General features: G+C 72.6%; 35 protein-coding genes and 1 tRNA gene. 14 read left to right on the top strand and 22 right to left on the bottom strand.

Going from position 1 to position 44109, the window contains the following annotated elements; all coding sequences use genetic code 11:
• Window positions 1-107: 107 nt before the first annotated feature.
• Entirely contained in the window at window positions 108-1607 is a 1500-nt protein-coding gene (gene miaB, locus ABZ457_RS26340; RefSeq protein WP_359161962.1) for a tRNA (N6-isopentenyl adenosine(37)-C2)-methylthiotransferase MiaB, read from the bottom strand.
• A gap of 160 nt (window positions 1608-1767) precedes the next feature.
• Here miaB and ABZ457_RS26335 point away from each other — a divergent pair, with 160 nt between their 5' ends.
• Window positions 1768-2766, top strand: coding sequence for a TAXI family TRAP transporter solute-binding subunit (locus ABZ457_RS26335; RefSeq protein WP_359161959.1), 999 nt, complete (start codon window positions 1768-1770; stop codon window positions 2764-2766).
• A 30-nt stretch (window positions 2767-2796) separates the two neighbouring features.
• On the opposite strand, the gene ABZ457_RS26330 is transcribed toward ABZ457_RS26335, so the two are convergent.
• Entirely contained in the window at window positions 2797-4191 is a 1395-nt protein-coding gene (locus tag ABZ457_RS26330) for a HAMP domain-containing sensor histidine kinase (protein WP_359161956.1), read from the bottom strand.
• A gap of 15 nt (window positions 4192-4206) precedes the next feature.
• Window positions 4207-4914, bottom strand: coding sequence for a response regulator transcription factor (locus ABZ457_RS26325; RefSeq protein ID WP_359161953.1), 708 nt, complete (start codon window positions 4912-4914; stop codon window positions 4207-4209).
• 316 nt (window positions 4915-5230) lie between these two features.
• On the opposite strand from ABZ457_RS26325, the gene ABZ457_RS26320 reads away from it, so the two are divergent.
• From ABZ457_RS26320 to ABZ457_RS26285, 8 genes are all read left to right on the top strand, one after another.
• Window positions 5231-6016 (top strand): amino acid ABC transporter ATP-binding protein, encoded by a 786-nt coding sequence (locus ABZ457_RS26320; RefSeq protein WP_359161950.1) that lies wholly within the window; start codon window positions 5231-5233, stop codon window positions 6014-6016.
• A 55-nt stretch (window positions 6017-6071) separates the two neighbouring features.
• Window positions 6072-6902 carry a glutamate ABC transporter substrate-binding protein gene (locus ABZ457_RS26315; protein ID WP_359161947.1) on the top strand — a complete coding sequence of 277 codons (831 nt, stop codon included), beginning with the start codon at window positions 6072-6074 and terminating at the stop codon, window positions 6900-6902.
• A gap of 74 nt (window positions 6903-6976) precedes the next feature.
• Window positions 6977-7645 (top strand): amino acid ABC transporter permease, encoded by a 669-nt coding sequence (locus tag ABZ457_RS26310; protein WP_359161944.1) that lies wholly within the window; start codon window positions 6977-6979, stop codon window positions 7643-7645.
• Entirely contained in the window at window positions 7642-8547 is a 906-nt protein-coding gene (locus tag ABZ457_RS26305; RefSeq protein ID WP_359161941.1) for an amino acid ABC transporter permease, read from the top strand. Before ABZ457_RS26310 ends, ABZ457_RS26305 begins: the two co-directional genes overlap by 4 nt.
• Before the next feature lie 305 nt (window positions 8548-8852).
• The gene (locus ABZ457_RS26300) at window positions 8853-10646 is read left to right on the top strand and encodes an FAD-dependent monooxygenase (protein WP_359161938.1); all 1794 of its coding nucleotides are present in this window, start codon (window positions 8853-8855) and stop codon (window positions 10644-10646) included.
• A gap of 32 nt (window positions 10647-10678) precedes the next feature.
• Complete coding sequence (locus ABZ457_RS26295; RefSeq protein ID WP_313960178.1) at window positions 10679-10765, top strand: putative leader peptide; 87 nt, start codon at window positions 10679-10681, stop codon at window positions 10763-10765.
• Window positions 10766-10851: 86 nt separating this feature from the next.
• Window positions 10852-11394 carry a cysteine dioxygenase gene (locus tag ABZ457_RS26290; protein WP_359161968.1) on the top strand — a complete coding sequence of 181 codons (543 nt, stop codon included), beginning with the start codon at window positions 10852-10854 and terminating at the stop codon, window positions 11392-11394.
• Window positions 11391-11870, top strand: coding sequence for a rhodanese-like domain-containing protein (locus ABZ457_RS26285; RefSeq protein ID WP_359161935.1), 480 nt, complete (start codon window positions 11391-11393; stop codon window positions 11868-11870). Before ABZ457_RS26290 ends, ABZ457_RS26285 begins: the two co-directional genes overlap by 4 nt.
• Before the next feature lie 18 nt (window positions 11871-11888).
• On the opposite strand, the gene recX is transcribed toward ABZ457_RS26285, so the two are convergent.
• The 3 genes from recX to ABZ457_RS26270 all read right to left on the bottom strand — a co-directional run bounded on the left by recX (window position 11889) and on the right by ABZ457_RS26270 (window position 14177).
• Window positions 11889-12458, bottom strand: coding sequence for a recombination regulator RecX (gene recX, locus ABZ457_RS26280; RefSeq protein ID WP_359161932.1), 570 nt, complete (start codon window positions 12456-12458; stop codon window positions 11889-11891).
• A gap of 3 nt (window positions 12459-12461) precedes the next feature.
• Window positions 12462-13589: a recombinase RecA gene (gene recA, locus ABZ457_RS26275; RefSeq protein WP_359161929.1), complete on the bottom strand. Its 1128-nt coding sequence runs from the start codon at window positions 13587-13589 to the stop codon at window positions 12462-12464.
• A gap of 228 nt (window positions 13590-13817) precedes the next feature.
• Window positions 13818-14177, bottom strand: a complete 360-nt coding sequence (locus ABZ457_RS26270) for a metalloregulator ArsR/SmtB family transcription factor (RefSeq protein WP_359161926.1) — start codon at window positions 14175-14177, stop codon at window positions 13818-13820.
• Window positions 14178-14269: 92 nt separating this feature from the next.
• Here ABZ457_RS26270 and ABZ457_RS26265 point away from each other — a divergent pair, with 92 nt between their 5' ends.
• Window positions 14270-15340, top strand: coding sequence for a cation diffusion facilitator family transporter (locus ABZ457_RS26265; RefSeq protein ID WP_359161923.1), 1071 nt, complete (start codon window positions 14270-14272; stop codon window positions 15338-15340).
• A gap of 56 nt (window positions 15341-15396) precedes the next feature.
• Here ABZ457_RS26265 and ABZ457_RS26260 read toward each other — a convergent pair whose 3' ends face one another.
• Window positions 15397-16674, bottom strand: a complete 1278-nt coding sequence (locus tag ABZ457_RS26260; RefSeq protein ID WP_359161965.1) for an AI-2E family transporter — start codon at window positions 16672-16674, stop codon at window positions 15397-15399.
• 388 nt (window positions 16675-17062) lie between these two features.
• On the bottom strand, window positions 17063-17257 hold the full coding sequence (locus tag ABZ457_RS26255) for a DUF3046 domain-containing protein (protein ID WP_359161920.1): 195 nt from the start codon (window positions 17255-17257) through the stop codon (window positions 17063-17065).
• Between the two features lie 79 nt (window positions 17258-17336).
• On the opposite strand from ABZ457_RS26255, the gene ABZ457_RS26250 reads away from it, so the two are divergent.
• Complete coding sequence (locus ABZ457_RS26250) at window positions 17337-18266, top strand: hypothetical protein (protein WP_359161917.1); 930 nt, start codon at window positions 17337-17339, stop codon at window positions 18264-18266.
• Between the two features lie 29 nt (window positions 18267-18295).
• Here ABZ457_RS26250 and ABZ457_RS26245 read toward each other — a convergent pair whose 3' ends face one another.
• From ABZ457_RS26245 to ABZ457_RS26235, 3 genes are read right to left on the bottom strand one after another with little or no spacing between them, the layout of a single operon-like run.
• On the bottom strand, window positions 18296-18604 hold the full coding sequence (locus ABZ457_RS26245; protein WP_359161914.1) for an AzlD domain-containing protein: 309 nt from the start codon (window positions 18602-18604) through the stop codon (window positions 18296-18298).
• Complete coding sequence (locus ABZ457_RS26240; RefSeq protein WP_359161911.1) at window positions 18601-19419, bottom strand: AzlC family ABC transporter permease; 819 nt, start codon at window positions 19417-19419, stop codon at window positions 18601-18603. The genes ABZ457_RS26245 and ABZ457_RS26240 overlap by 4 nt, the downstream gene beginning before the upstream one ends.
• A 37-nt stretch (window positions 19420-19456) precedes the next feature.
• Window positions 19457-20332, bottom strand: coding sequence for an AraC family transcriptional regulator (locus ABZ457_RS26235; protein ID WP_359161908.1), 876 nt, complete (start codon window positions 20330-20332; stop codon window positions 19457-19459).
• 171 nt (window positions 20333-20503) lie between these two features.
• Between ABZ457_RS26235 and ABZ457_RS26230 the strand changes: the two genes are divergently transcribed.
• Together ABZ457_RS26230 and ABZ457_RS26225 are read left to right on the top strand one after the other, a co-directional pair.
• Entirely contained in the window at window positions 20504-25132 is a 4629-nt protein-coding gene (locus ABZ457_RS26230; protein ID WP_359161905.1) for an ATP-dependent helicase, read from the top strand.
• Between the two features lie 65 nt (window positions 25133-25197).
• Window positions 25198-26004: a DNA-formamidopyrimidine glycosylase family protein gene (locus tag ABZ457_RS26225; protein ID WP_359161902.1), complete on the top strand. Its 807-nt coding sequence runs from the start codon at window positions 25198-25200 to the stop codon at window positions 26002-26004.
• Here the strand turns inward: ABZ457_RS26225 and ABZ457_RS26220 are convergent.
• The 10 genes from ABZ457_RS26220 to ABZ457_RS26175 form a co-directional block, all read right to left on the bottom strand.
• The gene (locus tag ABZ457_RS26220) at window positions 25959-26348 is read right to left on the bottom strand and encodes a hypothetical protein (RefSeq protein ID WP_359161899.1); all 390 of its coding nucleotides are present in this window, start codon (window positions 26346-26348) and stop codon (window positions 25959-25961) included. The genes ABZ457_RS26225 and ABZ457_RS26220 overlap by 46 nt on opposite strands.
• A gap of 100 nt (window positions 26349-26448) precedes the next feature.
• Window positions 26449-26919: a DNA starvation/stationary phase protection protein gene (locus tag ABZ457_RS26215; protein ID WP_026278098.1), complete on the bottom strand. Its 471-nt coding sequence runs from the start codon at window positions 26917-26919 to the stop codon at window positions 26449-26451.
• A 162-nt stretch (window positions 26920-27081) separates the two neighbouring features.
• On the bottom strand, window positions 27082-27465 hold the full coding sequence (locus ABZ457_RS26210) for a helix-turn-helix transcriptional regulator (RefSeq protein WP_018850334.1): 384 nt from the start codon (window positions 27463-27465) through the stop codon (window positions 27082-27084).
• Window positions 27466-27574: 109 nt separating this feature from the next.
• The gene (locus ABZ457_RS26205) at window positions 27575-28111 is read right to left on the bottom strand and encodes a nicotinamide-nucleotide amidohydrolase family protein (RefSeq protein ID WP_359161894.1); all 537 of its coding nucleotides are present in this window, start codon (window positions 28109-28111) and stop codon (window positions 27575-27577) included.
• Window positions 28108-28785 (bottom strand): CDP-diacylglycerol--glycerol-3-phosphate 3-phosphatidyltransferase, encoded by a 678-nt coding sequence (pgsA, locus tag ABZ457_RS26200; protein WP_359161891.1) that lies wholly within the window; start codon window positions 28783-28785, stop codon window positions 28108-28110. Before pgsA ends, ABZ457_RS26205 begins: the two co-directional genes overlap by 4 nt.
• Window positions 28782-30248: a 30S ribosomal protein S12 methylthiotransferase RimO gene (gene rimO / locus ABZ457_RS26195; RefSeq protein ID WP_359161888.1), complete on the bottom strand. Its 1467-nt coding sequence runs from the start codon at window positions 30246-30248 to the stop codon at window positions 28782-28784. Before rimO ends, pgsA begins: the two co-directional genes overlap by 4 nt.
• A gap of 128 nt (window positions 30249-30376) precedes the next feature.
• Window positions 30377-31201, bottom strand: coding sequence for a helix-turn-helix domain-containing protein (locus tag ABZ457_RS26190; RefSeq protein ID WP_359161885.1), 825 nt, complete (start codon window positions 31199-31201; stop codon window positions 30377-30379).
• 200 nt (window positions 31202-31401) lie between these two features.
• A complete protein-coding gene (locus ABZ457_RS26185) occupies window positions 31402-34194 on the bottom strand; it encodes a DNA translocase FtsK (protein WP_359161882.1) in 2793 nt (930 codons plus the stop codon).
• Between the two features lie 170 nt (window positions 34195-34364).
• The gene (locus tag ABZ457_RS26180; protein WP_359161879.1) at window positions 34365-35048 is read right to left on the bottom strand and encodes a response regulator; all 684 of its coding nucleotides are present in this window, start codon (window positions 35046-35048) and stop codon (window positions 34365-34367) included.
• A gap of 274 nt (window positions 35049-35322) precedes the next feature.
• Window positions 35323-40779 (bottom strand): HAMP domain-containing protein, encoded by a 5457-nt coding sequence (locus ABZ457_RS26175; protein WP_359161876.1) that lies wholly within the window; start codon window positions 40777-40779, stop codon window positions 35323-35325.
• A 267-nt stretch (window positions 40780-41046) separates the two neighbouring features.
• On the opposite strand from ABZ457_RS26175, the gene ABZ457_RS26170 reads away from it, so the two are divergent.
• On the top strand, window positions 41047-43719 hold the full coding sequence (locus tag ABZ457_RS26170; protein ID WP_359161873.1) for a SpoIIE family protein phosphatase: 2673 nt from the start codon (window positions 41047-41049) through the stop codon (window positions 43717-43719).
• A 55-nt stretch (window positions 43720-43774) separates the two neighbouring features.
• Here ABZ457_RS26170 and ABZ457_RS26165 read toward each other — a convergent pair.
• Window positions 43775-43847 (bottom strand) — tRNA-Thr (locus tag ABZ457_RS26165).
• Between the last annotated feature and the right edge of the window lie 262 nt (window positions 43848-44109).

The following is a 44109-nucleotide window of genomic DNA, read 5'->3' as shown; positions in this document are numbered from 1 at the left end:
CGCCGGGGCGGCCCCCCCCCCCCGCGCGCCCCCGCCCCCCCCCCCCCCACCCCGGGGGGGCGCCGCCGCCCCCCCCGCCCGGGGCCCACAGGTGTCGTGCGAGAAGGTCAGTGCCCGCCGCAGGCCGGTGCCGAGGGGGCCGGGAGCGGGGCCGGGGCGCCGACGGTCGGCAGGCCGAGCATCACGCCCGCCGGCTTCGCCGCCTCCGCCGCGTTCCGCTTCGCCCACGCGTCACCGGCGCGGGTGCGGCGGACCGCGAGCACCGCGCCCTCCGCGAGCAGGTGGTGCGGAGCCGCGTAGGTGATCTCGACGGTCACCACGTCACCCGGCCGCACCTCCCCGTCGGGCCCGTCGGGCTTGGTGAAGTGGACCAGCCGGTTGTCGGGCGCGCGCCCGGAGAGGCGGTGGGTCTCGCCGTCCTTGCGGCCCTCGCCCTCCGCGACCATGACCTCCAGCGTGCGGCCGACCTGCTTCTTGTTCTCCTCCCAGGAGATCTCCTCCTGGAGGGCGACCAGGCGCATGTACCGCTCCTGGACGACCTCCTTGGGGATCTGCCCGTCCATCGTGGCGGCCGGGGTGCCGGGCCGCTTGGAGTACTGGAAGGTGAACGCGTTCGCGAACCGCGCCTCGCGGACCGTGTGCATGGTCTGCTCGAAGTCCTCCTCGGTCTCGCCGGGGAAGCCCACGATGATGTCGGTGGAGATGGCCGCGTGCGGGATCGCGGCGCGCACCTTCTCGATGATCCCGAGGAAACGCTCCTGCCGGTAGGAGCGCCGCATCGCCCGCAGCACCGTGTCGGAGCCGGACTGGAGCGGCATATGGAGCTGCGGCATCACATTCGGCGTCTCGGCCATCGCGGCGATGACGTCGTCGGTGAAGTCGCGCGGGTGCGGCGAGGTGAAGCGGACCCGCTCCAGGCCCTCGATGGTCCCGCAGGCCCGCAGCAGCTTGCTGAACGCCTCGCGGTCGCCGATGTCGGAGCCGTAGGCGTTGACGTTCTGGCCGAGGAGGGTGATCTCCGAGACGCCCTCGGCGACCAGCGCCTCGATCTCCGCGAGGATGTCGCCGGGCCGGCGGTCCTTCTCCTTGCCGCGCAGCGCGGGGACGATACAGAAGGTGCAGGTGTTGTTGCAGCCGACCGAGATCGAGACCCAGGCCGCGTACGCGGACTCGCGCCGGGTCGGGAGGGTGGAGGGGAACGCCTCCAGCGACTCGGCGATCTCGACCTGCGCCTCCTCCTGCACGCGGGCGCGCTCCAGCAGGACGGGCAGCTTGCCGATGTTGTGCGTGCCGAAGACCACGTCGACCCAGGGGGCCCGGCTGACGATCGTGTCCCGGTCCTTCTGCGCCAGGCAGCCGCCGACGGCGATCTGCATCCCGGGGCGCTCGGCCTTCCTCGGCGCGAGGCGGCCGAGATTGCCGTACAGCTTGTTGTCGGCGTTCTCCCGTACCGCGCAGGTGTTGAAGACGACGACGTCGGCGTCCCCGTCGGCGCCTTCGGGCGCGCGCACGTAACCGGCGTCCTCCAGCAGGCCGGACAGCCGCTCGGAGTCGTGGACGTTCATCTGGCACCCGTAGGTGCGCACCTCGTAAGTTTTCGCACTCATCGCGCCCCCCAGGGTACGGGGTCGCCGCGGCCCGGCGCCCCTGGCTTCCGGCAACCCCGGGGCGCCCGGCGGGCGTCTGCGGACGGGCCTGGACCAGCGGGCGGCGGGCGACGCCGGGCGGGCCTGGCCAGCGGGCCGGTGAGCTGGCAGGATCGCGACCGTGCTGCCCACCGGACTCCGCCTCGACCGCCGCCGCGCCCTCATCGGCGCCGTGGCCGGCTTCGTGGTGTTCGGGCTGCTGCTGTGGTGGCTGCTGCCCCTGGGCCGCACCTCGCCTAGCGGGTCCCTGGCCTTCAGCACCGGCTCCCCCAGCGGCGTCTACCAGCGCTACGGCGTGCTGCTGGAACAGGCGCTCGCGGAGGACATGCCGGATGTCGACATAGAGCTGATGACGAGCGAGGGCTCCCAGCAGAACCTGGCCCGGCTGGCGGCCGGCAAGGCGGACTTCACCATCGCGACCGCCGACGCCGTGGGCACGTACCGGAAGAAGGGCCTGCCCGACGCGGACCGGCTGCGCGGCTGCGCCCGGCTGTACGACGACTACGTACATCTGATCGTGCCCCGGAACTCGGACGTGGAGTCGGTGGCCGACCTCAAGGGCAAGGCGGTGGGCGTCGGACAGCCCGGCTCGGGCATCCGGCTGGTCGCCGACCGGCTGATGACGGCCGCCGGGCTGGATCCGAAGCACGACATCACGCCCGTACCGGCGGGCATCGACGCGATGCCCGGGCGGCTGGAGAGCGGCGGTCTGGACGCCTTCTTCTGGTCCGGCGGGCTGCCGACCGTCTCCATCCAGGAGCTGTCGCAGCGCTTCGACATCCGCCTGGTCCCGCTGGAGCCGGAGCTGATCGACAAGCTGCACGCGACGGGCGGCTCGACCAGCTACTACCGCTCGGCGGTCATGCCGGCGGACGCCTATCCGCACGCCCAGGACGGGGTGCCGGTCCCGACGGTGGCGGTGGCCAACCTGCTGGTGACCACCGACCGCATTGGTCCGGCGCTGACCGAGGGCTTCACCCGCGCGGTGATCGACAGCCGCGACCGGATCGGGCAGACGGTCCACCCGGCGCAGCTCGTGGACGTGCGGACCGCCGTCTACACCGAGCCGCTGCCGCTGCACGAGGGCGCCCGGCGCTACTACCGGACCGCGAAGCCCTAGCCGCCCGCCACGCCAGGGCTTCCGGCCCCCTCAGGAGGCCGGTGCCGTACGCGGCAGCGAGACCGTCACCCGCAGCCCGTGCGGCTCGTGGTGCGCGTACGCGATCGACCCGCCGCCCGCGGTCAGCAGCGCGCGGGAGATCGACAGGCCCAGACCCGATCCCTTGACGTTCTGGTGGCGCCCGCTGCGCCAGAAGCGGTCCCCGATCCGGGCCAGCTCCTCGTCCGTGAGCCCCGGCCCGCCGTCCGTGACGACCGCCGTCGAGGTGTCCCCGTTCGACGCGACCGAGACCGTGACGCTCTCGCCGCCGGGGGTGAACTTCAGCGCGTTGTCGATCACCGCGTCCAGGGCGCTGGAGAGGGCGATCGGGTCCGCCCAGGCGGTCACCGCACCGGTGTCCCCGGTCAGCTCGACACCCTTCTCCTCGGCGAGCGGGCGCCAGGCCGCGACCCGCTCGGCGGCGAGTGCGCCGATGTCGGTGAGCTGGAGGTCGGCCGCCGCGTGCTCGGCGAGCGCCAGGTCCAGCAGGTCGTCGAGGACCTGCGCGAGCCGTTTGCCCTCGGTGCGCACCGAGGCGATCTCCGCGTTCCCCTCGGGCAGTTCCAGGGCGAGCAGCTCGATGCGGAGCAGCAGCGCGGCGAGCGGGTTGCGCAGTTGGTGGGAGGCGTCGGCGACGAAGGCCCGCTGCTGCTCCAGGACTTCCTCGACGTTGTCGGCCATCTCGTTGAAGGAGCGGGCGAGCCGGCGCAGCTCCGGGGGCCCGCCGGCGGCGGCGACCCGTGAGTTCATCCGGCCGGTCGCGATGTCGTGGGTGGCGGCGTCCAGGACGCGGACCGGCCTGAGCACCCAGCCCGTGAGCCGGAAGGCGGCCCCCACCGCCAGCAGCATGGCCGCGCACTCCCCCGCGGCCAGCAGCAGCCAGCCCCGCAGCACCTCGGAGCGCAGCTGCCCGGTCGGCGAGTCGGTGAAGACCACCGCGACCACGTCCCCGTCCCGGACCACCGGCGAGGCGACGACCAGGCGCGCGCCCCGCTGCCAGGGCCACACCTGGGGCGGGTCCTCGCTGCGGCGGCCGGTGAGCGCCTCGTCGAAGGCCTCGCGCCCCACGCCCTCGGCCGGCAGGACCAGGTCGTGCGGGGCGCTGGCCATGGAGTCGCGTTCGCGGTAGAAGACGCCCGCCCGGATACCGTACGTGTCGTAGTAGCGGTCCAGCTGCTCCTGGAGGGTCGCGCGGCGCTGCTCCGTCCCGTCGGGGCCCTCGGTGACGAACTGGGCGAGGGCGGCGAACCGTACGGTGTCGTCGATGCGGTCCACGACCACCCGCTGCTGCTGCGCCGCGGCCAGGCTCACGGCCAGCGGGAAGCCGAGCGCGAGGAGCACACCGGCCATGAGGACGATGAGCAGGGGGAGCAGTCGGGTACGCACCGGGGACGTCGGCCCCTACGCCGGGCCGGGGACGACGAGCCGGTAGCCGACGCCGCGGACGGTCTCGATCAGGGCGGGCATGCGCAGCTTGGAGCGGAGCGAGGCGACGTGCACCTCCAGCGTCCGACCCGTCCCCTCCCAGCTGGTGCGCCACACCTCGCTGATGATCTGCTCGCGCCGGAAGACGACGCCGGGGCGCTGGGCGAGCAGGGCCAGCAGGTCGAACTCCTTGCGGGTGAGCGGGACGGCCTCGCCGTCCACACTGACCCGGCGGGTGGGCAGTTCGATCACGACGGAGCCGAGGCGCAGGGTGTCGCCGGGGCCGTCGGCCGCCGTCTCCTCGACCGCGCCGGTGCGCCGGCTGACCGCGTGGATGCGGGCGAGCAGTTCGCCGGTGTCGTAGGGCTTCACCACATAGTCGTCGGCCCCGAGGTTGAGGCCGTGGATGCGGGAGCGGACGTCGGAGCGCGCCGTCACCATGATCACGGGGGTGGAGGTGAGCTTCCGGAGCTTGCCGCAGACCTGGTAGCCGTCCTGGTCGGGCAGACCGAGGTCGAGCAGGACCACCCCGAAGGCGGGCTTGTCGGGATGGGCGTCGGGCAGGACGGCCCGCAGCGCCTCCTCCCCGTTGCGGGCGTGGACGACCTGGAAACCGTGCCTGGCGAGGACCGCGGACAGTGCCGCGGCGACGTGGTCGTCGTCCTCGACGAGCAGCAGCCTCATGGTCCCCCTTCTCCCTTCTCACCTGGTCGAACGGGTCGCGCCCGGCCGCTCGGTCGCGTCGCCGGTCATGCGTGTCGCGCCATTGTTGCGGCTTTCCCAACAGGGCATGAACGCCGATGGCACGGCCCCCAGTCAAGAGCCGACTCGTTGCACGGAGGTTTCCGTTACCCACCCGGTACGCCGATCAACGCCCTGTTCACGCATAGTGTCCGGTTGCCGCCATATCGTTATGCTCAATTTCCGCTCAGATGTGATGACGCTGTTCGCGCAGCGTGATTAGGGTCCTCCCAACCGAGGAGGACGGAGCTAGAGGCCGATGAGCGAAGTGTCAGTGACCAAGGACCCCGAGGGCGCGCAGCCCCCGGCGGACGACCTGGTCGTACTGAGCAAAGTGAACAAGCACTTCGGCGCGCTGCATGTGCTCCAGGACATCGACCTGACCATCGCCCGTGGCGAGGTCGTCGTCGTGATCGGTCCCTCCGGATCGGGCAAGTCCACACTGTGCCGCACCATCAACCGCCTGGAGACGACCGACTCCGGCGCGATCACCATCGACGGCAAGCCGCTGCCCGAGGAGGGCAAGGAGCTGGCCCGGCTGCGCGCGGACGTCGGCATGGTCTTCCAGTCGTTCAACCTGTTCGCGCACAAGACCGTGCTGGAGAACGTCACGCTCGGCCAGGTCAAGGTCCGCAAGGCGGACAAGAAGGCGGCCGAGGAGAAGGCCCGGGCCCTGCTGGACCGGGTCGGCGTCGGCGCGCAGGCGGACAAGTACCCCGCGCAGCTCTCCGGCGGACAGCAGCAGCGTGTGGCGATCGCCCGCGCCCTCGCCATGGACCCCAAGGTCATGCTCTTCGACGAACCGACCTCGGCCCTGGACCCCGAGATGATCAACGAGGTCCTGGAGGTCATGCAGCAGCTGGCCCGTGACGGGATGACCATGGTGGTCGTCACGCACGAGATGGGCTTCGCCCGTTCGGCCGCGAACCGGGTCGTGTTCATGGCCGACGGCAAGATCGTCGAAGAGGCCGCGCCCGAGGAGTTCTTCAGCAACCCCCGCAGCGACCGGGCCAAGGACTTCCTGTCGAAGATCCTTCACCACTGAGTCCTGGATCGACCTCGATCCAACACTTCGCGTCAACTCTAGGGAAGTCATCATCATGAAGCTTCGTAAGGTCACCGCCGCTTCGGCCGCCGTCCTCGCGATCACGCTCACGGCCACCGCCTGCGGTTCCGGCGACAAGGACAACGGCTCCGGCGGCAGCGACAAGATCACCATCGGCATCAAGATCGACCAGCCGGGTCTCGGCCTGAAGACCCCGGACGGCTCGTACACCGGCTTCGACGTGGACGTCGCCAAGTACGTCGCCAAGGAGCTCGGTTACGACGAGAAGGACATCACCTTCAAGGAGACGAAGAGCGCCGACCGCGAGACCGCGCTCTCCCGCGGTGACGTCGACTTCATCGCCGCCACCTACTCGATCACCGACGAGCGCAAGCAGAAGGTCGACTTCGCCGGCCCGTACCTGCTCGCGCACCAGGACCTGCTGATCCGCGCCGACGACAACGTCAAGGCGGGCGAGGACCTCAACGGCAAGACCCTCTGCTCGGTGACCGGTTCCACCTCCGCGCAGAACGTCAAGAAGGACTTCGCCCCGAAGGCCCAGCTCAAGCAGGTCGGTGGCTACTCCGAGTGCCTCGCGGCCCTGCAGAGCGGCGCGGTCGACGCCCTGACCACGGACGACTCGATCCTCGCCGGCTACGCGGCGCAGGACCAGTACAAGGGCAAGTTCAAGCTCGCCGGCCTCAAGCTGAGCAACGAGAACTACGGCATCGGCGTCAAGAAGGGGTCGGAGCTGGGGGCCAAGATCAACACGGCCCTGGAGAAGATGGTCAAGGACGGCGCCTGGGACAAGGCTGTCCAGGCCAACTTCGGCCCGGCCAACTACCAGAACGAGCCCGCCCCGAAGATCGGCAACATCGTCCAGTGAAGTACGGCCGACAGGCGCGCCGCCGGTGACGGCGGCGCGCCCGGCCTTCCCCACACGCGGAAGCACGGGAGATCGTGTTCGACTTTCTTGAAGGCTACGACCTGCTCGGGGCGTTCTGGGTGACGGTGCAGCTCACCGTCTTCTCCGGGATCGGCGCCCTCGTCCTGGGGACCGTGCTGGCCGCGATGCGCGTCAGCCCCGTCCCGCTGATGCGCGGGTTCGCCACCGTCTACGTCAATGTGGTCCGGAACATTCCGTTGACCGTCATCATCGTCTTCTGCTCCCTCGGGCTCGCGGACATCTTCCGGGTGACCCTGGGGGCTGCGGGAGACCAGGAGACCATGGTGTTCCGGCTGGCCATCCTCGGCCTCGCCGCCTACACCGCGGTCTTCGTCTGCGAGGCGGTGCGCTCGGGCATCAACACGGTGCCGGTGGGCCAGGCGGAGGCGGCGCGCGCGATCGGGCTGAGCTTCACCCAGGTCCTGAGGCACATCGTCCTCCCGCAGGCCTTCCGCTCCGTGATCGGCCCGCTGACCAACGTGCTGATCGCACTGACCAAGAACACCACGGTCGCGTCGGCCATCGGTGTGGCCGAGGCGGCGCTCCTGATGAAGGAGATGATCGAGAACGAGGCTCAGCTCCTGCTGATCTCGGCGGTCTTCGCCCTCGGGTTCGTGATCCTGACCCTGCCCACCGGGCTCCTGCTCGGCTGGGTCGGCAAGCGCATGGCGGTGAAGCGATGACCTCCGTTCTCTACGACGCCCCCGGCCCCCGGGCCAAGCGGCGCAACATCGTCTACACGGCCGCCTTCATTGTTCTGCTGGCGCTGGCTGTCTGGTGGATCTTCGCCACCATGAAGGACAAGGGCCAGCTCGAAGGTTCCCTGTGGGAGCCGTTCATCCAGGCCCAGGCGTGGACGACCTATCTGCTGCCCGGCCTCGGCAACACCCTCAAGGCGGCGGCGCTGTCGCTGATCATCGCCCTGCCCCTGGGTGCGATCTTCGGCATCGCCCGGATGTCCGACCACCGCTGGGTCCGTGGCCCGGCCGGTGTGATCGTGGAGTTCTTCCGCGCCATCCCGGTCCTGCTGCTGATGCTGTTCGCCAACGAGTTCTACTCGGCCTACACCGGGGTCAGCACGGATGTCCGCCCGCTGTACGCGGTGGTCACCGGCCTGGTGCTCTACAACGCCTCGGTCATCGCCGAGATCGTGCGCGCCGGCATCCTCTCGCTGCCCAAGGGGCAGACGGAGGCGGCCAAGGCGATCGGTCTGCGCAAGGGCCAGACGATGACCACGATCCTGCTGCCGCAGGCCGTGACCGCGATGCTGCCGGCCCTGGTCAGCCAGCTCGTGGTGATCGTCAAGGACACCACCCTCGGCGGCGCGATGCTCACCTTCCCCGAGCTGCTGAACGCCCGCGGCACGCTGGCGGCCAACTACGCCAACGTGATCCCGAGCTTCATCGTCGTCGCGATCATCTTCATCGTGCTCAACATGCTGCTCACCAGCTTCGCCTCCTGGCTGGAGCGCAAGCTGCGGCGCGCCAAGCGCAGCACCGGCGCGGTGCTCGCGGCGGACACCGCGGGCGCCGAGGAGCCGGTCGCCGAGCCCGGCGTGAGGACGGACGACGGACGCGCCGTCTGACGGATCGTCCGACGCACTGCCGCCGAGGGGCGGTGGCCCGAGTGGCCACCGCCCCTCGGCGTGTCCCGCCCCGGTCCCTGCCCCGGCCCCGGCGCGTACCGGTGTCGCTTGACGCGGGCACTCTCAGTGAGTTGCATACGTTCTGTGATCGCGCACCGGGCCCTTTCCGCACCTCCCAGCCCGCCCCTGAAACCACTGTCGTCCCTCCCGCCCCGCCTTTCGGCCCTTGTCACGGCGCTCCCGGCCCTTGTCACGGCGCTCCCGGCCCTTGTCGCGGTCCGTATCCGGATGCAGGGAGGCACCCCGTGGACCCGGTGATCGTGGTCGGGGCGGGCCCGGTCGGGCTGGCCCTCTCCCTGGCGCTCGCGGGGCACGGCGTCCCTAGCGTGGTCCTGGACGAGGGCGGCGGCAAGGAGGAGGCGCGCCCGGCGCGGAGCGTCGTCCTCCGCCCGGACACGGCCGCCCTCGCCGCCCGGCTCGGCTGCGACACCCTGCACGACGAAGGACTGCGCTGGACGGGATGGCGGTCGATGCACCGCCGCCAGGAGATCCGCCGGATCGCCCTGGGCGAGGACGGCGCCCCCGAGGCCCCGCTCCATGTGCCCCAGCACGCCCTGGCCCAGGGGCTGCGGGACGCGGTCGCCGGGGAACGGCTGGTCAGGCTCGCCACGGAGAGCCGGCTGGACTCCCTGGAGCAGGACCGGACCGGTGTCACCCTGCACACCCGGGGCCCGTCCGGGACGTGGTGGCGGGGCAGTTGGGTGGTCGGGTGCGACGGCGCCCGCTCCACGGTCCGCAAGCTCCTCGGCATCCGCTTCCCGGGGCGGACGGCGGTCGAGCGGCATGCGGTCGCCGCGCTGCGCGCCGAACTCCCCTGGCCGGGTGAGGCGTTGCTGCACCGCAGGCCCTCGTTCGCGGCGGGGGCCGACGAGGTCACGGCACGGCCGCTGGCGGACGGGGTCTGGCGGCTGGACTGGCTGCTGCCGCCGCGCGGGGACCTGGTCACGCCCGAGTCCCTGGTGGCCCGGGTGCGGGACACCCTGGGCGGCTGGTGCGGCGAGACCCCGCCCTATGAACTCCTCGACACCGGCGTCTACACCCTGCACCACCGCCTCGCCCGCCGGTGGCGCGTGGAGCGGGCCTTCCTCGCGGGCGACGCGGCCCATCTGCTGGGCGCCCTCGGCACCCAGGGCGTCGACGAGGGGCTGCGGGACGCGGACAACCTGGCCTGGAAGCTGGCCCTCGCCTGGCACGGCGCCGCCTCGGCCACCCTCCTCGACAGCTACCAGGACGAGCGGCGCACCGCGATCGCCGCCCGGCTCCGGGCCGCCGACCAGTCCCTGCCGATACTGCGCAGCGGCGGCGGTCTGCGGACGTATCTGCCCGGGGCCGCGCGCGGGCACGACGCGATGCTCACCGACGGGCACCTGGGGCAGGGCCCGCTCGGCGCGCCCCCCGCGTATCCGCACTCCGCGCTCACACCGGAGCCGGTCTCGGCACAGGCGGCCGCGGCCACGCCCGTGGGCGCGCCGGTCGAGGACGTGCCGGTGACCTCCCCCGACGGCACGGCCGGACCGCTGCGCGAACGCCTCGGCCGGGGGCTGCTGGTGGTGCTGGTCGCCCCCGGGACCGGGGTCTGGGAACGGCGGCACTGGGCCGGAGCCGGGGTGATGCCCCGTCTCGCCGCGGCGGTGGGGGGACTGCCCCTGGCGGCCGAACTGGTGGTGGCGGAGAGCTACCCGGGGGCCTCGGCGCACTCGGTGCTGCTGGTGCGACCGGACGGGCACCTGGCGGCGGCCTTCGCGGGGGTGCGCCCGGCGGAGCTGCACGCCGCCGCCGACCGGGTCCGCGGCGGGGCCCCGTCCGCCGACCGCCCGGGCGGGTCGGATGGGCCGGGCGGCGCGGGCGGCCCCGGAGGGGCGGGTTCCGGGGGCGGTGGCACGGACGACGGGCCGACGCCGCCCCGGGCCCGCAGGAGCCCCCCGGACCCGGACTCCGGACGCGCCTCCGGCAAGGGCACGGGCTCTCGGGGCTCCCGGTCGCGTCCGGCATCCGGGACGCGTCCGGGGCGCGCCGCCCGCACTGCGGACGGCGATTGACCGTCACCGTCCCGCATGGTGTACTCCGGAGCGTGACCGACACCTGTGTGCGCCTGTGGCGGAGGGTCCATATGGACCTCGTCCGCTATGCGGGCTGCGTGTGTCGTCCGTCCTGCTGACTCGCTCTTCCCCGCGCCACGGCCCGCTGTGCCGGCGCGCTCTCCGGCGAACTTCCAGGACGGTTTCCGTGTCCCTCTCCGCTTCCCTGCCCCAGCCTGCCCTCTCCCCCTCCCCGGACGCCGCCTCCGGCGCCCCGGGCCCGACGGCCGCCGAACTCCTCGCCTTCGTCCGCCGGGCGGCCGCCGACAAGGAGCTCGTCGCCTCCCTCCCCCGTGACCCCGAGGGCCGCACCTGGGTGCGGCTGGAGGGGCCGGGCGGCAGTGAGGCATGGCTCATCGGCTGGCCGCCCGGGACGGGCACCGGCTGGCACGACCACGACGAGTCGCTGGGCGCGTTCGCCACCGCGGAGGGCGAGTTGACGGAGCACTCGCTCGCCGTGCGACTCCCGTCGAGCGGCTGGCGGACCCTGGAACTGGCCGACGGTGTCGACCGGACCCGGCGCCTGGGGACCGGCGAGGCGCGTGCCTTCGGCAGGCACCATGTGCACGAGGTCCTCAACGAGTCGGCGACCGGACACGCCGTCTCCGTGCACGCCTACTTCCCGCCGCTGCCCCTGATGCGCCGCTTCAGCCGCTCCGGTGCGGTGCTCCGGCTGGAGCAGGTCGAACGCCCGGAGGACTGGCAGTGACCACCACCGGCGGCACGAACGGCACCGGGGGCACGGGCCCCACCGGCATCAACGAACTCCTGGACCGGGTCCGCGCGGAACTCGACCGCCTCTCCCCGTATGAGGCCCGCGACGCGGCGGACGCGGGCGCCCTGCTGGTGGACATCCGCTACCAGGCACTGCGCGAACGGGACGGCCTGATCCCGGGCGCCGTGGTCGTGGAGCGCAATGAGCTGGAGTGGCGTCTCGACCCGCACGGCAGCCACCGCCTCCCCGAGGCGACGGGCCACGACCTGCGGGTCGTGGTCGTCTGCAACGAGGGTTACGCCTCCTCGCTGGCCGCCGTCTCCCTCCGGCAGCTCGGCCTGAACGGTGCGACGGACCTGGTGGGCGGCTTCCAGGCGTGGCGCGCGGCGGGCCTGCCGGTCGCCCCCTGGACACCGGAGGCCGGTGCACCGGCCCTCCCGGAGGTCCATCGTGCCCCCGCGCCCCAGTAGGCCCCCTCAACAACCCCCTCAGTATCCCGCACCCTCCATGCCGTCCACGTCCTCCCCCTCCGCTTCCAGGGCCTGGCGGACCACCCGCAGGGACATGCCCTCCGGGTATCCCTTGCGGGCGAGCATGCCGGCCAGCCTCCGGATGCGGCGGTCGCGGTCCAAGCCCCGGGTGCCGCGCAGCTTGCGGGCCACCAGCTCCCGGGCCGTCTCCTCTTCCTGGTCCGCGTCGAGTCGGCCCACCGCCTCGTCGATCAGGTCGCCGTCGACGCCCTTGGTGCGCAGCTCCCGGGCGAGCGCCCGGCGGGCCAGACCGCGCCCGTGGTGGCGGGACTCCACCCACGCGCCGGCGAAGGCGGCGTCGTCGATGAGGCCGACGTCCTCGAAGCGGGAGAGGACCTCCTCGGCGATCTCCGGGGGGATCTCCCGTTTGTGCAGGGCGTCCGCGAGCTGCTTGCGGGTGCGGGGCGTCCCGGTGAGCAGGCGCAGGCAGACCGCCCGCGCCCGCTCAGCCGGGTCCTGGGGCGGCGGCGCCTTCTCGGCCCTCGACGAGTCGGCACCGTCGCCCGGCCATTCGGTTCGCCGGGCCATGGGTCAGCTCTTGGCTGCCGCCGTCTTGGCGGACTTCGCCTTGGACGCCGGGGCGGGCACGGACTTGGCGGCTTCCTCGGCGGCGGCCGGGACGGCGGCCGCGTCCGCGCCGGGCTCGGCGGTCGGCGCCTCCGGCCGGACACCGACGCCCAGCTTCTCCTTGATCTTCTTCTCGATCTCGTTGGCCAGGTCCGGGTTGTCCTTGAGGAAGTTGCGCGCGTTCTCCTTGCCCTGGCCGAGCTGGTCGCCCTCGTACGTGTACCAGGCGCCGGCCTTGCGGACGAAGCCGTGCTCCACGCCCATGTCGATCAGGCCGCCCTCGCGGCTGATGCCCTGGCCGTAGAGGATGTCGAACTCGGCCTGCTTGAACGGCGGGGCGACCTTGTTCTTGACGACCTTGCAGCGGGTGCGGTTGCCGACCGCCTCCGTGCCGTCCTTCAGGGTCTCGATACGGCGGATGTCGATGCGCACCGAGGCGTAGAACTTGAGGGCGCGGCCACCGGTCGTGGTCTCCGGCGAGCCGAACATCACACCGATCTTCTCGCGGAGCTGGTTGATGAAGATCGCCGTGGTCTTGGACTGGTTGAGCGCGCTGGTGATCTTCCGCAGCGCCTGGCTCATCAGACGGGCCTGGAGGCCGACATGGGAGTCGCCCATCTCGCCCTCGATCTCCGCACGCGGCACCAGGGCCGCCACGGAGTCGATGACGATGAGGTCGAGCGCCCCGGAGCGCACGAGCATGTCCACGATTTCGAGGGCCTGCTCACCGTTGTCCGGCTGGGACAGGATCAGGTTGTCGATGTCGACGCCGAGCTTCTTCGCGTACTCGGGGTCGAGGGCGTGCTCGGCGTCCACGAAGGCCACCTGGCCGCCGGCGCGCTGGGCGTTGGCCACCGCGTGCAGGGTCAGGGTCGTCTTGCCGGAGGACTCGGGGCCGTAGATCTCCACCACACGGCCGCGCGGCAGGCCGCCGACGCCGAGGGCGACGTCCAGAGCGGTCGACCCGGTGGGGATGATCTCGATGGGCTCGTTCGGCCGCTCGCCGAGACGCATCACGGCGCCCTTGCCGAACTGCCGTTCAATCTGTGCGAGGGCGGCGTCGAGCGCCTTCTCGCGGTCGGTTCCTGCCATGGGTTCCACCCGATTTGCTTGAGTCGATCGCTTCACGTCAAAGACGCTAACCCCTGCCACTGACAATGGGCCCCGACGTCCTCCGGCCTGTGGAAAACCCACGGCGTCCGCCGCGCCTCCCGGGGCCGGAATTCCATGAGAATGGATGTTCGATTTTCGTGTCAAGCGCACCACGCGGGGCGCGCCGGACGAGCGCGCGCACCGCCCGAGGCGCCTCCCGGACGCGGGTCAGTCGTGCGGCGGGCGGTCGGTCAGCCGGTGGTCCGCGAGGCTCAGGGCCTCCGTCACGACCCGGCGCAGATGACCGTCCGCCAGGAAGTAGACGACCCGGCGGCCCTCCTTGCGGGTGGCGACCAGACCGCTCAGGCGCAGCCGCGCGAGATGCTGGCTGACGGCGGGGCGCCGGGCGCCGCACAGCTCGGTCAGGGTCGTCACGTCCGCCTCCGAGCGGGCCAGCGCGTGCAGCAGACGGAGCCGGGTCCGGTCGCCGAGGAGGGCGAGGAGTTCGGCGGCGAGCGCGAACTGCTCCTCGCCGGGGTCGCGCGAGTGCGCATCGTGCGCAGATGACAGGTGCATGCGTGCGCTCATACGCACATGATGCACACCGTCGCGGGGAAGTGTCCATGAGGTGCGGGGCAGGGCCCGTCCCACGCCCCGCCCGCTCCCGTTGAGGAGGAACGATGGCCCCCGACCGCCCCGTTCACGACCACGGCCACGACCACGGGCCCCATGACGGCCACGGGCACCGCCACCGCGGGCGTCTGTCCCGCGTCCGCCACCGGCTCGGGCATCTGCTCACGCCCCACGCACACGACGCCTCGGAGAAGGTCGACCGGGCGATGGAGTCCTCGGCCAAGGGGATGCGGGCGCTGTGGGTGTCCCTCGTCGTGCTCGGGTGCACCGCCCTGGTGCAGGCGGTGGTCGTCGTCCTCTCCGGGTCGGTCGCCCTGCTCGGGGACACGGTGCACAACGTCGCGGACGCGCTCACCGCCGTGCCGCTGGGCATCGCCTTCCTCCTCGGCCGGCGCGCTGCCACCCGCCGCTTCACCTACGGCTACGGGCGGGCGGAGGACCTGGCGGGGCTCCTGGTCGTGGCCACCATCGCCGCCTCCGCGCTCTTCGCCGGGTGGACGGCCGTCGACCGCCTGCTCGATCCCCGGCCGATGCAGCACGTGGGGGTGGTGGCCGCGGCGGCCGTCATCGGCTTCGCCGGCAACGAGTGGGTCGCCCGCTACCGGATGCGCGTCGGGCGGGAGATCGGCTCGGCCGCGCTGGTGGCCGACGGGCTGCACGCCCGCACCGACGGCTTCACCTCCCTGGCCGTGCTGCTGAGCGCCGGCGGCGCGGCCCTGGGCCTGCCGCTCGCGGACCCGGTCGTGGGCCTGCTGATCACCGCCGCGATCCTGCTGGTCCTGCGGGACGCGGCCCGGGAGGTGTTCCGCCGGGTGCTGGACGCCGTCGACCCCGAACTCGTCGACACCGCGCACGCCACCGTGCTCGCGGTCCCCGGCGTGCGGGGCGTGGGTGAGCTGCGGCTGCGGTGGATCGGGCACCGGCTGCGCGCAGAAGTGGGCATCGTCGTCGACGGCCGGATGAGCGTCGCCGAGGGCCACCATGTCGCCGTCGAGGCCGAGCACGCGCTGCTGCACGCCCTGCCGAAGCTGTCCGCGGCGCACATCCACACCGACGCGGCCCCTGAGGCGGGGCGGCCGGACCCCCACCACCTCCTCGCCCACCACACCGCCGGCTGACCTCCCGCCCGCACGGCGGACCGTTTCCGCCGACGCCAGGGCGGGGCCCCGCCCGCTCAGTCGCCGCGCGGTCCGCCCGCTCCCCCGTCACCGTCGGCCGCCGAGGAGCCGTCCGTGCCCGCGCCGCCCGCCCCGGACCCGTCCGCCGCACCGCCGTCCGTCCCGGCGGCGCCATCGCCGCGCCCCCGGTCCGCGTCGGCGGGCGAGGCCGCGTGCGCGCCGTCCCGGCGGGCCTCCAGGGCGCGCCGCACCCGGGCCACCGCCCGCCGGCCGCCGTGCCGGCGGTGTCCGTGCACCCGGGGATCGTCCGTCACGTCGTACCGCTTCACATACGCGCCGAGGAACGCCTGCAGCGTGGCCACCGCCGGAATCGCGATCAGCGCGCCGACCGCGCCGAGCAGCGCCGTACCGGCCACCACCGATCCGAAGGCCACCGCCGGATGGATGTCGACCGTCTTGGCGGTGAGCTTCGGCTGGAGCACATAGTTCTCGAACTGCTGGTAGACCACGACGAATCCGAGGACCCACAGCGCGTACCAGGGGTTCTCCGCGAAGGCGATCAGCATCGGCAGCGCACCGGCGAGATAGGTGCCGATGGTCGGGATGAACTGCGAGACCAGGCCCACCCAGACCGCGAGCGCGGGGGCGTAGGGGACCCCGAGGAACTCGAAGAGGACGAAGTGGGCGCCGCCGGAGATCAGCGCCATCAGACCGCGCGAGTAGAGGTAGCCGCCGGTCTTGTCGACCGCGATCTCCCAGGCGCGCAGCACCTCGGTCTGCTTGGCCGGGGGCAGCACCGAGCACAGGGCCCGGCGCAGCCGCGGACCGTCGGCCGCGAAGTAGAAGGAGAACAGGAAGATCGTCAGCAGCTTGAACAGCCCGCCCAGCACCTGCGCGGAGACGTCCAGCACCCCGGACGCGCTGTTCTGCACATACCGGCGCAGCCAGTCCGAGCGCAGCAGGCTGTCCTGGACCTCCACCCGGGAGAGTTCCGTGTGGAAGGTGGTGTTCACCCAACTGATCACGGAGTCCAGGTAGTCGGGGAGGTCCTCGACGATGTCGATGATCTGACCGGCCAGCATCGAGCCCAGCAGGACGACGAAGCCCACGCCCGTGACGAGGACGGCGATGAAGACGAGGAAGGTGGCGAGACCCCGGCGCATACCGCGGGCCGCCATGCGTCCGACGGCCGGCTCGACGGCCAGCGCCACAAAGAAGGCGATCAGCACATTGACCAGTAGTCCGATGAGCTGATGGAAGGCCCAACTGCCCAGCTGGAAGCAGGCGTAGAGGGCGAGGGCGAGCAGCATCGCCCGGGGCAGCCAGCGCGGCATCCGGCCCGCACCGCCGATGCCCGCGCCGCCGATGCCCGCGCCGCCGATGCCCACGGCGTCCGGGGACGGCCCGGCGGGCGGCGCCGACGCGGCGGAGCCGGCGGCCGTGGCATCGCCGACCCCGGCGTCGGCGGCGGTACCGGTGGGGGCAGGGGCCGTCCTGCCGGCGTCGTCGTCCTGGCGCGTGCTGTCGGTCCGGTCCACCGGCCAAGTGTCGCGTACGCACGGGCGTTCCGTGCGCCCGGGCCGGGAATCACCCGGCCCGTACGCGGACCCGCCCCGGACCCCCGTGTCCGCCCGCCGTCAGCCGGACCCGCCCCGGGCACAGGCCCGTTGCCCGCCCCCGCCCGCCGGGCCACGCCCGGCCGCGTTCAACCGCCCCGCGGGCTCAGCGCTTCTCCGCCGGGACCTCCACCGCCGCGCAGACCGCGCGCCAGACGTCCTTCGCCTCCCACCCCGCGTCCAGGGCCTCGTGGACGGTGCGACCGCCCAGCTCGGTCATCACATGATCGCGCGCGAAGGAGTCCGCGTAGGACGCGCCGAAGTGCTCGGCCATCCGCTCCCAGAAAATCGTCAACCGCATGACGCCAGTATCGCGCTCCTGAGAGTGCAGCCCTGTCCGCCGGCCTTGCCGAAAGCCCTTTCCGCCCTACCGTCGGACCATGGCTGGAACCGGAGCAACCACCGAGACGCCGATCGCGTCCTCACTCGCCCGCGCCGCGCGCTTCATCTGGCTGACCGCCCGCGTCCTCGAACAGCGGCGGTTCGCGTACCACTTCCTCGGCGGCGGCTCCGAGGCCGTCGAGACGGCGCTCGCCGCGTACCTCAACGAGGACGGGGGCTACGGCCACGGCCTCGAACCCGACCTCCGCGGCCCGGTCAGCCAGCCCCTCCACACGGTGCACGCCCTGCGGGTCCTGGACTCCGTCGGGCGCTGCGGCGGCCTGCGCGTGGAGCGCCTGTGCCGCTATCTGACCGGTGTGTCCACGCCGGACGGGGCGCTGCCCGCCGTCCACCCCTCCCAACGGGGATTTCCGGCCGCGCCGTACCTCCCCGTCGTCGACGATCCGCCGAGCGACCTCCGCACCACCGGCCCGGTGGTCGGGCTGCTGCACCGCAACCAGGTCTGGCACGCCTGGCTGTTCCGCGCGACCGACTTCTGCTGGGCGGCCGTCGACGCGCTGCGCGAACCCGGTCCGTACGAGGTCCGGGCGGCGGTCGCGTTCCTGGACGGCGTGCCGGACCGGGGCCGCGCGGAGGCCGCCGCGGACCGCCTCGGCCGCATGGTGCGCGAACGGGGCCTGGTCCTGCTGGACCCCCGCGACGCGGACACCCTGCCCGTCCCGCCCGACCGGCACCACTACCCGCACCAGTACGTGCCCGCGCCGGGCTCGCTGGCCCGCCGCTGGTTCACGGACGAGGAACTGACCCGCTCGCTGGACCACCTCGCGGCGCAGCAGGAGGCGGACGGCGGCTGGCCGGCGGCCGGACGGCAGTGGAGCCCGGCGGCGGCGCTGGAGGCCCGGCCGCCGGCGACGATCGAGGCGCTGCGCACCCTGCGGGCGCACGGCCGGTTCGTCGGCGGGGCCTGACCGGGCAGGAACGCCACCCCGGGACCCGGTCAGCCGCCCAGCGCCCGGACCCCGGCGGTGACGGCCACCGCCGCGGCCACCACGACCAGGAACGGGGCCCGCAGCACCAGGGCGACGGCAGCGGCCGCGATCCCGGCGGCGCGGGCGTCGAGGACGAGACTCTGACCGGTGCCGAAGGTCTGCTGCGCGGTGAGGGCGGCGAGCAGGGCGACGGGCAGCAGCGCGGCGAGCTTCTGCACCAGCGGGCGTTCCAGCGTGTGCGCCGGGACGAGCAGGCCCACGAGCTTCACCAGGTAGCAGCCGACGGCGGTCGCGGCGATGGCGATCCAGATGCTCAACGGTCCTCCTCCTTCTTCTTCTCCTGCCTCTGCTTCTGCTTCTGCTTCCGGTGCTTCTCCCGCTCCGGCGGGGCGCCTCGCGCGCGTCCCTTGAACCACAGCACCGCCGGCGCGGCCAGGGCGGCCACCAGGACCGGCACCCCCGCGGGCAGGACCGGCAGCAGTCCGAGACCGAGCAGGACGGCGAGCCCGGCCACGGTCCGTTCCGTCGCCGACCGCAGCATCGGCGCCAGCAGCGCCAGGAAGACCGCGGGCCCGGCCGCGTCCAGCCCCCATGCGTCGGTGTCGCCGATCGCCTCGGCGCCCAGCGCGCCGAGCAGGGTGGTCAGGTTCCAGAGCACGTAGAGGGTCAGTCCGGTGACCGTGAAGCCGAGCCGGGCGCTGCGGCGGGAGGGCTGGGCGAGCGCGACGGCCGTGGTCTCGTCGATGACCCAGTGCGCGGCGAGGGGGCGGACCGGCTTCGGGAGCGCGAGGAGCTGCGAGAGGCGCAGCCCGTAGAAGGCGTTGCGCACCCCGAGGAAGAAGGCGCCGGCCGCGGCGGTGAGCGGGTTGCCGCCCGCGGCGAGGGCGCCGACCAGCGCGAACTGCGAGGCGCCGGTGAACACCAGCAGGCTGAGCGCGCAGGTCTGGAGGAGGGTGAGCCCCGCGCCGGCCGAGGTGACGCCGAAGGCGAAGCCCGAGAGCCCGACGGCCACGCCGACGCCGAGCGCGTCCCGCACCACGGCGGAGTCGGGCCGGTCGGCGGGTCCCGGTCCGGGGCGCCCCGGTCCGGCGGGGTCGTGTGCGTCGCGGCCCGGTCGTTCGTCGGCTGCCATATCGCGAGGTGCTGTTCGTTCTGCCACGCGGGGAACCCTAGGAAGGGCCCCCGCCTGCGGTCTTGTACGTTCTTGCGCGCTCGCGCCGGTAGGCCCCCGGGGGCACCCCGACGATACGGCTGAAGTGGCGGTTCAGGTGCGGCTGGTCACTGAAGCCCACCGCCACGGCCGCGTCCGCCGGTGAGGTCCCCGCGTCGAGCAGATGACGCGCGCGCCGCACCCGCGCGTCGGTGAGCCAGGTGTGCGGCGGCAGCCCGTACGCGGCCTTGAAGGCGCGCAGCAGGGCGAACGGGCTGGTGCCCAGCTCCCGGGCCAGCTCCTCCAGGGACGGCGGCCGTGCCATCCGCTCCTCCAGCAGCTGCCGGGCCAGCTCCGCCGTCCGCGCGCCCGAGTCCCGGGGCGCACGCGGGGGCAGCGAGCGCCCGTGGCGGCGCAGCAGCCGGGCGACCGCGATCCGCAGCACGCTGTCGGCGGCGAGCGCGTTGCCCTGCTCGGCGGCCCGGTGCACCTCGTGCACCAGGCGCGCGGTGTCCGGGTCCTCCACGATGGTCTCCGCGAAGCCGGGTGTGCCCCGCAGGGTGGTGGTCTCCTCGGCGATGGCGGTGATCAGCCCGGTCGACGGGTAGAGCGTGGAGTACGCCCAGCCCTCGGGGACGCCCGCCTTCGCGGAGTGCGGCACCTCGGGGTTGATCATGACGACGGTGCCGGGCCGGGCGCGGATCGTGCCGTCCGGCATGGCCACGTCCTCGACGCCCTGGCGGACGGCGCCGAGCACAAAGCCCTCGTGGGTGTGCCGGGTGAAGGAGTGGCGGACGTAACGGGCCCGCAGCAGATCAAGGCCGGGCACCCCCGGGTACGGCCAGTGCCGTGCCCACTCGCCCTTCCGGTCCGTCGCCGCGTCCTTCTCCTCCATACGGCCATTCTGCGCCCCTCGCGGTGATCGCGGGCGACCGGTCCGGGAGGTGGGACGGGCCCGGGACGGCCGCTCCCGGGGTCCGTCCCGGCCCGCCCCGGAACCGTCCCGGACACGACCCGTGCCCCGCCCCCACCCCCGTTGTCAGTGCCCGGGTGCACGATGGGGAGCATGGCCAGGACTGCGCTCGACTCCTTCTCCCCCGCGACCCGAGGCTGGTTCACGGGGGCCTTCCGTGCGCCCACCGCCGCGCAGGAGGGTGCCTGGCGCGCGATCGGCGAGGGCTCGGACGTCCTGGTCGTCGCGCCCACCGGCTCCGGCAAGACCCTGGCCGCCTTCCTCGCCGCCCTCGACCGGCTCGCCTCCACGCCCCCGCCCGCCGAGGCGAAGAAGCGCTGCCGGGTCCTCTATGTCTCCCCCCTCAAGGCGCTCGCGGTCGATGTGGAGCGCAATCTGCGCAGTCCGCTGACGGGCATCCGGCAGGAGTCCGTGCGCCTCGGCCTGCCCGAGCCCGAGGTGCGGGTCGGCATCCGGTCCGGGGACACCCCGCCCGCCGAGCGCCGCGCCCTGGTCAGCCGCCCGCCGGACATCCTGATCACCACCCCCGAGTCGCTGTTCCTGATGCTCACCTCCTCGGCCCGGGAGGCCCTGGAGGGCGTGGAGACCGTCGTCCTGGACGAGGTGCACGCGGTCGCGGGCACCAAGCGCGGCGCGCATCTGGCCGTCTCCCTGGAGCGGCTGGACGAGCTGCTGCCCCGCCCGGCCCGCCGGATCGGCCTGTCCGCCACGGTCCGCCCGGTGGACGAGGTGGCCCGCTATCTGTCTCCGCAGCGCCGGGTGGAGATCGTCCAGCCCGAGTCCGGCAAGGAGTTCGATCTCTCCGTGGTCGTGCCCGTGGAGGATCTGGGCGAGCTGGGCGGCTCCCCCGCCTCGGACGCCTCCGGGAAGCCCAGGGACAGCCCGTCGATCTGGCCGCACGTCGAGGAGCGCATCGCGGACCTCGTCCAGGCGCACCGCTCCACGATCGTCTTCGCGAACTCCCGCCGCCTCGCCGAGCGCCTGTGCAACCGGCTGAACGAGATCGCGTACGAGCGGGCCACAGGCGAACCCCTCCCGGAGGACGCGCCGCCCGCCGAGATCATGGCGCAGTCCGGGTCCGCGCAGGGCGCGCCGCCGCTGCTGGCCCGCGCCCACCACGGGTCGGTGTCGAAGGAGCAGCGGGCCCTGGTCGAGGAGGACCTGAAGGCGGGGCGACTGCCGGCGGTGGTGGCCACCTCCAGCCTGGAGCTGGGCATCGACATGGGCGCGGTCGATCTCGTGGTCCAGGTCGAGTCGCCGCCGTCGGTGGCCTCCGGTCTCCAGCGCGTCGGCCGCGCGGGCCATCAGGTGGGGGCGGTCTCCACCGGTGTGGTCTTCCCCAAGTACCGGGGTGATCTGGTGCAGGCGGCCGTGGTGACGGAGCGGATGCGCAGCGGGTCCATCGAGTCGTTGCGCATCCCGGCGAACCCGCTGGACGTGCTGGCCCAGCAGCTCGTCGCGATGACCTCGATGGACACCTGGCAGGCGGACGGTCTGCTGGCCCTGGTCCGCCGGGCCGCGCCCTTCGCCTCGCTGCCCGAGTCCGCGTTCACCGCCGTTCTCGACATGCTCGCCGGGCGCTATCCCTCGGACGCCTTCGCCGAGCTGCGCCCCCGGGTGGTGTGGGACCGGGTCGCGGGCACGGTCACCGGGCGGCCCGGAGCGCAGCGGCTCGCCGTCACCTCCGGCGGCACCATCCCCGACCGGGGCCTGTTCGGCGTCTTCCTCGCCGGCGCGGACCCGAAGAAGGGCGGCGGCCGGGTCGGCGAGCTGGACGAGGAGATGGTCTACGAGTCCCGCGTGGGCGACGTGTTCACGCTGGGCACCACCTCCTGGCGGATCGAGGACATCACCCGGGACCGGGTCCTGGTCTCCCCCGCCCCCGGGGTCCCCGGGCGGCTGCCGTTCTGGAAGGGCGACCAGCTCGGACGGCCGCTGGAGCTGGGCCGTGCGGTCGGCGCCTTCCTGCGGGAGGTCGGCGGCCTGTCACCGGAGGACGGCCGGCTGCGGCTGCTGGCGGCCGGTCTGGACGCCTGGGCGGCCGACAACGTCCTGGCCTATCTCGACGAGCAGCGCCGCGCCTGCGGTCATGTCCCCGACGACCGCACGATCCTGGTGGAGCGCTTCCGGGACGAGCTGGGCGACTGGCGGGTGGTGATCCACTCCCCGTTCGGCGCCCAGGTCCACGCCCCCTGGGCGCTGGCCCTCGGCGCCCGGCTCACCGAGCGGTACGGCATGGACGCCCAGGTCATGCACGCGGACGACGGCATCGTCCTCCGCCTGCCCGACGCCGACCTGATGGGCCTCGATCTGCTCGACCAGGAGCCGGCCGCCGCCGGGACCACCTGGGACGGCGAACAGGCCCCGGTCGGCGCGGCGGACGCCGTCTTCGACCAGGGCGAGATCGGGCAGATCGTCACCGACCAGGTCGGCGGCTCCGCCCTGTTCGCCTCCCGCTTCCGCGAGTGCGCCGCCCGCGCCCTGCTGCTGCCGCGCCGCAACCCCGGCAAGCGCACCCCGCTGTGGCAGCAGCGCCAGCGCGCCGCCCAACTCCTCCAGGTGGCGAGCGAGTTCGGGTCCTTCCCGATCGTGCTGGAGGCCGTCCGCGAATGCCTCCAGGACGTGTTCGACGTGCCGGGCCTCACCGAGCTGATGGGCGACATCGAGGCCCGCCGGGTCCGCCTGGTGGAGGTCACCACTCCGGAGCCCTCCCCCTTCGCCCGCTCCCTCCTCTTCGGTTATGTCGCCCAGTTCCTCTACGAGGGGGACTCCCCGCTGGCCGAGCGCCGCGCCGCCGCCCTCTCCCTCGACGCGGGCCTGCTGGCCGAGCTGCTGGGCCAGGCCGAGCTGCGCGAACTGCTCGACCCGGAGGTCCTGACCCAGCTGGAGCGGGAGCTCCAGTGGCTCACCGACGACCGGCGGGTCAAGGACGTGGAGGGGGTCGCGGACCTGCTGCGGGTCCTCGGCCCGCTCACCGACGCCGAACTGGCCGAGCGGGGCGCGCAGGAGGGGTGGGCGGCGGAGCTGGCCGCGGCCCGCCGCGCGATCCGGGTGCGCATCGCGGGCGAGGACCACTGGGCCGCGGTGGAGGACGCCGGGCGGCTGCGGGACGCCCTGGGCACGGCGCTGCCGGTCGGCGTCCCGGAGGCGTTCACCGAACCGGTGAAGGACCCGTTCGGCGATCTGCTGGCCCGGTTCGCCCGCACCCACGGCCCGTTCACCTCCTCCCAGGCGGCGGCCCGGTTCGGGCTGGGCACGGCCGTCACCGAGGGCGGCCTCCAGCGCCTCGCCGCCTCCGGCCGGGTGGTCCAGGGCGAGTTCCACCCCTCCGGCATCGGCCAGGAGTGGTGCGACGCGACGGTGCTGCGCCGGCTGCGCAGACGTTCGCTGGCCGCCCTGCGCCATGAACTGGAACCGGTCCCGCCCGCCGCGCTCGCCTCCTTCCTGCCGCAGTGGCAGCACCTGGGCGCGGGCCGGCTGCGCGGGATCGACGGGCTGGCCCGGGCGGTCGAGCAGCTCCAGGGGGCGGCCGTGCCCGCGTCCGCCCTGGAGAAGCTGGTCCTCCCCTCCCGGGTCCTGCACTACTCCCCCACCCTGCTCGACGAGTTGACGACCGCCGGCGAGGTGCTGTGGGCGGGCGCGGGAGCCCTGCCCGGCAAGGACGGCTGGGTCTCGCTCTACCACGCGGACGCGGCCCCGCTGCTGCTTCCCCCGCCCCACCCGCTGGAGCCGACGGCCCTGCACGAGTCGGTGCTGACCGCCCTGTCCGGCGGGTACGGCCTGTTCTTCCGTCAGATCGCCGACCAGGTCAGGGCCACCACCCACCCGGACGCCACCGATCCCCAACTGGCCGACGCCGTCTGGGACCTGGCCTGGTCCGGCCGGCTCACCAACGACACCCTGGCCCCGCTGCGCGCCTTCCTCGGCTCCGGGCGCACGGCCGGTGCCACGGCCCACCGCGCGCGGCGCACCGTGCCCCGCGGCCGGTACGGCGGCCTGGCCTCCGGCGGGCGGCCGGTCTCCCGGTCCGGGCCGCCGACCGTCGCCGGGCGCTGGTCCCTGCTGCCCCGGCCGGAGCCGGACGCCACCCACCGGGCGCACGCCCTGGCGCGCACCCTGCTGGACCGCCATGGCGTGGTCACCCGGGGGGCGGTGGCGGCCGAGGGAGTGGAGGGCGGCTTCTCCGCCGTGTACCGGGTGCTGTCCGCATTCGAGGACAGCGGGCAGGCCCGGCGCGGCTATGTCGTCGAGGGCCTGGGCGCGGCGCAGTTCGCGATGGACGGCGCGGTGGACCGGCTGCGCGCCGCGGCGACCGCGCGCGACCGGGGCGCCGACGCCCGCTCGGGCCCGACGGCCCTGGTACTGGCCGCCGCCGACCCGGCCAACGCGTACGGGGCCGCGCTGCCCTGGCCCGACCCTCCGGAGGGCGCCACCCACAAGCCGGGCCGCAAGGCGGGCTCCCTGGTGGTCCTGGTCGACGGCGAGCTGACGCTCTATATGGAGCGCGGCGGCAAGACCCTGCTCGCCTGGGCCCCGGAGCCGGACGCGCCCGCCCTGCTCGCGGCGGCGGAGGCCCTGGCAGCGGCGGCGAAGGAGGGCGCCCTCGGCACGATCACGGTGGAACGGACCAACGGCGAGCCCGCGCTCACCTCCCCCTGGGGCCGGACGCTGGAGGCGGCGGGCTTCCACGCCACCCCCCGCGGCCTGCGCCTGCGCGCCTGACCGCACCCGCGCAACCGCAGCCGCAGCCAGCACACCGCACCGCCCCCGTCGCGCATCATGGACGCATGCCCGAAGGAGACACCGTCTGGCTCGCCGCCCACCAGCTGCACGAGGCACTGGCCGGGCGGGTGCTGACCGTGTCCGACCTGCGTGTGCCCAGGCTCGCGACCGTCGATCTCACGGGCCGGCAGGTGCTGGACGTCACCCCGCGCGGCAAGCATCTCCTCACCCGCGTCGAGGGCGGACTCACCCTCCACTCCCATCTGCGGATGGACGGCTCGTGGCGGATCTTCCGGGCCGGCGAACGCTGGCGCGGCGGACCGGCCCACCAGATCCGCGCGGTCCTCGGCACGGCGGACCACTCCGCCGTGGGATACCGGCTCCCCGTGCTCGAACTCCTGCGGACGGGTGAGGAGAACCGGATCGTCGGCCATCTGGGCCCGGATCTCCTCGGCCCCGACTGGGACGTGGCGACCGCGGCGGCCAACCTCGCCGCCGATCCCTCGCGCCCCCTGCGCGAGGCCCTGCTCGACCAGCGCAATCTGGCCGGGATCGGCAATGTCTACGCCTGTGAGCTGGCCTTTCTGGCCAAGGCGTCCCCCTGGCTGCCGGTCGGCGAACTGCCCGAGGGCGTCCTCGCCCGGCTCGCGGCGACCGCGCACCGGCTCCTGGAGGCCAACAAGGCCACCCACGACCGGATCACGACCACCGGACGCGGTCCGGGGATGCCGCTGTACGTCTACGGGCGGCTCGGCCGGCCGTGCGCCCGCTGCGGCACGCTCGTCCGCAAACGGAATCTCGTGGAGAACGGAACCGAACGCCCCGTCTACTGGTGCCCGGGCTGCCAGCCCGGCCCCGGGCCGTCCCCCTGACCCACCCCGCCGCCGGCCCCGTTGATCCCGCCGCCCGCCCGGCTGCCGCCCGCCCCGCCGCCGGGTATGCCGCTCCGGCGGACCCCGTACCCGCGTATCCCGCCCCGCCCGCCCCGGCCGAACCGCCGTCTCCACCACCCCGGCACGCCCCGCCGGGCCCTGCGCGGCCCCGTCGCGTGCACCGGCAGCAGGCTCAGCCCCCAGCCGCTCGCCGCCATCGCCCCTTCGAGGACCCCGGCCTCCTCGGGCGCGAGGGCGAGACGCAGCACCGCCCACCACCAGAGCGCCCCCGCGACGGCCCCGATGACCGCGACGGGTATCAGGGCCGCTCCGCGTATCCCCATGCCGTACCTCCGGGTCCGTCCGCGTCGGGGTCGTCCCCGGCCTCACCGGGACGGGGCCCGCCTGCGCGGGCCCCGTCACCGGCCGCTCTCCGCCGTCCGCTCAGGCGGACTCGGCCTGGAACATCCAGGCGTGCTTCTCAAGGTCTGCGGTGAGCCCGATGAGGATGTCCTGGGTGATCGGGTCGGGCTTGTCGGTGGCCTCGATGCGCTCCCGCATCCGGCCGATGACCGCGCCGAGCGCGTCCACCATGGTCTTCACGACCTCGGTGTCCTTGATCCAGCCCTCGGGCACGGTCCCGATCGCGCTCTGCTTCGCCACCGTCGCGGCCCGCCCGTCGGGGGCGACCCCGATCGCGGACGAGCGCTCGGCGACCGTGTCGGAGTGCTGGCGCGCGGTGGCCACGACCTCGTCGAGCTGAAGGTGCACGGAGCGGAACCGGGGACCGACCACGTTCCAGTGGACCTGCTTGGCCACCAGGGCCAGGTCCACCAGGTCAACCAGCGCACCCTGGAGAGCGTTGCCGACCGTCTTGAGGTCGGTCTCGGACAGGGTGCTCTTCACGACAGACATGAATGTCCCTCCTCAGGGATCGCCGACTACACTCCACAGTCGCACAACTACTCACATAGCTCATGCGGGGGCGAATCATCCCGGAAACGACAACGGCCCCGGGTGGTACTCGCGTACCACCCGGGGCCGGGGCCAAACGTGCCGTGCAGTGCTCGCTGCGGATCAGGCGGCGACGACGTCGACCGCTTCCGCAGGCGCCTTGATCGTCACACGCTCGGTCGGCACACCTGCCACCGACGTCACGGAGACGGAGTTGAGCATCGGGCGCACCGGTGCGGGCACCGGCTCGGTGGCGGCGGCGGACGCGGCCAGTTCGGCCAGGGACAGCTCGTCGCTCACCTCCCGCATGAGCTCGGACATCCGTACGTCAAGCGCGTCGCAGATGGCGGAGAGCAGCTCGGAGGAAGCCTCCTTCTGCCCCCGCTCCACCTCGGAGAGATAGCCGAGTGAGACTCGGGCGGACGAGGAGACTTCGCGCAGAGTACGGCCCTGGCGCTGGCGCTGCCGACGCAGCACGTCACCCAGCAGGCGACGGAGCAGAATCATCGGTGGCTCCCTCCTCGGACCGCGTAGCCGCATCCTTCACGCCCCACCGTACCGCCTCGCGCCGCGGCCGTGCGGGGAGCGATGTCGTGTTCACTCAGGGCTGCAAACATCAAGTCCCCCCGTTCTGTTCCGTATCCTGTGCCCGCGCATTCCCGTGCAGTTCGCCGGAGAGCAGGGCGAGCACTCTCCGTACACTCTCCTTACGGATTTCCTCCCGGCCGCCGTTCAACCTCAGTACGGCGGTTTTTGCGGCCCCGGAAGGTCCCGATACGGCAACGTGCACGGTGCCCACCGGGTGCCCGTCCTGCGGTTCGGGGCCCGCGACACCGGTGGTGGCGATGCCCCAGTCGGCGCCGAGCCGACCGCGCACCCCGGCCGCCATCTGCGCGGCGACCTCGGCGTCCACGGCTCCCCGCTCGGCCAGCAGCGCCGCGTCCACGTCCAGCAGCTCGGCCTTGAGCGCGGTCGCGTACGCCGTCACCGAGCCGCGGAAGACGCGGGACGCCCCCGGCACATCGGTGAGCCGGGCGGCCACGAGACCGCCGGTCAGGGACTCCGCCACGGCGAGGGTCTGACCGCGCTCCGCGAGCAGCGCCAGCACCTCCGCCGCGGTGTCCCCGGACCCGGAGGCCGCCCCGGAGGTCACGGCCGGCGGTCCTCGGCGGTGGCGTCGACCGCCACCCGCGCGGCCAGCCCCTGGCGCCGCAGCACGATCGCCTGGCGGACGTAGTCGAGACCGGTCACCACGGTGAGCACGACGGCGACGGCCATCACCCAGAAGCGCAGCGTGGCCAGCGGCCCGGTCAGTGCCAGGACGTACATACCGACCGCGGTCCCCTGGGCGAGGGTCTTCATCTTGCCGCCGCGGCTGGCCGGGATGACACCGTGCCGGATCACCCAGAAGCGCATCAGCGTGATCCCGAGTTCCCGGAAGAGGATCACGGCCGTCACCCACCAGGGCAGGTCCCCGAGGGCGGAGAGGCAGATCAGGCCGGCCGCCATGATCGCCTTGTCGGCGATCGGGTCGGCGATCTTCCCGAAGTCGGTGACGAGGTTGTAGGTGCGCGCCAGATGCCCGTCGAAGATGTCGGTGATCATCGCGACGGCGAAGGCGGCCCAGGCCCAGGCCCGCCACGCCGGGTCGTAGCCGCCGTCCTGGAGGAGGAGGACCACGAAGGCCGGCACGAGGACCAGCCGGAGCATGGTGAGGATGTTGGCGATGTTCCACAGGCTGGCCTGGTTCACGGCCGCGGCCCCCAGCTTGCCGCCGGGCACCGGTCGGCCTGCGCCGCCCGCCGCGGACGCGGGCACTCCTGTCATCTGCCGGCCTCCTCGCCCAGGCACTCGGCCACCAGGTCGACGCCTTCGGCCGCGACGGCCTTCGCGGTCACCATCCGGCCGGGCACCAGGCCCTCGGGAGAGGTGAAGCGCACCTGGCCGTCGGTCTCGGGCGCCTGGTGGGCGGCCCGGCCGATCGCGCCGTCCTCCTCGTCGACGGACTCGACCAGGACCTCCAGGGTCTCCCCCAGGCGCTCCTCGGCGCGCTGGGCGGTCAGCTCCTCGGCGACCCGGGAGAGGTGGGACAGGCGCTCGGCGATCACGTCCGCGTCGAGCTTGTTCTCGTAGCCGAGGGCCTCGGTGCCCTCCTCGTCGCTGTAGCCGAAGACGCCGATGGCGTCGAGGCGGGCGGCGCCGAGGAAGCGTTCCAGCTCGGCGAAGTCGGCCTCGCTCTCGCCGGGGAAGCCGACGATGAAGTTGGAGCGCACACCGGCCTGCGGGGCCTTGCCGCGGATGGTCTCCAGCAGCTCCCAGAAGCGCTCGGTGTCCCCGAAGCGGCGCATGGCGCGCAGCACGCCGGGCGCGGAGTGCTGGAAGGACAGGTCGAAGTAGGGGACGACCTTCTCGGTGGAGGTGAGGACGTCGATCAGGCCGGGGCGCATCTCGGCGGGCTGGAGGTAGCTCACGCGGACGCGCTCGATGCCGTCGACCGCGGCCAGTTCCGGCAGCAGGGTCTCCAGCAGGCGGATGTCGCCGAGGTCCTTGCCGTAGGAGGTGTTGTTCTCCGAGACGAGCATGACCTCCTTCACACCCTGCTCGGCCAGCCAGCGGGTCTCGCCCAGCACATCGCTGGGGCGGCGGGAGATGAAGGAGCCGCGGAAGGATGGGATGGCGCAGAAGGTGCAGCGGCGGTCGCAGCCGGAGGCCAGCTTCACGGACGCGACGGGGCTGGAGCCGAGGCGGCGGCGCAGCGGGGCGCGCGGGCCGGACTCCGGGGCGAGGCCCTCGGGCAGGTCGGCCGGGGCGGGCGCGAGGTCGCCGTGGCCGGGCAGCGCGACCTCGGTGGCGCCCTGCCGCTCGACGGGGCTCAGGGGCAGCAGCAGGCGCCGGTCGCGCGGGGTGTGGGAGGCGTGGATGCCGCCGCTGAGGATGGTCTGGAGGCGGTCGGAGATATCGGCGTAGTCGTCGAAGCCGAGCACGCCGTCGGCCTCGGGCAGCGCCTCGGCGAGGTCCTTGCCGTAGCGCTCGGCCATGCAGCCGACGGCGACGACGGCCTGGGTGCGTCCGTGGTCCTTGAGGTCGTTCGCCTCCAGCAGGGCGTCGACCGAGTCCTTCTTCGCCGCTTCGACGAATCCGCAGGTGTTGACGACGGCCACGTCCGCGTCGGCGGCTTCCTCGACGAGGTCCCAGCCGTCCGCGGCCAGGCGGCCTGCCAGCTCCTCCGAGTCCACCTCGTTACGGGCACAGCCAAGAGTGACAAGGGCGACGGTACGGCGTTCGGGCATGGACTCAAGACTACTTCGTCCCGACCCGCCCCCTTGCCCCCAGGGGCCCGGGCAGCCGTGTGCCCGGCGCGGCGGGTGCCGGCCGGGCACGGAACAGGGTGTTCGCAGGGCCTTCGCCCGGGGCGGTGTCAGCCGGCCTCGGGGTCGCCCTTTGTGTACGAGAGGCGTTCGACGCCGCCCATCGCGAACTCGTCGTCGATCTTCTTGCCGTTGACGAAGAGCTCGATCGCGCCGGCGTTGCCGAGGATGAGATCGACGCGCTCGTCGTCCTGGAAGATCTTCGACTGCCCCTTGAACAGGGTGCCGTCGAAGAGCAGCTTGCCGTTGTGGGAGTGGGCGGAGATCCAGCTCTTGTCGTCGGTGACCGAGAGCTTGACCGTCACCTTGTCCTTGGGGACGGCGGCGATGGCGCTGTCGGACGGGTCGGGCTTGGGGTCGGCGGGCTTGACCGGCGCCTTGCTGGGCGTCGGCGTGGCCTCGGGCGCGGGACCGTCGGCCACCTCCCGGCCGCCGCCCTCGTCGTTGCCGCCGCTGACGAGGGTGAAGCCGGCGAAGCCGACCACCACGACGATGGCGGCGACCATGGCGGCGGTCCAGTTGGGCCGGCGGCGCTCGGGCCGGATGCGTTCGGCTTCGAACAGCGGTGCGGCCGGCGTCGGCGACGGGCGGCCGCCGTGCTCGGCGTCGAACTGCTCGACGAGGGGTTCGGGATCGAGTCCGACGGCCCTGGCGAGCATGCGGATGTGGCCCCGAGCGTACACGTCGCCGCCGCAGCGGGAGAAGTCGTCGTCCTCGATTCCGTGCACGAGGGGGATTCGCACGCGGGTGGAGGCGCTGACCTCTTCGACGGTCAGCCCGGCGCCGACACGCGCCTGCCGCAGGGCGTGGCCGATCGACGGCCGGTCGTCTTCGACAGAAGGCCGGTTGTCTTCGGGGGAGTTGCCGATGGACACGGGGGCGCCTTTCGAGCGTGAGCCACCTGCTGGAGGTTCAGTCTAGGGGTGGGGCGAAACGGTGGGGCAACCGGGCGGCGTAACTTTGTACGCCATCGGAATGGCCTTGTGACCAGCCGGTCCTCCCGGTGGCGCAACACCTTCTCGTCCCTCCGTCCAACTTGACGTACGGCGAGGGGAAACGGTTGCCCGCGTATCCCTTACGGGTGAGTCTCTCCGCGGATCACGGCGAGCACTCCATCCAGTTCGTCCGGTTTCACGAGCACGTCGCGGGCCTTGGAGCCCTCGCTGGGGCCCACGATGTTCCGTGACTCCATCAGGTCCATGAGTCTGCCCGCCTTCGCGAAGCCCACGCGCAGCTTCCGCTGGAGCATCGAGGTGGACCCGAACTGGGTGGAGACGACCAGCTCGGCCGCCTGGCACAGCAGGTCGAGGTCGTCGCCGATGTCCTCGTCGATCTCCTTCTTCTGCTTGGTGCCGACGACGACGTCCTCCCGGAAGACCGGCGCCATCTGGTCCTTGCAGTGCTGGACGACGGCCGCGACCTCGTCCTCGGTGACGAAGGCGCCCTGCATACGGGTGGGCTTGTTGGCGCCCATCGGCAGGAAGAGTCCGTCGCCCTTGCCGATGAGCTTCTCGGCGCCGGGCTGGTCGAGGATGACCCGGCTGTCGGCGAGGGAGGAGGTCGCGAACGCGAGCCGGGAGGGCACGTTGGCCTTGATGAGGCCGGTGACGACGTCGACGGAGGGGCGCTGGGTGGCCAGGACCAGGTGGATGCCGGCCGCGCGCGCGAGCTGGGTGATGCGCACGATGGCGTCCTCGACGTCCCGGGGCGCGACCATCATCAGGTCGGCCAGCTCGTCGACGATGACCAGCAGGTAGGGGTAGGGCTGGAGCTCGCGCTCGCTGCCCTCGGGCGGTGTGGCCTTGCCGTCCCGCACGGCCCGGTTGAAGTCGTCGATGTGCCGGTAGCCGAAGGCGGCGAGGTCGTCGTAGCGCAGGTCCATCTCGCGCACCACCCACTGGAGGGCCTCGGCGGCCCGCTTGGGGTTGGTGATGATCGGGGTGATCAGGTGCGGGATGCCCTCGTAGGCGGTCAGTTCGACGCGCTTGGGGTCGACGAGGACCATACGGACGTCCTCGGGGGTGGCCCGCATCATGATCGAGGTGATCAGGCAGTTGATGCAGGAGGACTTGCCGGAGCCGGTCGCGCCGGCGACCAGCATGTGCGGCATCTTCGCCAGGCTGTGCATCACGTAGCCGCCCTCGACGTCCTTGCCGAACGCGACCATCATCGGGTCGTCGTCCTCGGCGAGGCGCAGCACGTCCCCCAGGTTGACCATCTCGCGGTCGCTGTTGGGGATCTCGATGCCGACGGCGGACTTCCCCGGGATCGGGGAGATGATCCGCACGTCCGGGCTGGCGACCGCGTAGGCGATGTTCTTGGTCAGGGCGGTGATCTTCTCGACCTTGACCGCGGGGCCGAGCTCGACCTCGTAGCGGGTGACCGTCGGGCCTCGGGTGAAGCCGGTGACGGCCGCGTCGACCTTGAACTCGGTGAAGACGGTGGTGAGGGAGGTGACCACGGCGTCGTTGGCGGCGCTGCGGGTCTTGCCCGGGCCGCCGCGCTCCAGCAGGTCCAGGGAGGGCAGGGAGTAGGTGATGTCGCCGGAGAGCTGGAGCTGTTCGGCGCGCGGGGGCAGCGGCTGGGAGGAGTCCGGGGCGGGCTTGGTCAGGTCGGGGACGGCGCTGCCGCCCGGGGTCCGCTCCCCGGCGGCCGGGCGCTTCGCCGGCTCGCGGTCCCGCTCCTCCCGTTCCTCGGGCTCGCGTGCGGTGGGCACCGGGGAGGCGGCGCGCTGCCGGTCCGCGGTGACGTCACGGGTGAGGTCGGCGACGACCGGGGAGGGGGGCATGCCGTTGAGGACCGCGCCGTCGAGCGCGGCGGCCGCGGCGGCGGCGACATCGACCGGGTCCATGCCGTGGCCCGCGTCGGGCCGGGCGGAGGGGCGGCGCGGACGGCGGCGGCGCTCCAGGGCGTCCTGTTCGGCGCGGTCCGGGTCGTAGTCGGCGGGCCGGCCGCCGCGCGGGCGGCGGCCGGGGGCGGGCAGGGCCTCGCGCCACTGCTCCTCGTACCGCTCGTCGTCCGGCCCGTACTCCGCGCCCTCCTCGGGGAGCGGGTCGACCAGGCCGAGCCTGGTGCCGAGCTGGCGCAGGCGCTGCGGGATGGCGTTGACCGGGGTGGCGGTGACGACGAGCAGACCGAAGACGGTGAGCAGCACCAGCAGCGGGACGGCGAGGACCTCGCCCGTCATGAAGACCAGCGGCTGGGACGCGCCCCAGCCGATGAGCCCGCCCGCGTCCTGTATGGCCTTGGTGCCCTCGCCCCGGCCCGGGGAGCCGCAGGCGATGTGGACCTGGCCGAGGACGCCGATGACGAGCGCGGAGAGGCCGATGACGATGCGCCCGTTGGCCTCGGGCTTCTCGGGATAGAGGATCAGGCGCACGGCGACCGCGCCCAGCAGGATGGGCGCGAGGAGGTCAAGCCGTCCGAAGGCTCCGGTGACGAGCATCTCGACGAGGTCGCCGACCGGGCCCTTGAGGTTGGACCAGGTGCCCGCCGCCACGACGAGGGCGAGCCCGAGGAGGAGCAGGGCGAGCCCGTCCTTGCGGTGGGCCGGGTCAAGTCCCTTGGCGCCGCGCCCTATTCCGCGCAGCAGGGCGCCGACCGCGTGGGCGGCGCCGAGCCACACGGCCCGGACCAGGCGGTAGATGCCGTTGGTCGGGGAGGGCGCGGGCTTGGGCGGGGGCGCCTTGCGGGCCGCCGCCTTCTTCGCGGGCGACTTCTTGGCAGGGGGCTTCTTCGCGGGGGACGCCTTCTTGGCGGGCGCCTTCGCGGGTGCCGCCTTCTTCGCGGCACCGGTCGTCCGGCCGGCGCGCGGCTTCGCGGTGCCCGCCGTGCCCTGGGAACCCTTGCCGGACGTACGTGAGGCCATGGTGGTGAGGTTACCGGTGCGGGCCCCGAGGGACACGGGTGACCACGGCTTCACCCGAACGTGTCGCGCCCGTGGGGGCGGTGAACTGACGCACCTTCACGGGAGTTCACGCCCGTGAAGGTGCGCGGCCGACCACGGCGGTACGGGCCGGCCGCGCCGGGCGGCCGGGCTCAGCCCTGCGGCGGAAGGCTCGGCGCGCCGCCGCCCGTGCCGGGCTCCAGGGCGTCCAGGGCGCGGCGCAGGCCGGTCAGCTTGCGCTCCAGATGGGCGGCGGTGGCGACCGCCGCCGCGTCCGCCGAGTCGTCGTCGAGCTGCTTGGAGAGCGCCTCGGCCTGCTCCTCAACTGCCGCGAGGCGCGCGGACAGTTCCGCCAGCAAACCGGCGGGCTCCCGGCCGGCGCCGGTGTCCGCCTGGCCGCCGCCCTCCAGCTGGAGCCTCAGCAGGGCCGCCTGCTCCCGGAGTTGGCAGTTCTTCATGTAGAGGTCCACGAACACGGAGACCTTGGCCCGCAGCACCCACGGGTCGAAGGGCTTCGAGATGTAGTCCACCGCGCCCGCCGCGTAGCCGCGGAAGGTGTGGTGCGGGCCGTGGTTGATCGCCGTGAGGAAGATGATCGGGATGTCTCTGGTGCGCTCGCGCCGCTTGATGTGCGCGGCGGTCTCGAATCCGTCCATCCCCGGCATCTGGACGTCCAGCAGGATGACCGCGAAGTCGTCCGTCAACAGCGCCTTGAGCGCTTCCTCCCCTGACGATGCCCGCACCAGTGTCTGATCGAGCGCCGAGAGGATGGCCTCCAACGCCAGCAGATTCTCCGGCCGGTCATCGACCAGGAGGATCTTGGCTTTCTGCACCATGCCCCGTCCTCCTCGCCCCGGCATGGGGTCTCTCCAGCTCAGAGAGCCGGAGGACGCACCGGGCGCCGCCCCAGGGGACGACTCCCTTGCGTCGCCCGTCCTTGTGCCGGTCATGGTAGCCGCACCCCGCCCGTCGCCACACCCTGTCACCGTGATGTCACTGTGCACGTACCGAAAACGTGGGGGGAGACCGGATCGTTCCCCGCAATACCCTCCCCCACACGCATTCGGACAGACTCGATCACCATGAGGTATCACTTCATGCGAGAAGCGGTCACTTCACGGTCATCCACTGCTCCATGACAGACAGAAGATGATCGGGGTCGACCGGTTTCGTGACGTAGTCGGAGGCGCCCGACTCGATCGCCTTCTCCCGGTCCCCCTTCATCGCCTTCGCCGTCAGCGCGATGATCGGCAGCCCCGCGAACTGCGGCATCCGCCGGATCGCCGTCGTCGTCGCGTACCCGTCCATCTCCGGCATCATGATGTCCATCAGCACCACCGTGACGTCGTCGTGCTGCTCCAGGACCTCGATGCCCTCGCGCCCGTTCTCCGCGTACAGCACCGACAGGCCGTGCTGCTCCAGGACCGAGGTCAGCGCGAAGACATTGCGGATGTCGTCGTCCACGATGAGGACCTTCTCCCCGTCGAAGGCAAACACCCGGCGCCGCTCCGGCGCCTGCTCGGCCGAATCCGGCTCCCGCTGCGGCTCGCCGCTCTCCTGCCGCGCCGGCTCCGCCGCCTCCAGGGCCTTGCGGCGGCGCCGGAACAGCGCGGCCGGACCCGGCGCCGCCGGCTGCCGGCGGGCGGGGGCGCCCGCCGCCGCGTCCTCGGCCGCGTCCCGGGCGCCGTCCTCCTCCGCCGGCAGCTCCGCCCCGGTCCCCGGCGCGGGCTGCGGGTAGCCCTGCGGCGGCAGCTCACCGGCGTGCAGCGGCAGATAGAGCGTGAACGTCGAGCCGCGGCCCGGCTCGCTCGCCGCGTGGATCTCACCGCCCAGCAGCCGCGCGATCTCCCGGCTGATGGACAGCCCGAGCCCGGTGCCGCCGTACTTGCGGCTCGTGGTGCCGTCCGCCTGCTTGAACGCCTCGAAGATCACCCGCATCTTGCCCGCCGCGATCCCGATACCGGTGTCCGTCACCGAGAACGCGATCAGGTCGGCGTCCGCCTCCTGGAGGGAACCCGCCTCCAGCAACTGCTCCCGGATCGACTGTGGCACATCCGCGCCCGCCGGCCGGATCACCAGCTCCACCGCACCGCTGTCGGTGAACTTCACCGCGTTCGACAGCAGGTTCCGCAGCACCTGGAGGAGCCGCTGCTCGTCCGTGTGCAGGGTGGCCGGCAGCTCCGGGGAGACCCGCACCGAGAAGTCGAGCCCCTTCTCCGCGGTCAGCGGCCGGAACGTCGCCTCCACATAGTCCACCAGCTGCACCAGCGCGATCCGGGTCGGACTCACGTCCATCTTGCCCGCCTCGACCTTCGACAGGTCGAGGATGTCGTTGATGAGCTGGAGCAGGTCGGAACCCGCGCCGTGGATCGTCTCGGCGAACTCCACCTGCTTCGGCGAGAGGTTGGTGTCCGGGTTGTCCGCCAGCAACTTGGCCAGAATCAGCAGGGAGTTCAGCGGCGTCCGCAGCTCGTGCGACATGTTCGCCAGGAACTCCGACTTGTAGCGCATGGAGACCGCGAGCTGCTCCGCCCGCTCCTCCAGGACCTGCCGGGCCTCCTCGATCTCGGTGTTCTTCACCTCGATGTCGCGGTTCTGCTGCGCCAGCAGCTCGGCCTTGTCCTCCAGCTCCGCGTTGGACGACTGGAGCGCCTTCTGCCGGTTCTCCAGCTCCGCCGACCGCTCCCGCAGCTGCTCGGTCAGCTCCTGCGACTGCTTCAGCAGCACCTCGGTCTTGGTGTTCACACTGATCGTGTTGACGCTCGTGGCGATCATCTCGGCGATCTGGTTGAGGAAGTCCCGCTGGATCTGCGTGAACGGCTGGAACGAGGCCAGCTCGATCACCCCGAGGACCTTCCCCTCGAAGAGCACCGGCAGCACGATCACATACGCCGGCGGCGCCTCCCCCAGCCCCGAGGAGATCTTCAGATAACCCGGCGGCACATTGACCTGGATGGTCCGCTTCTCCTCGGCCGCCGTCCCGATCAGGGTCTCCCCCGGCCGGAACGAGGTGGGCATCAGCCCCGCCGAGTAGCCGTAACTGCCCCGCATGATCAGCTCGTACGACTCCCCGCCCGAGGACACGTCCGAGCTGCTGCCCGTCGGCATCGCCAGGAAGAACGCGCCGTGCTGCGCGGAGACCACCGGCGTCAGCTCGCTCATGATCAGCGAGGCGACGTCGTCGAGGTCCCGGCGGCCCTGCATCAGACCGGAGATCCGGGCCAGGTTGCCCTTCAGCCAGTCCTGCTCCTCGTTGGCGAGGGTGGTGTCGCGCAGGTTCGCGATCATGGTGTTGATGTTGTCCTGGAGGACCTGGATCTCGCCGGCCGCGTCCACGTCGACCTTCAGGTTGAGATCGCCGCGGGTCACCGCCGTGGCCACGGCCGCGATGGCGCGCACCTGCCGGGTCAGGTTCCCGGCCATCTCGTTCACCGACTCGGTCAGGTCCCGCCAGGTGCCGTCCACGTCACGCACCCGCGCCTGGCCGCCGAGCTGCCCGTCGGTGCCCACCTCACGGGCGACCCGGGTGACCTCCTCCGCGAAGGAGGAGAGCTGGTCGACCATGGTGTTGATGGTGGTCTTCAGCTCCAGGATCTCGCCCCGGGCGTCGATGTCGATCTTGCGGGTCAGGTCGCCCTTCGCGATGGCCGTGGTGACCGTCGCGATCTGCCGCACCTGCCCGGTCAGGTTGGACGCCATCGAGTTCACCGACTCGGTCAGGTCCTTCCACGTCCCCGACACGCCCGGGACGTGCGCCTGACCGCCCAGGCGGCCGTCGGTGCCCACCTCGCGCGCCACCCGGGTCACCTCGTCGGCGAACGAGGACAGCGTGCGCACCATGGTGTTCACCGTGTCCGCCAGCTCCGCGACCTCGCCGCGCGCCTCCACGGTCACCGTCTTCGACAGATCGCCGTTGGCCACCGCGGACGACACCCGGGCGATGTTCCGCACCTGGTTCGTCAGGTTGTTGGCCATCAGATTGACGTTGTCGCTCAGGTCCTTCCAGATGCCGGTCACCCCGCGCACCCGCGCCTGGCCGCCCAGCACACCCTCGGTGCCCACCTCGCGGGCCACCCGGGTCACCTCGTCGGCGAAGTCGGAGAGCTGGTCGACCATCGTGTTGACGGTCGTCACCAGCTCCAGGATCTCGCCCTTGGCGTCGACGGTGATCTTCTTCGACAGGTCGCCCTTGGCGACCGCGGTGGTGACCTCGGCGATGTTGCGCACCTGACTGGTCAGGTTGTTCGCCATGAAGTTCACCGACTGGGTGAGGTCCTTCCAGGTGCCCGAGACCCCCTGGACCTCCGCCTGACCGCCGAGGATGCCCTCGGTGCCCACCTCGCGCGCCACCCGGGTCACCTGCTCCGCGAAGTTCGAGAGCTGGTCGACCATGGTGTTCAGGGTGTTCTTGAGCTCCAGGATCTCGCCCCGGGCGTCCACGTCGATCTTCTGCGACAGATCACCGCGCGCGACCGCCGTGGCGACCTGCGCGATATTGCGCACCTGGCCGGTGAGGTTCTCGGCCATGCCGTTCACCGAGTCCGTCAGATCACGCCACACACCGGCGACGCCCGGCACCTGCGCCTGACCGCCGAGGCGGCCGTCCGTGCCCACCTCGCGGGCCACCCGGGTCACCTGCTCGGCGAACGCGGAGAGCTGGTCCACCATCGTGTTGATGGTGTTCTTCAGCTCCAGGATCTCCCCGCGCGCGTCCACGTCGATCTTCTGCGACAGATCACCGCGCGCCACGGCCGTCGTCACCTGCGCGATCTGGCGCACCTGCGAGGTCAGGTTCCCGGCCATGAAGTTGACGGAGTCCGTCAGCTCCTTCCAGGTGCCGCTGACGCCGTCCACGCGCGCCTGACCGCCGAGGCGGCCCTCCGTGCCCACGTCCCGCGCCATCCGCGTGACCTGGTCGGCGAAGTTGGAGAGCTGCGCCACCATCGTGTTGACGGTGTTCTTCAGCTCCAGCATCTCGCCCGCGACGTCGACCGTGACCTTCTGCGACAGATCACCGTTCGCCACCGCCGTCGTCACCTGCGCGATGTCCCGCACCTGACCCGTCAGGTTCCGGAACGCCGTGTTCACCGAGTCCGTGAGGTCCTTCCAGGTACCCGCGGCGCCCGGCACCTCGGCCTGGCCACCGAGGCGGCCCTCGACGCCGACCTCCCGCGCCACGCGGGTCACCTCGGAACCGAAGGACTGGAGCTGGTCCACCATCGTGTTGACGGTGTTCTTCAGCTCCAGCATCTCGCCCGCGACGTCGACGGTGACCTTCTGCGACAGATCACCGTTCGCCACCGCCGTCGTCACCTGCGCGATGTCCCGCACCTGACCCGTCAGGTTCCGGAACGCCGTGTTCACCGAATCGGTGAGGTCCTTCCAGGTGCCGGCGGCGCCCGGCACCTGGGCCTGGCCACCGAGCAGACCCTCGGCACCGACCTCGCTCGCGACCCGCGTCACCTCGTCGGCGAAGGTGCGCAGCGTCTCGGTCATCTGGTTGATCGTCTCGGCGAGCTGGGCGACCTCGCCGCGCGCACTCACCGTCACCTTCTGCGACAGATCGCCGTTGGCGACCGCCGTCGTCACCTCGGCGATGCCACGCACCTGGGAAGTGAGATTTCCGGCCATCGTGTTGACGGAGTCGGTCAGGTCCTTCCACACCCCGGCGACCCCGGGCACGGTCGCCTGACCACCCAGCTCACCCTCGGTGCCGACCTCACGCGCCACCCGGGTCACCTCGGAGGAGAAGGACTGGAGCTGCTCCACCATCGTGTTGACGGTGTTCTTCAGCTCCAGCATCTCGCCGGCGACATGGACGGTGACCTTCTGCGACAGATCGCCCTTGGCCACCGCCGTGGTCACCAGCGCGATGTCCCGCACCTGCGCGGTCAGCCGGTGCGCCATGGTGTTGACCGAGTCGGTGAGGTCCTTCCACGACCCGGACATGCCCCGCACCTGCGCCTGGCCGCCGAGCTTGCCCTCGGTGCCCACCTCCAGGGCGACGCGTGTCACCTCGTCGGTGAACGCGGAGAGCTGGTCCACCAGGCTGTTCACGGTCCGCGCGACCTTCAGGAACTCGCCGCGCAGCGGACGCACCGTGCCGTCCTGCGGGTCCGTGGAGTGCGAACGCAGCTCCATCCGCTGCTCCAGGTCGCCCTCGGCGACCGCGGACAGCACCCGCCCGACCTCGGACACCGGCCGGGCCAGATCGTCGACCAGCTCGTTCGCGGCGTCGACGGCGGCCGCCCAGGAGCCCTCGCAGGCACCGGTCTCCAGCCGTTCCGTGAGCTTTCCCTCACGGCCGACGACTCTGCGGACGCGGGCGATCTCCCCTGTCAGATGGAGATTGCGGTCCGCGACCTCGTTGTAGACCGCGGCGATCTCGGCCATGACGCCGTCGCCCGACACCGTCAGACGACGCCGGAAGTTGCCGTCCCGCATCGTCACCAGGGCTGCCAGCAAGCGGTTCAGGGCCGCCGTGTCGACCTCGGTCGTCCCACTGCTCCGGGAACGACCGCCTTTCGCACGCGTGTCCTTGGCCCGCGCCGTCGCGCCAGACTCCACCGTGTCCCTCCCGCAGGGGTTGACCGTACTGCCTGGGCTGTCTCAGGAAGCCTGCCCAGTGTTTCACCATGCCGGAACCAGGCCATAACAGTTCGGCAGCTTCGCATAGCGTCCCCACACCCACAGGGCGGAAACAGCCACAACCGGCATCCGCTCGGACAGCGAAGGTAAGTAACCTGGCATCCGGCTGTCCAACCGCCCCGGTCCGCCCGGCAGGGGCGGAATGATGCGCTCACACCACCGGGCACGGGGAGGAACCAGCCGATCATGGCAGAGCCGGGCGTCGAGACGCGTACGAGGAGTTCTGTGATCACCGCGCGGGCGGCCGCCACCTTCGATCCGGTCGGGCGGTCCGTCGCGACCGCCCGGGCCTTCGTCCGCGACACCCTCCAGGGCTGGGGGTTCGCCGATGTGGTCGACGACGCGGTGGTCCTCACCAGCGAACTGGTCACCAACGCCGTCATCCACGCGGGGACCGCGGCCGATGTGCTCTGCCTGCGCAGCGAGGACGGCGTCCGCGTCGAGGTCGGCGACCGCTACCCCGAGCGCGAGATCCCCATCCAGGGCACCGGCAGCCCCCTGGGCAGCCTCGACCGCGAGAACGGCCGGGGACTGCTGCTCTGCGCCGCCCTCGCCTCCCGCTGGGGCGTCGAGTACACCCCCACCCACAAGCAGGTCTGGTTCCAGCTCGACCTCCCCCAGCGCAGCGTGGGCACCCGCTCCGCCGGCCCGGCGCTGCCCACCTCGATGCTCCCGGTCGCCGAGGAACGCGTCCGCGTCGCCGTCGCCCAGATCGACCGCACCGGCACCATCTCCGTGTGGAACGAGGACGCCGAGCACCTCTTCGGCTACCCGGCCGACCAGGTCCTCGGCAAGCCCCTCACCGACTTCGCCGCCTGGCCGCACACCCCCGGCACCGGCACCGGTATCGCCGAGGCGCTCCAGCTCTCCCGCTGGGAGGGCAGCTACGGCATCCGCGGCGCCGACGGCCGGGTGATCCCCGTCTACGCCTCCCACCTGCGCGTACGCGACACCAACGGCGAGCCCTCGACCGTCTGCCTGCTGGTGCGGGACGACGAGCGGGCCGTCCTCCAGACCCCGCAGCGCAACGCGGCCACGGACGCCGGGGCCGACCACCGCTCCAGCGACCCGTTCGAGGTCTTCATCGGCTCACCGGCCCCCGACGACCTGGACGGCCTCCTCCAGCGCACCGTGGAACGCGCCCGCGACATGCTCGACGGCGACGCCGCCTTCCTGCTCCTCGCCACCGACGACGAAACCGAGCTGGAGGTCCGCGCCACCACGGGGCTGCCCTCGGCCCGCCAGCGCTTCGCCCGCGTCCCCGTCGAGGCCGGCACCGGACGGTACGGCTCCGCCCGGATGCCCGCGGTCCACGAGGACCTGACGGCCGTGCCGGGGGCCGTGCCCCTGCTCAGCTCGACCGGAATGCGCTCGGTCGTGACCGTCCCGCTGAAGGTCGAGGGGCGTCTCACCGGCTCCCTCGGCGTCGCCGCCGAGTCCGCGGGCCGCTACTCGAACGAGGAGGCCCTGCGCCTCCAGTTCGCCGCGGACCGCATCGCGCTCGCGGTGGAGTCGGCCCGCCTGGGCGAGCTGGAGCGGCTGCGCCGCGGGTCCCTCTCCTTCCTGGTGGAGGCGTCCGACCTGCTGGCCGGCACCCTCGACCGGGACCAGACCCTGGCGCTGATGGCCCAGATGACGGTCCCAACCCTCGCCACCTGGTGCGCGGTCTACACGATCGCCGACCAGGCCTCGGAGCCGTACCTCTCCTACGTCCTGCACGAGGACGAGGAGCGCATCGACGACCTCAAGGCCCTGCTCTCCCGGATCGACCCGCCGGAGCCGATCGCGGCCCCGGGCGCCCGGGTGTGGAACGCGCCGGCCGAGGCGGGCCAGCGCGCGGCGCTGCTGGCCTCGAAGCGGGAACTGGGCCTCGGCGCGCTCCCGCCGGTCTCCTCGGGCATCGGGGCGACGCAGGCGACCGCGGCGGCGGTCGGCGGGGAGACGGTGGTCCTGCCGCTCGTCGCCCGCAACCGGGTCATCGGCATGCTGACCCTCGGCAAGCCCTCCGACTACCACTTCCGCCAGGAGATCCTGGAACTGGCCGAAGACCTCTCGCGCCGTGCCGCCCTGGCCCTGGACAACGCCCGGCTGTACTCGGAGCGCGTGTCCATCAGCCAGTCCCTCCAGCGCAGCCTGCTGCCCCCGGAGCTGCCGCAGATCCCGGGCGTCGAGGTCGAGGTCTTCTACCGGGCCGCCGGCGAGGGCAACGAGGTCGGCGGCGACTTCTACGACCTGTTCCCCATCCGCGACGGCGCCTACGGCTTCGCCATCGGCGACGTCTGCGGCACGGGCCCGGAGGCCGCGGCGGTCACCGGCCTCGCCCGCCACGCACTGCGGCTGCTCGCCCGCGAGGGCTTCACCGGCCCGGCGGTCCTGGAACGCCTGAACGCGGCCATCCTCGACGAGGGCGCGCGCAGCCGCTTCCTGACTCTCCTGTACGGGGAGATGTGGCCGCAGGCCGACGGCAGCGCGGTCCTGAAGGTCGTCTGCGCGGGGCACCCCCTGCCCCTGCGCCTCCGCCAGGACGGCACGGTCGAACCGGCGGCTGAACCACAGCCCCTGCTGGGCGTGATGGACGACCTGGAGCTCTACGAGCAGGTCGTGACCCTCGACCCGGGCGACGTCCTGCTGTGCGTGACGGACGGCGTGACGGAACGCCGTGAGGGCACGCGGATGCTGGGTGACGACGGCCTCACCGACGTGCTGACCACGTGCACGGGCCTGACGGCGGGAGCGGTCGCCGCGCGCGTCCTGCGGGCGGTGGAGCGCTTCGCGGCGGAGCCGGCCTCGGACGACATGGCGATCCTGGCGATGCGCGTCCACGAGCCGCACAAGGAGTCCCTGCCGGGCTCGTCCTGAGCCAGCTCATGAAAAAATCCCTCCCGCCGAAAGGCGGGAGGGATTTTCTTGGTTGAGCCCCCAAACGGAATCGAACCGTTGACCTTCTCCTTACCATGGAGACGCTCTACCGACTGAGCTATAGGGGCCTGTTGACCTCGGGTGTTCCCCGCGGCAACGAGATGAAGCATAGCCCATGTGTGCGGGCTGTTCCAAACCGATGCGGGATGGATGAGGGCCTCTGAGGGGGCGTCATGAGGGGTGCCCTCAGCGGGGATTGGCCGCCGGCCCGGAAATGCAGAAAGGCCCCGGAACTGTGTTCCGGGGCCTTCTGACAAAAATTGTTCGGCGGTGTCCTACTCTCCCACAGGGTCCCCCCTGCAGTACCATCGGCGCTGAAAGGCTTAGCTT

Source organism: Streptomyces sp. NPDC005805, assembly GCF_040630445.1.
Lineage (GTDB): Bacteria > Actinomycetota > Actinomycetes > Streptomycetales > Streptomycetaceae > Streptomyces.
The sequence above is the reverse complement of the archived record's forward strand: the minus strand, read 5'-3'. Positions and strand labels throughout refer to the sequence as shown.

Coding starts and splice junctions, on each gene's coding strand:
- ABZ457_RS26225 (WP_359161902.1), top strand. CDS start 25,198: ATGCCCGAAGGAGACACCGTCTGGCTCGCCGCCCACCAGCTGCACGAG.
- recA (WP_359161929.1), bottom strand. CDS start 13,589: ATGGCAGGAACCGACCGCGAGAAGGCGCTCGACGCCGCCCTCGCACAG.
- ABZ457_RS26240 (WP_359161911.1), bottom strand. CDS start 19,419: ATGGCAGCCGACGAACGACCGGGCCGCGACGCACACGACCCCGCCGGA.
- ABZ457_RS26325 (WP_359161953.1), bottom strand. CDS start 4,914: ATGAGGCTGCTGCTCGTCGAGGACGACGACCACGTCGCCGCGGCACTG.
- ABZ457_RS26255 (WP_359161920.1), bottom strand. CDS start 17,257: ATGCGGTTGACGATTTTCTGGGAGCGGATGGCCGAGCACTTCGGCGCG.
- ABZ457_RS26270 (WP_359161926.1), bottom strand. CDS start 14,177: ATGAGCGCACGCATGCACCTGTCATCTGCGCACGATGCGCACTCGCGC.
- miaB (WP_359161962.1), bottom strand. CDS start 1,607: ATGAGTGCGAAAACTTACGAGGTGCGCACCTACGGGTGCCAGATGAAC.
- rimO (WP_359161888.1), bottom strand. CDS start 30,248: ATGCCCGAACGCCGTACCGTCGCCCTTGTCACTCTTGGCTGTGCCCGT.
- ABZ457_RS26215 (WP_026278098.1), bottom strand. CDS start 26,919: ATGTCTGTCGTGAAGAGCACCCTGTCCGAGACCGACCTCAAGACGGTC.
- ABZ457_RS26305 (WP_359161941.1), top strand. CDS start 7,642: ATGACCTCCGTTCTCTACGACGCCCCCGGCCCCCGGGCCAAGCGGCGC.
- pgsA (WP_359161891.1), bottom strand. CDS start 28,785: ATGACAGGAGTGCCCGCGTCCGCGGCGGGCGGCGCAGGCCGACCGGTG.
- ABZ457_RS26210 (WP_018850334.1), bottom strand. CDS start 27,465: ATGATTCTGCTCCGTCGCCTGCTGGGTGACGTGCTGCGTCGGCAGCGC.
- ABZ457_RS26265 (WP_359161923.1), top strand. CDS start 14,270: ATGGCCCCCGACCGCCCCGTTCACGACCACGGCCACGACCACGGGCCC.
- ABZ457_RS26170 (WP_359161873.1), top strand. CDS start 41,047: ATGGCAGAGCCGGGCGTCGAGACGCGTACGAGGAGTTCTGTGATCACC.
- ABZ457_RS26250 (WP_359161917.1), top strand. CDS start 17,337: ATGGCTGGAACCGGAGCAACCACCGAGACGCCGATCGCGTCCTCACTC.
- ABZ457_RS26315 (WP_359161947.1), top strand. CDS start 6,072: ATGAAGCTTCGTAAGGTCACCGCCGCTTCGGCCGCCGTCCTCGCGATC.
- ABZ457_RS26230 (WP_359161905.1), top strand. CDS start 20,504: ATGGCCAGGACTGCGCTCGACTCCTTCTCCCCCGCGACCCGAGGCTGG.
- ABZ457_RS26180 (WP_359161879.1), bottom strand. CDS start 35,048: ATGGTGCAGAAAGCCAAGATCCTCCTGGTCGATGACCGGCCGGAGAAT.
- recX (WP_359161932.1), bottom strand. CDS start 12,458: ATGGCCCGGCGAACCGAATGGCCGGGCGACGGTGCCGACTCGTCGAGG.
- ABZ457_RS26220 (WP_359161899.1), bottom strand. CDS start 26,348: ATGGGGATACGCGGAGCGGCCCTGATACCCGTCGCGGTCATCGGGGCC.
- ABZ457_RS26260 (WP_359161965.1), bottom strand. CDS start 16,674: ATGCCGCGCTGGCTGCCCCGGGCGATGCTGCTCGCCCTCGCCCTCTAC.
- ABZ457_RS26320 (WP_359161950.1), top strand. CDS start 5,231: ATGAGCGAAGTGTCAGTGACCAAGGACCCCGAGGGCGCGCAGCCCCCG.
- ABZ457_RS26185 (WP_359161882.1), bottom strand. CDS start 34,194: ATGGCCTCACGTACGTCCGGCAAGGGTTCCCAGGGCACGGCGGGCACC.
- ABZ457_RS26235 (WP_359161908.1), bottom strand. CDS start 20,332: ATGGAGGAGAAGGACGCGGCGACGGACCGGAAGGGCGAGTGGGCACGG.